The 54,919-nt window shown below is 70.5% G+C and carries 57 protein-coding genes and 2 tRNA genes (1 of these 59 cut by a window edge); 15 read left to right on the forward strand and 44 right to left on the reverse strand.

From position 1 onward, the window contains the following. Positions 1-94: 94 nt before the first annotated feature. The 4 genes from IH26_RS0131075 to IH26_RS56285 form a co-directional block, all read right to left on the reverse strand. On the reverse strand, positions 95-616 hold the full coding sequence (locus IH26_RS0131075; RefSeq protein WP_030439815.1) for a GNAT family N-acetyltransferase: 522 nt from the start codon (positions 614-616) through the stop codon (positions 95-97). Between the two features lie 83 nt (positions 617-699). Next, complete coding sequence (locus IH26_RS0131080; protein WP_157437469.1) at positions 700-6,690, reverse strand: LamG-like jellyroll fold domain-containing protein; 5,991 nt, start codon at positions 6,688-6,690, stop codon at positions 700-702. A 262-nt stretch (positions 6,691-6,952) separates the two neighbouring features. Then, on the reverse strand, positions 6,953-8,902 hold the full coding sequence (locus IH26_RS54210) for a ricin-type beta-trefoil lectin domain protein (RefSeq protein WP_157437470.1): 1,950 nt from the start codon (positions 8,900-8,902) through the stop codon (positions 6,953-6,955). A 104-nt stretch (positions 8,903-9,006) separates the two neighbouring features. Then, positions 9,007-10,938: a non-reducing end alpha-L-arabinofuranosidase family hydrolase gene (locus IH26_RS56285; protein ID WP_051808797.1), complete on the reverse strand. Its 1,932-nt coding sequence runs from the start codon at positions 10,936-10,938 to the stop codon at positions 9,007-9,009. Between the two features lie 243 nt (positions 10,939-11,181). Between IH26_RS56285 and IH26_RS0131095 the strand changes: the two genes are divergently transcribed. Next, positions 11,182-12,066, forward strand: a complete 885-nt coding sequence (locus IH26_RS0131095) for an expansin EXLX1 family cellulose-binding protein (RefSeq protein ID WP_030439819.1) — start codon at positions 11,182-11,184, stop codon at positions 12,064-12,066. Between the two features lie 18 nt (positions 12,067-12,084). On the opposite strand, the gene IH26_RS0131100 is transcribed toward IH26_RS0131095, so the two are convergent. Next, positions 12,085-12,510, reverse strand: a complete 426-nt coding sequence (locus tag IH26_RS0131100; protein ID WP_030439820.1) for an SRPBCC family protein — start codon at positions 12,508-12,510, stop codon at positions 12,085-12,087. 23 nt (positions 12,511-12,533) lie between these two features. Between IH26_RS0131100 and IH26_RS0131105 the strand changes: the two genes are divergently transcribed. Further along, positions 12,534-13,070, forward strand: coding sequence for a TetR/AcrR family transcriptional regulator (locus IH26_RS0131105; RefSeq protein WP_030439821.1), 537 nt, complete (start codon positions 12,534-12,536; stop codon positions 13,068-13,070). On the opposite strand, the gene IH26_RS0131110 is transcribed toward IH26_RS0131105, so the two are convergent. Then, entirely contained in the window at positions 13,052-14,293 is a 1,242-nt protein-coding gene (locus IH26_RS0131110; RefSeq protein ID WP_030439822.1) for an alpha/beta hydrolase, read from the reverse strand. The two genes, IH26_RS0131105 and IH26_RS0131110, sit on opposite strands and share 19 nt — an antisense overlap. After that, the gene (locus tag IH26_RS0131115; RefSeq protein WP_030439823.1) at positions 14,293-14,829 is read right to left on the reverse strand and encodes a helix-turn-helix domain-containing protein; all 537 of its coding nucleotides are present in this window, start codon (positions 14,827-14,829) and stop codon (positions 14,293-14,295) included. The genes IH26_RS0131110 and IH26_RS0131115 overlap by 1 nt, the downstream gene beginning before the upstream one ends. 68 nt (positions 14,830-14,897) lie before the next feature. Between IH26_RS0131115 and IH26_RS0131120 the strand changes: the two genes are divergently transcribed. Then, complete coding sequence (locus tag IH26_RS0131120) at positions 14,898-15,107, forward strand: hypothetical protein (protein WP_030439824.1); 210 nt, start codon at positions 14,898-14,900, stop codon at positions 15,105-15,107. 341 nt (positions 15,108-15,448) lie between these two features. On the opposite strand, the gene IH26_RS0131125 is transcribed toward IH26_RS0131120, so the two are convergent. Then, complete coding sequence (locus tag IH26_RS0131125; RefSeq protein ID WP_030439825.1) at positions 15,449-15,634, reverse strand: hypothetical protein; 186 nt, start codon at positions 15,632-15,634, stop codon at positions 15,449-15,451. Between IH26_RS0131125 and IH26_RS64675 the strand changes: the two genes are divergently transcribed. Together IH26_RS64675 and fxsT are read left to right on the forward strand one after the other, a co-directional pair. Beyond that, entirely contained in the window at positions 15,614-15,973 is a 360-nt protein-coding gene (locus IH26_RS64675; RefSeq protein ID WP_425394415.1) for an effector-associated domain 2-containing protein, read from the forward strand. The two genes, IH26_RS0131125 and IH26_RS64675, sit on opposite strands and share 21 nt — an antisense overlap. A gap of 272 nt (positions 15,974-16,245) precedes the next feature. Further along, complete coding sequence (gene fxsT / locus IH26_RS0131130) at positions 16,246-18,771, forward strand: FxSxx-COOH system tetratricopeptide repeat protein (protein WP_063763771.1); 2,526 nt, start codon at positions 16,246-16,248, stop codon at positions 18,769-18,771. Between the two features lie 355 nt (positions 18,772-19,126). Here the strand turns inward: fxsT and IH26_RS0131135 are convergent. From IH26_RS0131135 to IH26_RS0131160, 6 genes are all read right to left on the reverse strand, one after another. Further along, a tRNA-Leu gene (locus tag IH26_RS0131135) sits at positions 19,127-19,210 on the reverse strand. A gap of 215 nt (positions 19,211-19,425) precedes the next feature. Beyond that, the gene (gene bcp / locus IH26_RS0131140; protein WP_030439827.1) at positions 19,426-19,902 is read right to left on the reverse strand and encodes a thioredoxin-dependent thiol peroxidase; all 477 of its coding nucleotides are present in this window, start codon (positions 19,900-19,902) and stop codon (positions 19,426-19,428) included. Beyond that, the gene (locus IH26_RS0131145) at positions 19,899-20,819 is read right to left on the reverse strand and encodes a hypothetical protein (protein ID WP_245665684.1); all 921 of its coding nucleotides are present in this window, start codon (positions 20,817-20,819) and stop codon (positions 19,899-19,901) included. The genes bcp and IH26_RS0131145 overlap by 4 nt, the downstream gene beginning before the upstream one ends. Then, positions 20,816-21,559 carry a DsbA family protein gene (locus IH26_RS0131150; protein ID WP_030439829.1) on the reverse strand — a complete coding sequence of 248 codons (744 nt, stop codon included), beginning with the start codon at positions 21,557-21,559 and terminating at the stop codon, positions 20,816-20,818. Before IH26_RS0131150 ends, IH26_RS0131145 begins: the two co-directional genes overlap by 4 nt. Continuing rightward, positions 21,556-22,023: a MauE/DoxX family redox-associated membrane protein gene (locus tag IH26_RS0131155; RefSeq protein WP_245665685.1), complete on the reverse strand. Its 468-nt coding sequence runs from the start codon at positions 22,021-22,023 to the stop codon at positions 21,556-21,558. The genes IH26_RS0131150 and IH26_RS0131155 overlap by 4 nt, the downstream gene beginning before the upstream one ends. A gap of 109 nt (positions 22,024-22,132) precedes the next feature. Next, entirely contained in the window at positions 22,133-22,669 is a 537-nt protein-coding gene (locus IH26_RS0131160; protein ID WP_030439831.1) for a sigma-70 family RNA polymerase sigma factor, read from the reverse strand. 105 nt (positions 22,670-22,774) lie between these two features. On the opposite strand from IH26_RS0131160, the gene IH26_RS0131165 reads away from it, so the two are divergent. The 4 genes from IH26_RS0131165 to IH26_RS0131180 all read left to right on the forward strand — a co-directional run bounded on the left by IH26_RS0131165 (position 22,775) and on the right by IH26_RS0131180 (position 29,417). Then, a complete protein-coding gene (locus tag IH26_RS0131165) occupies positions 22,775-24,433 on the forward strand; it encodes a copper resistance CopC/CopD family protein (protein WP_030439832.1) in 1,659 nt (552 codons plus the stop codon). 143 nt (positions 24,434-24,576) lie between these two features. Then, entirely contained in the window at positions 24,577-28,404 is a 3,828-nt protein-coding gene (locus IH26_RS63265) for a hypothetical protein (protein WP_051808806.1), read from the forward strand. A gap of 252 nt (positions 28,405-28,656) precedes the next feature. Continuing rightward, positions 28,657-29,247: an oligoribonuclease gene (gene orn, locus IH26_RS0131175; RefSeq protein ID WP_084599198.1), complete on the forward strand. Its 591-nt coding sequence runs from the start codon at positions 28,657-28,659 to the stop codon at positions 29,245-29,247. A 94-nt stretch (positions 29,248-29,341) separates the two neighbouring features. After that, a tRNA-His gene (locus tag IH26_RS0131180) sits at positions 29,342-29,417 on the forward strand. Positions 29,418-29,471: 54 nt separating this feature from the next. Here IH26_RS0131180 and IH26_RS0131185 read toward each other — a convergent pair. The 24 genes from IH26_RS0131185 to IH26_RS60175 form a co-directional block, all read right to left on the reverse strand. Beyond that, positions 29,472-30,938 (reverse strand): tyrosine-type recombinase/integrase, encoded by a 1,467-nt coding sequence (locus IH26_RS0131185; protein WP_157437472.1) that lies wholly within the window; start codon positions 30,936-30,938, stop codon positions 29,472-29,474. A gap of 26 nt (positions 30,939-30,964) precedes the next feature. Beyond that, positions 30,965-31,312 carry a helix-turn-helix domain-containing protein gene (locus IH26_RS60150; RefSeq protein ID WP_157437473.1) on the reverse strand — a complete coding sequence of 116 codons (348 nt, stop codon included), beginning with the start codon at positions 31,310-31,312 and terminating at the stop codon, positions 30,965-30,967. Between the two features lie 483 nt (positions 31,313-31,795). Further along, positions 31,796-33,400 carry a hypothetical protein gene (locus IH26_RS0131190; RefSeq protein ID WP_051808807.1) on the reverse strand — a complete coding sequence of 535 codons (1,605 nt, stop codon included), beginning with the start codon at positions 33,398-33,400 and terminating at the stop codon, positions 31,796-31,798. Further along, on the reverse strand, positions 33,397-34,335 hold the full coding sequence (locus tag IH26_RS62315) for a hypothetical protein (RefSeq protein ID WP_051808809.1): 939 nt from the start codon (positions 34,333-34,335) through the stop codon (positions 33,397-33,399). Before IH26_RS62315 ends, IH26_RS0131190 begins: the two co-directional genes overlap by 4 nt. Further along, complete coding sequence (locus IH26_RS0131200; RefSeq protein WP_030439838.1) at positions 34,332-35,288, reverse strand: bifunctional DNA primase/polymerase; 957 nt, start codon at positions 35,286-35,288, stop codon at positions 34,332-34,334. The genes IH26_RS62315 and IH26_RS0131200 overlap by 4 nt, the downstream gene beginning before the upstream one ends. 316 nt (positions 35,289-35,604) lie before the next feature. Next, positions 35,605-36,114, reverse strand: a complete 510-nt coding sequence (locus tag IH26_RS0131205) for a DUF4326 domain-containing protein (RefSeq protein ID WP_245665686.1) — start codon at positions 36,112-36,114, stop codon at positions 35,605-35,607. Then, positions 36,111-36,398 (reverse strand): hypothetical protein, encoded by a 288-nt coding sequence (locus IH26_RS0131210; protein WP_030439840.1) that lies wholly within the window; start codon positions 36,396-36,398, stop codon positions 36,111-36,113. Before IH26_RS0131210 ends, IH26_RS0131205 begins: the two co-directional genes overlap by 4 nt. Continuing rightward, positions 36,395-37,144 (reverse strand): MazG-like family protein, encoded by a 750-nt coding sequence (locus IH26_RS56300; RefSeq protein ID WP_051808811.1) that lies wholly within the window; start codon positions 37,142-37,144, stop codon positions 36,395-36,397. The genes IH26_RS0131210 and IH26_RS56300 overlap by 4 nt, the downstream gene beginning before the upstream one ends. Then, positions 37,141-37,491, reverse strand: coding sequence for a hypothetical protein (locus tag IH26_RS0131220; protein ID WP_030439842.1), 351 nt, complete (start codon positions 37,489-37,491; stop codon positions 37,141-37,143). The genes IH26_RS56300 and IH26_RS0131220 overlap by 4 nt, the downstream gene beginning before the upstream one ends. Next, a complete protein-coding gene (locus tag IH26_RS63270; protein WP_051808813.1) occupies positions 37,488-37,772 on the reverse strand; it encodes a hypothetical protein in 285 nt (94 codons plus the stop codon). Before IH26_RS63270 ends, IH26_RS0131220 begins: the two co-directional genes overlap by 4 nt. Positions 37,773-37,909: 137 nt before the next feature. Beyond that, complete coding sequence (locus tag IH26_RS0131230) at positions 37,910-40,096, reverse strand: hypothetical protein (RefSeq protein WP_030439844.1); 2,187 nt, start codon at positions 40,094-40,096, stop codon at positions 37,910-37,912. Continuing rightward, positions 40,093-40,509: a hypothetical protein gene (locus IH26_RS0131235; protein ID WP_030439845.1), complete on the reverse strand. Its 417-nt coding sequence runs from the start codon at positions 40,507-40,509 to the stop codon at positions 40,093-40,095. The genes IH26_RS0131230 and IH26_RS0131235 overlap by 4 nt, the downstream gene beginning before the upstream one ends. After that, positions 40,499-40,657, reverse strand: coding sequence for a hypothetical protein (locus IH26_RS60155; RefSeq protein ID WP_157437474.1), 159 nt, complete (start codon positions 40,655-40,657; stop codon positions 40,499-40,501). Before IH26_RS60155 ends, IH26_RS0131235 begins: the two co-directional genes overlap by 11 nt. Positions 40,658-40,752: 95 nt before the next feature. Then, entirely contained in the window at positions 40,753-40,905 is a 153-nt protein-coding gene (locus tag IH26_RS61520; RefSeq protein WP_169789847.1) for a hypothetical protein, read from the reverse strand. Beyond that, positions 40,905-41,072: a hypothetical protein gene (locus tag IH26_RS60160; protein ID WP_157437475.1), complete on the reverse strand. Its 168-nt coding sequence runs from the start codon at positions 41,070-41,072 to the stop codon at positions 40,905-40,907. The genes IH26_RS61520 and IH26_RS60160 overlap by 1 nt, the downstream gene beginning before the upstream one ends. A 105-nt stretch (positions 41,073-41,177) precedes the next feature. Next, positions 41,178-41,411 (reverse strand): hypothetical protein, encoded by a 234-nt coding sequence (locus IH26_RS0131255; protein WP_157437476.1) that lies wholly within the window; start codon positions 41,409-41,411, stop codon positions 41,178-41,180. A gap of 43 nt (positions 41,412-41,454) precedes the next feature. After that, positions 41,455-41,631 (reverse strand): hypothetical protein, encoded by a 177-nt coding sequence (locus IH26_RS60165; protein WP_157437477.1) that lies wholly within the window; start codon positions 41,629-41,631, stop codon positions 41,455-41,457. Continuing rightward, positions 41,628-42,074 (reverse strand): DUF3307 domain-containing protein, encoded by a 447-nt coding sequence (locus IH26_RS0131265; RefSeq protein WP_030439847.1) that lies wholly within the window; start codon positions 42,072-42,074, stop codon positions 41,628-41,630. The genes IH26_RS60165 and IH26_RS0131265 overlap by 4 nt, the downstream gene beginning before the upstream one ends. After that, positions 42,071-42,247 carry a hypothetical protein gene (locus IH26_RS60170; protein ID WP_157437478.1) on the reverse strand — a complete coding sequence of 59 codons (177 nt, stop codon included), beginning with the start codon at positions 42,245-42,247 and terminating at the stop codon, positions 42,071-42,073. The genes IH26_RS0131265 and IH26_RS60170 overlap by 4 nt, the downstream gene beginning before the upstream one ends. A gap of 97 nt (positions 42,248-42,344) precedes the next feature. Then, positions 42,345-42,548 (reverse strand): hypothetical protein, encoded by a 204-nt coding sequence (locus IH26_RS0131275; RefSeq protein ID WP_030439848.1) that lies wholly within the window; start codon positions 42,546-42,548, stop codon positions 42,345-42,347. A gap of 32 nt (positions 42,549-42,580) precedes the next feature. After that, positions 42,581-43,348 (reverse strand): hypothetical protein, encoded by a 768-nt coding sequence (locus IH26_RS0131280; RefSeq protein ID WP_030439849.1) that lies wholly within the window; start codon positions 43,346-43,348, stop codon positions 42,581-42,583. A 25-nt stretch (positions 43,349-43,373) separates the two neighbouring features. Next, positions 43,374-44,126 carry a DUF4097 family beta strand repeat-containing protein gene (locus IH26_RS0131285; RefSeq protein WP_030439850.1) on the reverse strand — a complete coding sequence of 251 codons (753 nt, stop codon included), beginning with the start codon at positions 44,124-44,126 and terminating at the stop codon, positions 43,374-43,376. Then, positions 44,126-44,365: a DUF6284 family protein gene (locus IH26_RS0131290; RefSeq protein WP_030439851.1), complete on the reverse strand. Its 240-nt coding sequence runs from the start codon at positions 44,363-44,365 to the stop codon at positions 44,126-44,128. The genes IH26_RS0131285 and IH26_RS0131290 overlap by 1 nt, the downstream gene beginning before the upstream one ends. Before the next feature lie 23 nt (positions 44,366-44,388). Continuing rightward, positions 44,389-44,556 carry a hypothetical protein gene (locus IH26_RS60175; protein ID WP_157437479.1) on the reverse strand — a complete coding sequence of 56 codons (168 nt, stop codon included), beginning with the start codon at positions 44,554-44,556 and terminating at the stop codon, positions 44,389-44,391. A gap of 574 nt (positions 44,557-45,130) precedes the next feature. Here IH26_RS60175 and IH26_RS0131295 point away from each other — a divergent pair. The 5 genes from IH26_RS0131295 to IH26_RS0131310 all read left to right on the forward strand — a co-directional run bounded on the left by IH26_RS0131295 (position 45,131) and on the right by IH26_RS0131310 (position 49,654). Further along, positions 45,131-45,964: a sigma factor-like helix-turn-helix DNA-binding protein gene (locus IH26_RS0131295; protein WP_030439852.1), complete on the forward strand. Its 834-nt coding sequence runs from the start codon at positions 45,131-45,133 to the stop codon at positions 45,962-45,964. A 9-nt stretch (positions 45,965-45,973) separates the two neighbouring features. Then, on the forward strand, positions 45,974-46,801 hold the full coding sequence (locus IH26_RS58520) for a protein phosphatase 2C domain-containing protein (protein WP_084599200.1): 828 nt from the start codon (positions 45,974-45,976) through the stop codon (positions 46,799-46,801). 296 nt (positions 46,802-47,097) lie between these two features. Further along, positions 47,098-47,802 carry an alpha/beta hydrolase gene (locus tag IH26_RS0131300; protein ID WP_030439853.1) on the forward strand — a complete coding sequence of 235 codons (705 nt, stop codon included), beginning with the start codon at positions 47,098-47,100 and terminating at the stop codon, positions 47,800-47,802. 16 nt (positions 47,803-47,818) lie between these two features. Continuing rightward, positions 47,819-48,856: a hypothetical protein gene (locus tag IH26_RS56305; RefSeq protein ID WP_051808815.1), complete on the forward strand. Its 1,038-nt coding sequence runs from the start codon at positions 47,819-47,821 to the stop codon at positions 48,854-48,856. Between the two features lie 15 nt (positions 48,857-48,871). After that, complete coding sequence (locus IH26_RS0131310) at positions 48,872-49,654, forward strand: SAM-dependent methyltransferase (protein WP_245665688.1); 783 nt, start codon at positions 48,872-48,874, stop codon at positions 49,652-49,654. Here the strand turns inward: IH26_RS0131310 and IH26_RS0131315 are convergent. The 3 genes from IH26_RS0131315 to IH26_RS60180 all read right to left on the reverse strand — a co-directional run bounded on the left by IH26_RS0131315 (position 49,627) and on the right by IH26_RS60180 (position 50,772). Then, positions 49,627-49,974, reverse strand: coding sequence for a hypothetical protein (locus tag IH26_RS0131315; RefSeq protein ID WP_030439856.1), 348 nt, complete (start codon positions 49,972-49,974; stop codon positions 49,627-49,629). The two genes, IH26_RS0131310 and IH26_RS0131315, sit on opposite strands and share 28 nt — an antisense overlap. Further along, positions 49,929-50,297: a hypothetical protein gene (locus IH26_RS0131320; RefSeq protein ID WP_030439857.1), complete on the reverse strand. Its 369-nt coding sequence runs from the start codon at positions 50,295-50,297 to the stop codon at positions 49,929-49,931. The genes IH26_RS0131315 and IH26_RS0131320 overlap by 46 nt, the downstream gene beginning before the upstream one ends. Positions 50,298-50,388: 91 nt before the next feature. Next, entirely contained in the window at positions 50,389-50,772 is a 384-nt protein-coding gene (locus IH26_RS60180; protein ID WP_169789846.1) for a hypothetical protein, read from the reverse strand. A 45-nt stretch (positions 50,773-50,817) separates the two neighbouring features. Here IH26_RS60180 and IH26_RS0131330 point away from each other — a divergent pair, with 45 nt between their 5' ends. Then, complete coding sequence (locus IH26_RS0131330; RefSeq protein WP_245665691.1) at positions 50,818-51,780, forward strand: fatty acid desaturase family protein; 963 nt, start codon at positions 50,818-50,820, stop codon at positions 51,778-51,780. Here IH26_RS0131330 and IH26_RS0131335 read toward each other — a convergent pair. The 3 genes from IH26_RS0131335 to IH26_RS0131345 all read right to left on the reverse strand — a co-directional run. Next, positions 51,700-52,296: a CPBP family glutamic-type intramembrane protease gene (locus tag IH26_RS0131335; RefSeq protein ID WP_030439860.1), complete on the reverse strand. Its 597-nt coding sequence runs from the start codon at positions 52,294-52,296 to the stop codon at positions 51,700-51,702. The two genes, IH26_RS0131330 and IH26_RS0131335, sit on opposite strands and share 81 nt — an antisense overlap. 30 nt (positions 52,297-52,326) lie before the next feature. Beyond that, positions 52,327-54,360 (reverse strand): cellulose binding domain-containing protein, encoded by a 2,034-nt coding sequence (locus IH26_RS0131340; protein ID WP_030439861.1) that lies wholly within the window; start codon positions 54,358-54,360, stop codon positions 52,327-52,329. A gap of 141 nt (positions 54,361-54,501) precedes the next feature. Continuing rightward, positions 54,502-54,919: the 3' portion of a hypothetical protein gene (locus IH26_RS0131345; protein WP_157437481.1), read on the reverse strand. Its footprint extends 44 nt past the window's final position; the window shows 418 of its 462 coding nt (coding positions 45-462); the start codon falls outside the window, past its right edge — the gene reads right to left on this strand; its stop codon occupies positions 54,502-54,504.

The following is a 54,919-nucleotide window of genomic DNA, read 5'->3' on the forward strand; positions in this document are numbered from 1 at the left end:
GGCCACATCCAACACCGGGATGCGACCGCTTCGCGGCCGACGCCAGCCACCACCTGGACCTCGCCTCGCTCCCACGTGATCCACCAGATAGGCCCTAGGCCGATAAGTCCAGCCACATGGAGATTTCGTCGCGGTCGTCGCCGGGTCCGATGCGCAGCGCGCCCGGCAGCCGGCCGACCTCCCGATAGCCGAGCTTGGCGTAGAAGGTCTCGATTCCCATCCCGCCCCGCACGGTCACCTGCAGTCCCGCCAGCCCCGCCTTACGCCCGAGCGCCTCGGCCGTACGCATCAGCGCCGAGCCCAGCCCGCGCTCGCGACCGTGCGGCGTCACCATGACCCGCATGAGTACCCGCCAGTGGTCCTTGAACCCGAACCGGTTGTCCACGACGAACAGCAGCGCCACCACCTCGTCGCCGTCCAGCCCCAGGATCACCCGGTCGATCCCGGCCGCGACCCCGTTGAACGCCCGCTCGGCGACCGGCCACACCTCCTCGGCGCGAACTGGCGCCACGAACCCCACGGCACCGCCGGCGTTGGTCACCTCCACCCAGAGCGCGACGATCCGTGCCCGCAGGTCATCGGTCAGTTCGGGGTCCACCACGAATTCCACGGCCATGCCGCCATCATGCCGAGCGCCGGAACCCGCGTCCCGGGGGCCCGCCGGGACCCGAATCGGCCGGTCCCGGCGGGCCGCTTGGGTCACGACGTCGCGAGCTGGGTGATCAGGCTCGGCGAGACGACGCCCTGGTAGACCTTGACGGCGTCGAGGTCACCGGCGAACCGGTCGGCCTTGATGCCGTCCCACAGCGTGCGGCCGGCCGTGAACGCGCCGTCCGACGCCCAGCCCGCGGGCACCGCGGTGGAGGGCATGGCGACCCCGTTCACATAGAGCGTGATCGTCCCGGCCGACGCGTCGTACACGCCGACCAGGTGGGTCCACTTGTTCAGGGTGACGCCGGCCGGACTCGCCGAGTAGTCCGTCGCCGCCTCGTCCGTGTCGCTCCGCGTGGTCATGAACCGCCAGCAGTCGCACGAGTCGCGGTACTGGAGCATGAACCGGCCGACGTGGGCGCCGTCCTGCGAGACCGCGGTGTAGACCGCGGACTTGCTGGTGAGGTTGACCCACGCCGCCACCGAGAAGGACTGGTCGGTGCGCAGCATGGGCTGGGCGATGCTCACCCATGCGTCGGTGCCGTTCAGATGGACCGCGTCCGGGTCGGTGTCGTTGTGCCCCGCCCCCGTGTCGGTGGCGCCGCCGACGAGATTGCCGGGGTGTTCGCCCCACGAGTCGTCCGCGACCGCCAGCGAGCTGTTGAAGTCGAGCTCCCAGTCCATGACCGGCAGCGCCGTCCCCAGGATGTCGACCTCGTCGCTGCCCAGCGGCCGGGCCCACACCGCCGTCTCGGTGATGTCTCCGGCGAACCACTCGCTCGGGCCGCGCCCGATCCAGGTGGGACCGTCGACGTCGTTGTACGGGACGACCTGGTCGATGCTGACGCCGCTGCCGTTGACGTAGAGCGTCAGCGTCTGCAACTCGGCGTCGTAGGTCACCGCCAGGTGGGTCCAGACCCCGGTCTGCGCGGGGTTCTCGGACACCGCGCTGTACCAGGCCACCCCGCTGCCCGACGCCGCCGACGGCATCTCCGCCTGCCATCTGTCCTGGGCCTGGTTGTATCGGAGGGTGAACGGGCCGAAGCCGCCCGAGCTGGAGCCGCGGGCGAAGACGGTCCGGTTCGCCGACTTGTCGGTCAGCCGGACCCAGGCCGACACCGAGAAGCTCTTCGCCGTGTTCGGCTTGTAGTCGGTGCCGGCGTACGCGCTGGAACCGTTGAACCTCCCGGCGTGGCCGTCGTGCAGCCGCCCCTGGACCCAGCTCACGTTGGTCAGCGTCGCGTCGTGCATGGTGGGCGAGCTGCTCGAGCCGGTGCCCGACCCGGTGTCCAGGACGGTGGCGCCGGTGCCCTCGGCGAATTTCCACTCCGCGACCGGGATGTCGCCGGGCTCCGTGCCCGCCTCCGGCGCGGCGATCCAGTCGCCGGCGTCGCTGGCGTTCAGGTACTCCTCCGCCAGCCTCGCGTAGTACGAGTCGTTCGGATAGGTGCCCGTGCCGACGGTGGCGGTGTAGGCGGGATCGGTGGTGTCCGAGACCTCGTCCCCGCCGGTGGAGACGGCGCCCGCGAAGTTGATCGCGCCGTCCGCGTACCCCAGCAGGTTGTTGGCCAGGATCTCGCCGTTGACCAGCTCGCGGGCCGCCTCCTGGTTCGCGGTGTGGCTCGCGGTGAACGGTGGCACCGTGGCCACGTAGACCTTGAGCGCCCCGCTCGCGGTCGGCAGCTTCGCCGCCGGGTCGGAGGCGCCGTCGGACTTGACGGCATGCGCCTGCGACGCCAGCGCCTTCAGCCGGGTGGTCACCCCGGTCGCGCAGGCGTCCGGGGTACCGGTGCAGGCCAGCAGGTCGGTGGAGCCGGCCGAGATCAGCACCGTCCGCACGTTGGGCTGGCCGAGGATCTCCCGGTCGACCAGGGCGCCGGCCGACGACGCCCGGCCGGGGTCGCCGGCGGGCAGCGTGAACCCGCCGCCGGTGTTGCTGCTCGCCTGGTTGAGCACCCCGAACGGCACGGTCCCGTCGCCCCGGCCGTCCGCGGCGAACGCGTCGGACAGCTGGTCGCTGAACTGCTCGCCGGAGTAACCGGCCCGATCCGGGTTGATGGTCTGGTCGCCGAAGAGGACCAGGGCGCCGTCCGGGTCGGCGGCCGGCGTGGTGACGTCGACGCCGGCGAGATACGGCAGGCCGGTGAGAGCCGACTTGGTGAAGCCGGAGCCGTCCCGGTCGGTGGTGTGGTTGACGCCGTCGGAGGCGCTCAGGTACAGCGCGGACGCGGCGTCCCGGTGCCCCGGCATCGCCGGGCGACTGCCGTGGACCTGCAGGCTGACCAGCAGCGTCGTACGGTCCCCGGCGCTCAGCGTGACCGGATCGCCGGCCACGTCGCCGCCGGCCGCCAGGGTCGTCGCGGCCGATCCGCCGAAGGTCAGCGGGATCGGCGCGGCGGCCGCGGTGGCGCCGCCCGCGGTGCTGTCCTGCACCGCGATCGACGCCGCGTCGAAGGTGACCGGGGTGGTGCCCAGGCTGTTCGACAGATGCACCCGGACCTGCGTGGTGGCGCCCTTCGTGCCGATGCTGAGCCGGACCGGCATCCGGACCGTCTGGTTGGTCAGCGGCGTGGCGCCGGAGGCGGAGATCGCGGTCAGGGCCGCGGTGTCCTGGGCCGCGGACCAGCTGCCGACCCAGTGGGCCGAGCCGGTCACCGCGATCGGCCGGATCCCGAGGCCGAGGACGTGCATCGCCGGCACCCCGCCCTGCACCACGTTGGTCTGCACCGGCAGCGTGATGCTGTCCACCACCGCGCCGGGGCACAGCAGCGGCACGCTGACCGCGAAGAAGCTGGTCGGTACGGCGCTGCGGGTGGCGACGGCGTTGTTGCGGCGGGGCAGGGTCAGCGCGGCCTCGGCGGGCGGGGTGTAGGCCCAGTCACTGAGCGTGCCGACGGTGAACTGCTGGCTCCGGATGCCGCAGCTGGTGGCCGCGTACGTGATCCGGCCGCTCAGGTCGGCGGCCGGGCCCCAGGTGGCCAGCCCGACGAACACCACCGCGTTGCCGCGGTTCACGACGCCGGTGGCCGGCACCCGGACGACCTGCCCGTTGGCGAGGATGTTGTCGTCGGCGCCGTTGCCGAACGCCGCGGGCAGCTTGATCGCCGCGCCGTTCACGGTGACGGTGGCGCCCTGGGTCCAGCCCGCCGCCTCGAGGTCGGCGGCCTCCAGGCTGGTGCCGCCGCCGTCCGCGTCGGCCTTGGTGATCGTCGACGACGTGCCGTTCGTGGTGAGCCGGCTGATCGCGGTGTTGTTCCGGCACTTCGTGGTGTCGTTGATCCAGCAGGTGGGCAGCGGCGACAACCGGATCATGTCGACCCCGACCCGGTTCTGGGTGGCGTTGGGGTCCTCGCCGGTTATCGCCCAGGTGAGGGTGTGCACTCCCTTGTCGAGCGTCATCGGCACGTCGTTGCCGTCGGTCAGCGCGCCGAAGCTCCGGTAATCCGTGGCCGTCTCGGCCGGGCTGTAGCCGTTGTAGCCGGTGAGCAGGGTCCTGGCGGTGGGCCTGCCCTGGTCGAAGGTGAGGTCGAAGATGCCGTACATCTGGCCCTTGACCAGGTTGGCGCCGAGCTCCCAGGCGCCGGTCTCCGGCACGTCGAAGGAGACCGTCATCGACGGGGCGGCGGAGCCGGGAAGGTGCGGGCCGTCGATGAGCATCGCCTGGTAGCCGTCGCCGAAGTAGACCGGCGGGGTGGCGGCCTGCGCCACGACGTGGCCGGTGCCGGTCCTGGTCGCGGCCGGCACGGTCGTCGTGGTGCCGTCGGTGTTCGTGGCGGTCCAGCCCGAGACCAGCTGCGACCCGTACGCGATGGTCGGCGTCCACCGGCCGGCCAGGAAGGTGTACGTGGTCTGCGGCGAGGTGGAGCCCGCCTGGTCGACGGCCTTCACGAAGAGCCGGTGCGGGCCCGAGGTGATCGGGGTGAACGAGACGCCGGCGCTACCGTTGATCACCACGGCGCCGGTCCCGTTGCCGTTGTCCGCCTTGGCGAAGTAGATCGTCTGAGCGGCCAGGGTCGTGGTCGAGGTCCACTGAGTGCCCTTGGTCGACGAGTAGCCGACGTCGGCCAGGTCGTGGTCCAGCGCGAACAGGTATCCGGTGACGTTGTTCGTCTTGTCGTTGCCCAGCTGGAACAGGCCCTTGTCGGTGTACGAGCCGCCCTCCACGCCCGGCGGGAACTGGCTGGACCGGACCGTCGGCGCGTGCGGGGCCAGCGTGTCGACGACCATCGTCTGGGTCGCCGTGTAGACGCCGGCCCACAGGCCCGAGGCGTTCTGCACGGTGGCCTTCCAGGTGTACGTCCCGTCCGCCAGCGACGGCACGGTCCAGCTGCTGCCGTTCAGGCTGTATCCGCTGTATCCCAGTTGGACCCGGCTGCCGGCGGAGTTGAAGACCTGGTACTGGATCCGGACGTTCTCCTGGTAGCCGTTCGCCTTCGGGTTGACGCCCTTGGCCGAGATCGTCGGGGTGTGCGTCGTGGTGACGTTGCGGCCCTGGTCCACGACGCTGGGCGTGGTGGTCGGGGTGCCGGTGCCGTTCAGGAGCACGGGCTTGTAGCTGTACCGCACCGACAGCGTGGCGCCGCCGCCGTAGCCGAGCTGCTTCCAGCTGTACTTGTCGTTCATGTCCTTGGCCTCGACCAGGAACGTGGCGGTGCTCTTGCTGTGGCCGGCGATCGCGGTGATGAAGCTGCGCACGTCGAACTTGAGGTCCGGCGGGCTCACTGCGACGTTCGACGTTCCGCAGTTCAGTTCCTTGCTGCTGGCGGTGGACAGCACCCCGGTCGCCTTGCCCGGCTCGTGTCCCCAGTAGAGCGTGGACGGGCCCCAGCCGCTCGGCGCGCCCATGCCGTAGACCACTGCGTCGGTGTTGTAGCAGGACGCCGCCCAGCGTTCGACCACGTACAGGGTCGCGTCGAAGATCTGGGCGCCGCGGATGCCGGCGGTGTTCATCTGGTAGTACGTGCGGGCCCGCTCGGCCGCGCCGGTGGGCCAGTCGTCGTACCCGATCCGGGCGCTGGTCGCGCCGGTCTTCGAGGTCGAGTTGTAGACGTCCCAGCCGTTGCTCGAGATCCGCGCCCAGTTGACCTGGCTCGGGTTGCCCGACCAGTACGGGTCGACGTAGACCGGGTAGCGCGTGGTCTTGGCGGTCAGCAGTTTCCGGTCCAGGGCGAGGGTCTGCCGGCCCGCGGCAAGTCGCACGGTCAGCTTCGACCGGTGGCCGCCGAGCCGCTCGGCCGCGGCGCGCGTCTCCTGCGGCGTGGTCGCGGGCGGTAGCGCCTTTTCGCCGGTGGCCGGGGTGCTGTCCCACATGGCCGCGGTGCCGGTCTGGAAGACCCGCGCGCCGGTGCGGCTGTCGATCGCCTCGGCTCCGCCGTCGCGGGTTTCGGCGAGCCGCAGGCCGCTCGCCTTGATGCCGAGATCGAGCTTGGCGAGCGCGGGATTGGCGGCCGCCTGCGCGGTCTTGACGACCAGCATCGAGGAGTATCCGGTGGCGTCGGCGATGACCTGCAGATCGACGCCGGGATAGACCTCGGGGTACGTGGCGGTGTCGCCGTGCACGACCGGCGCCGGCAAGGCCGCGGCCCAGCTGAACGCCAGCGCCCGCGAACCGTCCTTCATGGTCAGCAAGCCGGTCTTTCCCCCGCCGGAGACCGACAGCTGGGAGAGCGCCGCCCTGGGCGCGTAGGTGCCGTCCTTCTGCCGGACCAGCGTGGTGTCGATCGGCACCCATGTGCCGCCCTGCCGGACCCGCTGCGGGTTGGTCGACGATCTCCGGGTCAGGGTGCCGTCCGGGTTCGCCGAGGTGGTGCTGTACTCGTCGGTCAGGGACGCGATCGTGACCGGCTGCCGGGTCGCCTCGGCCTTCTTGATCGCGGCCGGCACGGGGTCGGTGGGTGTCTTCGCCGGGGTGTGCGCGGTTGGTGTCCCGGCCCGGGGCGTGGCCGCCCGGGCAGGTGTTCCGACCCCCGCTGAACCCGCGGCGAGCAACGCGACGACCGTGGCGGCCACGGTCGTGCGGAGTTGGCTCGTTCGCGACATGTGTCCTCGAAACCTCTCTGTTCGCAGACGATCTTGGATCGTGCGTCGGTCATTGTGCGTGTCCGGCCAGGACTCGCACGACCCCGTTCGCTGCGGCGCGCCCCGAATGTCATTGAAAGGCGCGAAAACATCGATGTGACGAAGGGTGATAACTCGCGTACGTACCGGTGTCCCCGGGCCGTTCAGGCTTTGGCCGCCGTGCCGCCGGCGGTCACCGACCCCGCCGGTTCGCCCGGCGGGGTCGGTGAGTGGCCGGCTCGGGTCAGTGCAAGGCCCACCGCTGGTTGGCGCTTCCGAAGCCGTTCCAGATCACGACCGGGGATCCGTCGGCGGTCCGGCCGCCGAACACGTCGAGCACCTGACCGGTGGCCCGATTGACCACGGCGCCACCCGCGGTCAGGGTCCATTGCTGGCCGGTGCCGCCGGTGCACGCCGAGATCCGGACCTTGGTGCCCCGGGCCGCGCCGGCCGGCACGCCGAGGCACCGGTTGCCGTAGATGGTGAGCGTTCTGGCGGAGGTCAGCGTCCACCGCTCACCGGCGGACCCGTTGCAGGAGTAGATCGTGGCCGCGGTACCGGCGGCCGGGCTCGCGGCCCGCAGGCATCGACCCGATCCGGCGCCGCGCAGGGCACCGGTCCGGCCGCTGCCGGTCGGGGTGGCGGTCGGGGTGGCCGGCGCCGGCTTGGTCGGGGTGGGGGTGGGCGTGGTGGCGGTCGGGGTGCTGGCGCTGGGGGCGGGCGAGGGCCGGCTGCCCGCGGTGGTCTCGAGCAGCGTGATCGAGTACGGCGGGACGGTGAGGGAGCCGGCGGAGCTCGCGGTGGCGGTGGTGATGCCGGTCGCGCCCTTGACCCACTGCTGGACGGTCGGCGCGGCCGCCGGGGTGTAGCCGGTGTAGCTCAGCGCCACGGTGGCGGAGTTGTTCAGATCCTCGTTGATCAGCAACACGTTCACCGCGCCCGACGCGGTCCGGACGGCGTGCACCTTCAGCCTGCCGTCGCTGGAGGTCGCGGAGACGAGAGTGTCGCCGGGGCTGCCGGCCCGCGCGGCCATGCTGAGCCCGAAGTAGCTCGGGTACGGCGTGTTCAGCGCCGGTGTCCCGGTGCCGCCGGGGGAGACGATCCCGCCCTCGCCGTAGTCGATGGTCCCGTCGCCGTTGGTGCTGGTCTTGCCGTCGCTGCCGTTGCGCAGGGTCCACCAGTCGGTGTTGAAGACACCGTTCTCCCACCAGCTGAGGTAGCTGTCGGCGGCGAACAGGCCGGCCGTGGCGGAGTCGTTCTGGTACGCGGCGTCGAGCTCGGTGATCGCGGTGGCCATGTTCGGCGCGTTGTACTTGGCGTACAGGCCGCGCAGGGTGCCCATGATGGCCGGGATCTCCTTGGTGGGCTTGGCCAGGTTGTCGGTGGGCGAGGTGGAATTGGGATACCAGTGGACGATCCCGAAGTCGGCCTTGGCGCCCACGATCGACAGCACGGTGTTGTTCCAGTCCGCAGTGTCCCCGCTGGCCACCTGCCCGTCCGGCCAGCTGCCCGGGGTGCACAGCACGATGCCGATCTTGATCGACGGGTCGACCGCCTTCATGGCGGAGATGTACTGCAGCGCGTTGGTGGCGTAGGCCTTGGGGCTCTTGTCCGCGTGGTTGTCGGTCTCCCACTTCGACCCGTAGTGGCCGTTGCCGGGGATCTCGTTGCCGATCTCCCAGTACTTGACCCCGTATCCCTTGGTCTTGTTGGCGTAGGTGACCCAGTCGGCGGCTTCCTGTGGCGTACCGGAACCGTAGTTGGCGATCAGGACGGGCTGTGCCCCGACGGCCTTCGCGGTGGTCATGAACTGGTCGAACGAGGTGTTCGGGGCGACATACCCGCCGTTGGCCGTGTTGTCCTTCCAATCGAAGTTGTCGCCGTAGGACCCGCCCGGGTAGCGCAGCGCCCTGATCCCCGCCGCCTTGAGCAGCGCGGGCTGGTCGGCGTCGTTCATGTGCGCGTCCCAGACCGCCTCGTTCAGGCCCTGCCCGGCCGTGGGGATCGTGGCCTTCGCGACGGCCGGGTCGACCGTGACGGTGATCGATGCGGCGGCCTGGCTGGTGGACGCGGTGACCGTGGCGAACCCCGCCGCCGCCAGCGTCACCGCGCCGACCACCGCGATGGTGCGGGTCCGCCCTGGCCGCGGGCGTTCTCCGCCGATCTGGCTGTCGGTCACACCGTGTTGTCTCACGAACCCTCCCTGGATGACGTCCCGCCGGTGCGGGACCCACCAGGAAGAGAGAGCGGTACGGGCCCGGATGGTTGCCCGCACCCGAACACCTTTTGGTGAACGGATCAATGGCAGGTCGAGTTCGTCTGGGTGAGCAGCCCCAGCTGGAAGGTCCGATTGTCCTGGTAGCGGCGGTCCAGGCCGAGATAGAGCAACCGCAGCTGGCAGGGGTTGACGGTCAGCCGCTGGTCGACTCCGTCGCGGATCAGTTCGCCCCGCACGATGTCGCTGGTCCAGGCGCCGGCCGGGAAGGTGATGTTGCCGGCGCCGGCGAAGGGTGCGGCCGGAGTGTCGGCCAGCGGCGTCCAGGGCCCGGCGATGCTGGTGGCGGTCCACGAGCGCAGGTACCCGTGCCCGTCGCCGCCGAAGGCCTGGCTCAGCAGGAGGTATTGACCGGTTCCGGCGACCTGGTACACCCGGCTGGCCGCGAACGTGGTGCCCTGCCCGGAGTCCTGGGCGGCGATGACCGGCTGGCTCATTCCGTTGGGGAAACTCGCCTTCGCCGTCTGCGAGCGGAACAGGTGACCGCGGTTGTCGGAGGAGAACAGGTGGCAGGTGGTGTCGTCGCAGATGACCCAGCTGTCGACCCAGTATCCGCCGCCGTCGAGGTTCCTCTGGATGAGGTCGGGAACCCCGTCGTAGAAGTCCTTCGGAGCGCTCCAACCGTTCGGGTTGTTCAGGTCGGGGTTGGTGGAATAGGAGAGGTTGCCGGACTGGTAGATCAGGTACCACAGCTTCTGCGGGGCGAAGTAGAAGACCTGTGGCGCCGCGCGGAACCCGGCGCCGATCGGCGAGGACGCCAGGCTGTGCAGCGGGGCCGAATTCGCCTCCGACCAGCGGCTGAAACTGAGGTACCCCAAGCCGTAGCCCGCGGAGCTGACCGTGGTGACGAACACATGCCAACGGCCACCGTCGTACACCACGCTCGCATCCTTGAGACCGGTGACCCCGCTGGCATCGACCCGCGGCGAGATCACCGGAGCCCCGGAACGCCACTGGAAGCTCGTGGGAAGCCGGCGAGCGTTGTTTCCGGCCGGGGGAAGAGGTGCCTTCGAGGGCGGGACCGCCGACGGGCGTGGGGTGTCCGGCCGCGTCGCCGCGCTCGGGCTCGGGCTCGGCGACGCCTCGAGCACCGCTGCCCGATTGTCGCGGCCTCGCCAATAGGCGACGGCGGACACGCTCGACGCGGCGACCACGACGGCGAGCGCCGCCGCCGCGGCGACCAGCGCGGGCATCAGTCGCCGCCGCTTCGGCGCGATCCGGGGCGAACCGGCGGCCGGCTCGGCGGGACCGCCCGGCAAGGCGTCGGCCTGGGCCATGACGCGGTCGACGAAGGCGTCGAGATCCAGCTCGCGCCGATCGGCGTGCTGGGAGAGCAGCGGGCCGATCCAGCTCTCGTCCTGCCTCTCAACCGGCATGGCTTCCCTTCCTCTGCCTCTCGGCCGCCCGCGCCTCGGCCTGCAGCACTTCCGCGACGCGGATGCGGCGTCGCCGAGTTGCTGCCGGAACTGCACCACCGCCTTCGAGGTCTGGCTCTTCACCGTTCCCACGCTCACCCCGAGCGTCTCGGCCACCTCGTACTCGGTGAGCTGGAAGCAGTGGCGCAGCACGAGGCAGGCGCGCCGCCGCGGCGGCAGGCGGAGCAGCGCTGAGCGGACGTCGATCACGACCGCGGTGTCCGGGTCGTGGGTGTCGTGGGTGGTCAGGAATTTGAGCCGGTCGAGCAGCGTCACCTCGCGGGCCCGGCGACGGTAATGTCCCGATGCCTCGTTGACCAGAATCCGCCGGACGTACGCCAGCGGGTGGTCGGCCTGCCGCACCCGGTCCCAGTGCTGCCAGGCCGCCAGCAGGGCGTCGGCGGCGAGATCCTCGGCATCGTGCTCGTCGCCCAGCATGAGGTAGGCGAGCCGATCCAGACCGCGAGCGTGCTGGGTGACGAAGGCGGCGAAGCCCTGCCTGCCCGCCCCGGCCTCGCCGGGCTGTCCGCCTTCTCGCACGTCTCACCTCCAGGTGATCCGGGAGCATACGCCGGTCCGGAAACGACCCGGCACGCCGGATATCCGCAGGTCCCGGGCCTGACGGGCAAGATCTGTGGGGTACGTCACAAACCGAGTCCGCGGGCAACCCTGCGGGGCCGAAGGCCGCTCTCGGGTATCGGCGCGTGCCTCTACGGCGTGCGGAAAGCCAGGAAAGGGAAGGGTGGAATGTCAGCAATGCACCAGAGTGGACGGCGTCGGCGCGTGTGGCAGATCGTGGGCGTCGCGACCGCCGTGATCGTTGCGGGCCTTCTCGCCCACCCCGCGGTGTCGGCGGCGCTCGCCGCCCGGCCGAGCGGAACGGCATCGACGTTTCAGCCGGCGGCCGCCATCTCGTTCCCCGCCGCGCCGCCGAGTCCGATCTCTCCCAGCCCGTACGCCACGAGCCCGGCCGCCACCCCGCGGTCCGCCACCACCGTGGCGGCCTCCCCGGCCCAGCAGGGAGCGGCCGCGGCGCCCACCGGCGCGCCCTTGGCCGGGCGGATCAAGCCGGGCGTGGCCCATACCGGGGTGGCGACCTTCTACCAGGGCGCCCAGAACTCCGGTGCGTGCTTGTTCGATCGCAGCCCGGACCACTTCACGGCGGCCATGAACGAGAAGGACTTCGAAGGGTCCAAGGCCTGCGGCGCCTACGTCCAGGTCCGCGGTTCGAACGGCGCCACGATCACCGTACGGATCACCAACCTGTGCCCGTACCCGTGCCGGGTGGGGCAGCTCGACCTCGACCCCGAGGCGTACAAACTGCTGGCCCCGCCGCAGACCGGCGAGACCCCGATCACCTGGAAACTGGTGAGCCCGGCCATCTCGGGCGGGATCGCCATTCGGTACAAGTCCGGTTCCAGCCAGTGGTGGTGCGGCATCCAGGTGATCAACCACCGGAACCCGGTGGCCCGGCTGGAGGTCAGGACGGCGGGTCGCTGGAAGGCCTTGCCCCGCAGCTCGTACAACTATTTCCTCTCCGCGAACGGGGCGGGCTGCGGCGCGGACCTCCGGGTCACCGACATCTACGGACAGGCGCTCGTGGTCCGCGGGCTGCCGGTCAAGGCCAACGTGACGCAACCGACGAACCAGCAGTTCGCCAAGCACTGAGGGCGCAAGGCGGAGGAATCAGGCCGGGACGTGGCCGGCGGCTTGCCGGAAAGCCTCGTTCTCCCGCTGGATCACCCGGGCGATCATGCCGCCGAAGAGGGCCCCGAAGAGCCCGGCGCCGGGGCCGGTGACCTCGATCGACAGTGTGTTCCGGGTGCCAGCGGCGGCGGGCGCCAGGACATGCTTGCCGATCATGCGCAGGCCCAGCCGCCGGGTCTCCCAGGTGAACTCGGTCTCCGGTGCGATCGCCGACACGGTCCACACCGCGGCGGTCTGGCCCGGCTGCTTGACCCGGGCCGAGCTGCCCACCCGCAGCGGCCCGGGCTCGAGGCGCTCGACGGCCTGCATGGTCGGCATGAAGGACGGCCACCGCTCGACGTCGGTGGTGAGGCGCCAGACCACCGGCGGCGGCGCGCTGATGACGGTGCTGTGCTCTCGGTACATACCGGCACTGTACCATTTGGTACATGCCCGTAGAAGCCCGCGAAGCCCTGTTGGCCAAGGTCATGGCGGCGGTGGCCCAGGAGGGTCTGGCCGACCGCAGCCTGCGCGAGATCGCCGCGAGCGCCGGCACCAGCCATCGCATGCTGATCTACCACTTCGGCTCGCGGGAGGGGCTGCTCGCGGCGATCGTGGGCGCGATGGAGGCCCAGCAGCGGGCGGCGCTGGCGGCGCTGGCCGGCGGCACCCCGCGCGAGGTGATGACGGCCCTCTGGGCGCAGGTGTCCAGCGACGAGCTGCGTCCCTTCGTACGCCTCTTCTTCGAGGTCTTCGCCCTTGCCCATCGCGGCGAGGCCGATCCGCCCGACGCGGTGACCGGGCCCTGGCTGGACGCCGCTTCGGCGATGGCCGAGCGCATGGGCATACCGGTGGAGCGGGCCGCGCTGCGGCTGGGTGTCGCGGTCTCCCGCGGCCTGCTGCTCGACCTGCTGGCCGGGGCGCCGCGGGAAGAGGTCGACGAGGCGTACGAGTTCTTCGTCCGGCTCTACGAGGGCTCTTCCTGAATCCAGTGGGAAATGTCGGTCACCACGGCCGGGTCCACATGCTGGGCCCGTTCGTACTCGGCCGGCTTTGACGGGCCGCTCCCGGCGAAGAAGAAGTGATTGTCGGCGTCGTGGATGCGGATCGTCACGCCCGGGTGGTCGCCGAGGGCGGCCCGCCAGCGGGCGAGGTCGTCGTCGACCGTCGCCTGATAGTCGCGGCCGCCCTGCAGGATCAGCATCGGCTTGCCGAGCGCCGCGGCGGCCGCGGCCGGGTCATAGCCGCGCAGGTCCAGCCAGTACGAGGCGGGCACGCCGAACGGCAGGTCGGCGACCGGCGTGGCGGGGGAGAGATCGGGACTGTCCACCGCCTCGGCCTGCCGGGTGACCGAGTCGAGGAGCTGTTGAGGCGAGCCGAGGTAGCGGAACTGCCGGACCGCCGACCAGTGCATCGGCTGCGCCCCGCCGCCGAGAATAACCAGCCCGGCGACGGCCCGATCGGCGGCGGCGACCCGCGGCGCGACGCTGCCGCCGAGGCTGTGGCCGAGCACGAAGATCCGCGCCGGGTCGACGCCGGGCCGGTGGCGCAGCAGGTCGACGGCTGCGAGGGCGTGGTGCAGGTACTCGTCGTCGACCGTGAAACCGGCGATCTTGGCGACCCCGGCCGGCTTCGCGAAGGTGACCTTGTCGAATCGCACGGTGGCGATGCCCCGGGTGGCCAGCCCCCAGGCGAGGTCCTTGAACGGTTTGTTCCGGCCGATGGTCTCGTCCCGGTCCAGCGGCCCGGACCCGGCGAGCAGCACGACGGCGGCGACGATCGCCGGCCCGGCGGGCAAGGTCAGCGTGCCGGGCACGGCGAGCGGGCCGTCGCCGATCAGCACGTCCTCTTCGGACAGTGCGGCGGGATCGGCATACTCGGGCGGCTGCCACTCCTGGGTGGGCTGCGCGGCCTCCGGGCCGGCGATCTGCAGCGAGGTCACCCGGTCGCCGGCGATCGTGGCCAGCACGGTCGCGGCGCCGCCGGCGAAGGTCACCGGCACCCGGACCAGCGTGCCCGCGGCGCCGGCCGGCTCGCTCAGCGGCGCACCGAACGCGCTGACCGCGCCCTGCCGGTCGATCTCGGCCTGCCACGCGGCCCGGATCGCCTCGGGCGGCACCAGAGATTGCAGGTTGGGCGGGAACATGCCCGAAATTTCGGCAAATTGCCCGGCGCGGAGCCGGTCGATGAGGAGGGTGACGATGTCCATCAGGAACTCGCTTCCTCGCCGGGGAGCAGCACGGTGGCCAGGATCCGGCGTTTTCGGCCCGCGCGGGGCGGGTTGGCGGCGGCCGGTTGCAGCACGCGCAGCAGATCGCGAAGCAGGGTGGCGAACTCGTCGTCGTCGAGCCACAGGCCGGCCAGCCGGAAGCTCGCCTGATCGCGGATCGGGTCGATCTCGTCGCGGGCGAGATAGCGGTCGACGTCGCCGAGCAGGCTCGCCACGAACGCGAGAAACGCCTGCCGCATATCCGCGCGGCTCATCGTCGCGACCTGGTCGGCCGTGATCTGGGCGGCGCTCGTCCGCAGCACGTACGTGCGCTCGGTCGCCCCGCGGACCGACTGCTCCGCGACCACCTGCAGCACGCCGGCCTCGACCAGGCGGGCCACCTGCCGATACAGCGTGGCATGCGGCACGTCGGCGAGCTCGGCGGCCAACTGCCCGGTGGTCAGCGCCCGGTCGCCGAGGAACGCCTGGACGATCCGCAGCCGTACGGGATGAAGCAAGAGGTCTGCCGAGGCCATGCCGTCTCCCTACCCAACCGGTATCAGCGACGATATCATTATCGCTGTTGAGATTGGTAGGAGGCGCGATGACCGCGACAGACCTCGTCATGGCCCTGATCGGCGTGCTGGCGATCGGCGCGCTGATCATCTGGTTCGACCTGCGATGCCTGGCCGACCTGCGCCAGACCAGCGACTGGCGGCTGCGCCACTTCAACCGCGACGCGTGGGCGCTCCTGATCATCTTCGCGTTCCCGTTCGGTCCCCTGCTCTACCTGACCTGCGGCAAGCAGCAATGATTCGGTCGGCGGCGGCTCTGAAGATCTGCCGCGCCCTCAACGCCGGGGCCTGCCTTCGATCAACTTGATGACGAGTTGGCTGGCATTTCTGGTCGCGGAGATGGATCTTGAAGGTCTAGACCTACCCTCCTGTCGTCCGATATAGATCACTGAACGACGCGGACGCCGAGGCCGGAGAGCTGGCGGCGGAATCGGCCGGGTGGACGAGCTCCGCGTGAACGGGATCCATAAATACGGCCGCCCTCGCGAGGTATTCATCGCAATTGGGTTTGGTAGGGTCCGTGATGGCGGGCGGGATGCCGAGTCTGATCGATATGTACCCTCGACTATGTTGCCCAGCGTCATTGCGGCTCGGAAATCTGGAGGTTCTCGTGCAGCCTGCCGGTAACGGAGGCCACGCCAGGGACCTGCGCGAAGGACTGTTCAGCGCGTCGCTCAAGATCTCCCTGCTCGATTCCATTGAGGATCGTCGTCTCCTGCTGAGTCTGATCCGCCGAGATGCGAATCTGTCGGACATCGAGGAACATGCCGAGTTGAGAGGGCACGTTTTGCGTATCGTCCTGGCCTGTCTCGAGCGGCCGGCAAGGCTCTGGGCCGTGCGCGGGGCGCTGCCGGTGATGGCGCCGGACGAGAACGGGACGCACCAGGTCTGCCGATTGGTGGAGTCGGCGAGCATGGCCGGCCCGCTGCCCGGAAAGGATCTGTGGGCGGGTCGAGAACTGCTCCGTCGGTCGGCAGGCCTGCCCGCCGTGGTCGACCGGGCGTTCCGCGGTCGAGGGTATCGACCCGCAGGTCGCGGCTCAGAACACCGGCCCGGCCAGCGCATTCGACCGGCTGGTCGGCTGGGGCGACGGCATGGAGCATAGGCGCCCCGCGTTGGCCCCGATGGAGTGGACGGCCCCAACGGCGGCCGACCCGATCGGCCAAGATATCCGTATTTGGCTGCGTAGGCCGCTCGACCGGCTGGGCCTCCGCACGGAGTCAGCGGTGTCCTCCGCGCCCGGAGTGGTGACAGGCTCATGCGCCGGCGAGAAGCCAGAACAAGCACTCGACCGCTTTTATCTCGACAAGTAACGAAACTAACGGCAAGTTGGACCTAATAGACAAACCGAGTGACGGCGAAACCGGAGACCACGACATGCAAACGGTCATCCCGACTACGGCCAGTTCAGTACGGTTGCCGCGCGTCTGGGGCGGAGTTCCGCCGAGGAACCCGAACTTCACGGGCCGTGATCTCATACTCGAGCGCTTGCACAAGGAACTGCTGGAAGCGCGGGAGACGGCGGTACTTCCGCAGGCCCTGCACGGCATGGGCGGCGTCGGCAAGTCCCAGGTCGCCATCGAGTACGTCCATCGCCACAGCAGCGACTACGACCTCGTCTGGTGGATACCCGCCGAGCAGGACAGTCAGGTGCTGGCTTCGCTGACGCGCCTCGCTCAGCGGCTCCATCTCGAGGTCAGCCCTGAGGCGGACAGCGCCGTGCCAGCCGTACAGGATGCGCTGAACACGGGCGAGATCGAATACAAGCGGTGGCTGCTCGTCTTCGACAACGCGGAGTCCATGCAGGATGTCCGCCCCTACTTCCCGACCGGTGGGGCTGGAAAGATCCTGGTCACCTCGCGGAATCCGGAGTGGTCCGCCGTAGCGCGGTCACTGGAGGTAGATGTCTTCACCCGCGAGGAAAGCCGCAAGTTCCTCAGGAGCCGGACACCAGAGCTGTCCGACAAAGACGCCGGCCGGCTGGCTGAGGCGTTGGGTGACCTGCCGCTCGCCGTCGAGCAGGCCGCCGCCTGGCACACGACGACCGGGATGCCGGTCGGTGAGTATCTCGAGCTGCTCAGCGAGAAATCGCTTGAGCTGCTCAACGAGAACGCGCCGCCGGATTACCCCCGTTCGGTCGCCGCCGCGTGGAACGTTTCCCTCGACCGACTGGAGAAGACCGACAACGCCGCTCTCCAACTCCTGCAAGTGTGTTCGTTCTTCTCGCCGGAGCCGATCTCGCGCGAGCTCTTCGGCGAGGCGTTGCCTTCCGGGATCGTCGAACCCCTGGACGAGACGCTCAAGGATCCGATCAAGCTGGCCCGCGCCATCCGGGCTATTTCGCGATCCGCACTGGCCAAGTTCAACCACGAGAGCAACTCTCTTCAGATTCACCGTCTGATCCAGGCGGTCCTGGTCAGACGGATGGACGAGGATCAACGGGATCTGATGCGCTCGGGCGCGCAGGCGCTCCTCGCCGCCGCAAATCCGCACAGCCCGGGTCGTCGCAGCACGTGGGACAGGTACCAGGCGCTGCTGCCGCACGTTCGAATGTCCGACGCCATCGCATCCAACAACCCGAGTGTTCTTCGCCTGGTCCTGGAAATGGTGGAGTTCCTCTACCACTGGGGCGACCACCGCGGCTGTCTCGAACTTGCCGAAGAAGCCCACCGAAACTGGCTCAGCAAGTTGGGCGAGGACGACCCGCACACCCTGCGTCTGGCGAAATTCCTCGGCTACATCAAGGCGTTGATGGGTCAGTACGCGCAAGCCGGCCAATTGTTCGAGCGAAGCCTCGAGCTCTACCGCGAGACGGTCGGCGATGACGACGAGGGCACCTTGGACGCCAAGCTTCTGGTGGCCTACTCGCTGCGCCTGCGAGGTGACTTCGCCGAGGCCAGAAAGCTGGATGAGGAGACGTTCCTGACCTGTCGCCGGATTTTCGGCGAGGACGACCCGGTCACTCTTCGCGCCGCCCACAACCTAGGGCTCAGCCTGCGACTGGTCGGCGAGTTCGGGCAGGCGGAAAGGCGGGACAGGGACACCTACGAACGTCGCCGGGCAATCCTCGGTGCCGACGATTCCGAGTCACTTCGCACGCTGCGCAACTGGCTGGTCGATCGTCGCGAGAGTGGGGACTTCGTCAATGCCGCACGGGAGCTGGAGGCGGCGCTCAAGCGGACGCTTGCGGCAACTGACCAGAGAAACCCGCAGGTCATGCAGGCCACTCGCGATCTGGCGGTGGCGCGGCGGAAGGCCGGCGATCACCAGAGGGCACTCGAGTGCTCCGCTGATGCGCTGGAACGCTTCCGGCGCCGCTACGGGGACGATTTCCCGGACACCATGGCGGCGGCGCTCAGCCACGCCGTCGATCTCCGCCAGACCGGCAAGCTGGAAGACGCCCGTAGGCTAGGCGAACAAACGCTGCAGCGATATCGGGCAAGCCTGGGCGAGCTTCATCCGCACACCCTCTCCGCCCAGGTCAACCTGGCAATCGTCGATCGTCGGCTCGGTTTCCCGCAAAAGGCGTACCGGGCCGACAAGGAGAGCCTGGAGAGCCTGACAGCCCGGCTGGGCAAGAACCATCCGACCTCGCTCGCGTGCGCCACCAACCTGGCGAGCGACCTGTTCGCGATGGGCGACGTCGACGCCGCCCACGAGCTGGACACGGACACGCTCGCCCGCTCGGAGAAGGTGCTCGGCGTGGAGCATCCGTCGACCCTGGCAATCGGTGTGAACCTGGCGCTGGATCTCCGGGCGCTGGGCCGGGAGCAGGAGGCGGACCTTCTGCACACCGACACCATGGCTCGCTTCCGGCGGTCCCTTGGGGATCAGCACCCAGCGACCTTGAACGCGCTGCGCAGCCTGCGGGCGGACTGCGATCTGGATCCGATGCCGCTCTGATCATCGCCGGGGCCGCGGCAGGCTCGGTTCCGACCGAAACTGATGTCCGCGGCCCCGGCCCACGTCCGGCCATGCGGCGCCGGCGAGCGGCCGTTCGGTCCGGACCGTCGCCGACGGCCACCGCCAGCCCCGCCCACGCAGCCGCCAAGGTCGCCCGATGTAGCAGGCGATCAAGCTTGATGTGCTGAAGTTCGTGGACCAGAGCGAGCGCCAAGGCAAGAGGATCGGACAAGCTCGACACCAGAGCGGACCCGGGAGTTCGGCATCGCCCCCGGCGAGGCCGCTAGTTGCGCCGCATCGAGCCTGAGCCGGCGGCGGCCGGTGCGTTGCGCGGCCGCCCGGACAGAACCCTCGGTGCGGAAGAGGGGACTCGAACCCCTACGTCCTCTCGGACACTGGGACCTAAACCCAGCGCGGCTGCCAATTACGCCACTCCCGCCCGAACAGCCTCCAGGGCTGCTCGTGAGCAGAGTGTAAACCGTCCCAGGTCAATCCACGGTCACCGCCGGTGCGGGTGCCGGGGATCGCCCGGCACGGCGGCCGCCTTGCGGGTTGGTGCCGCATGACGGCCGCCGTGGGACGGGGGACCGGAACCTGTCGGTCGAAGTGACTTGTCGTAATGATCGGCAGGGTGGGGGCGGATCTGCGGGAAAATCAGTCGATTCCCAGGTCGCGGCGCAGCTTGGCGACGTGGCCGGTGGCCTTCACGTTGTAGAGGGCGCGCTCGATCTTGCCGTCCTCGTCGATCACGAAGGTGGAGCGGATCACGCCCATGACCGTCTTGCCGTAGTTCTTCTTCTCGCCGAACGCTCCGTACGCCGTCAGGACGCTCTTGTCCTCGTCGCTGACCAGGGGGAACGTGATGGCGTCGCGCTCGCGGAACTTGGCCAGCTTGGCCGGCTTGTCGGGCGAGATGCCGACCACCTCGTAGCCCGCGGCCTGCAGCGACGCCAGCGAGTCGCGGAAGTCGCAGGCCTGGGTGGTGCAGCCGGGGGTCATCGCGGCGGGATACGCATACAGCACGACCTTGCGGCCGCGCAGGTCCTTCAGGGTCAGCCGGTCGCCGTTGTCGGTGGGCAGCGAGAACTCGGGCGCGTCGTCGCCGGCGGAGAGTCGGGCGGTCTCAGTCATGCGACGACCATAGTCCGGTCCTCCGACACTTCCGGGCGTGCCGGGGGAAGGGCCGCACGCAGGCGCATCACCCCGGTGACGGCCATCGCGACGCCGACGCCGAGGGCCATCGCCACGAAGGCGCGGGACAGCTCGGGCGGCCCGGCCGTGGGCAGCACCGCGGCGCCGAAAGCGGCGGTTTGGGTGATCCCGGCGAAGAGCGCCAGGCAGGTGCCGGAGAGGGCCAGGTAGAACGGCGGGTGGCGGACGACGGCGGCCAGCGGGAGCAGGCCCGCCACCACGAGCACGGGCGAGGGGGTGCCGCCGTCGAGGGTGGTGCTCACGGCGTACGCAAGCGGGGAAAGACCACCGATGAGCGCAACCGGCCGCAGCCCCCTCGGCCACCGTCTGAGCAGGGCGAATGCGGTTATGGCGCAGAGCGCCGCGAAGGTCCACCAGAGGCCGGCGCGGGGCGGCGCTTCCCAGGCGACCGTGCCGGTCAGGGGGAAGACGCGAGTCTGCTCGCGCAGCGGGACGGTCCAATTCTGGGGGCGATGCAGCAGACCCGGGCCGAGCCAGCGGACGCGGTCGTCATGCCAGCGCACGGTCGTCGCGGAGGAGACCTTTCGCCAGCTGGGTGGGGCGGTGGGATCGGCGGGGGAATTGATGTTCTGCCAGGTGCCGTCCGGCCGGACGTCGAGGTAGGGCTCGCCGGAGTAGCCGAGCACCTCGACCGAGTGCCCCGTCTCGTTCTCGAGCTCGAGCCGCGCGCCGGCCTCGACCGTGCGGATCGTCAGGCCCGGCTCGGGTGGGCTGATGCCGGTGATCCGGATGCGATAGGCGGTCGGGTCGGGGACGTCGCCGCCGTGCGCGAACGCGGGCGTGGCCGGCGCGAGGAGCGCGCCGGCCACGATCACCAGAAGGGCGAGGCGGTTCACCCCGCGGCCGCCGCCACGGTCTTCGCCAGCAGGTCGTGGGTGGGCGGGTTGCCGTTCGCGTCGGTCAGCTGCTTGCCGTTGACGACGACCGTCGGCGTGCCGTTGAAGCCGCGGGCCGAGAAGGTGTCGGTGACCGTGGCGACCCACGCGTCATAGGTCTTGTTGTTGACCGCGTTGGCGAACGTGTCGCCGAGCCCGACCGACTTGCCCAGCTCGATCAGCTTGGCGTCGCTGAGGCCGGTGCTGTTCTCCTCCGGCTGGTTCGCGTAGAGGACGTCGAAGTACTCCTGGAACTTGCCCTCCTGGGCCGCCTCGGCCGCCGCGCCGGCCGCCCGGGTCGAGTACTTCGTGCCCTGCGACCGGTCGTCGAGGATCGCGACCATGTGGTACCGCACGGTCACCTTCTTGTCCGCGACCAGCTGTTTGATCGTCGCGGCCGAGTCGGTCTCGAACTCGTGGCAGATCGGGCACATGAAGTCCTCGTAGAGGTCGAGCGTGACCGGGCCGGTGCCGACGGCGAACGCGGTGCCGCTGTCGACCGCGACGCTCGGCGTGACGACCTTGCTGCTGGTCGTCTTGGTCTGGTTGCTGTACACCACGAACCCGATCAGGCCGGCGATCACCAGCACGGCCACCACGGCCACCGACGTCCAGATGGTCACCTGGCGGCGCTTGGCGGCCGCCTTCTGCTGCTCGACGATCCGGCGGGCCGCGGCGCGGTCCCGTTGCGACTTGCTCATCGTTCCCCCATCAAAAGACCGTCCAGCGAGAACCGGGTGCGCGGCTTCACCAGCAGGATCCCGGCGAGGATCAGGAATCCGACGTCGCGCAGGACCTCCCGGCCGTACTCCGCGCTGCGCCCGGCGGCCAGGTCGCCGCCCTTGCTGAAGCAGCCGCAGTCGATCTGCAGCCCGCGGGCCCACGCCGACACGATCCCGGCGATGAAGATCACCAGCAGCAGGGCCGCGATCGCCGCGCTGAGGCGGACCGCCAGGCCGATCAGCAGCAGCAGGCCGAGCGCGATCTCCAGGAATGGCTGGACCGCGCCGATCACCTTGGCCGTGTCGTAGGAGAACAGCCGGTACGCGTTCACCGCGCGCCCGGACGCGGCCAGGTCATCCACCTTGAGCAGGCCGGCGGTCAGGAACACGGCGGCCAGGCCGAGCCGGGCGAGCGTGGAGACCCACGGCCAGGCAGCCGTCATCCGGGCAGACAACTGCCTCGTTTCCATCGTCACGCCCTATTGGTCGAAGTTCTCGGCCCCTAGGTTCCCTCGCTGGGCTGTGCTTTGTCTGAAGAAACCCTGAGGGTTGTCAGACGGCGCGCGCCCGGGCGACGGCGGTGACGAGCTCGTCGCGGGCCCGGGCCACCCGGGAGCGGATGGTGCCGACCGGCACCTCCTCGACCGCGGCCGCCTCGGCGTAGGAGAGGCCGAGCACCTGGGTGAGCACGAACGCGGTGCGCCGCTCCTCGCTGAGCCGGCCGAGCAGGTCGGCGGTGCCCAGGCGGTGGGCCGGGTCGGGGACCGGCAGCTCGGTGGCGGCCTGGGCGGCGAGCCGCGCGTCGAGCCGCCGGCGGCGGACGACGGAGCGGAGGTGGTCGGCGCAGGTGCGGCGGGCGATTCCCAGCAGCCACGTACGCGCGGAGGAGCGCCCCTCGAACCCGGGCAGGGACTTGAACGCCCGCAGGTATGTCTCCTGGGTGAGGTCGTCGGCGGCGCCCGGGTCGACCAGGGCGGCGGTGAAGCGCCACACCTCGGCCTGGGTGGCCCGGACGAACTCGGCCAGCGCGTCGCCGTCGCCGGCCCCGGCGGCCAGCGCGAGCTCCGTGGTGCCCTCACCCTCCATCATGCCGGGCAATGGTACGGGAAGCGGAATTGTCGGTGGCCTCTGGAACCATGTGGGGCGCACCGGCGACTACCCCGCCGGTGGGCAGTTCTGACCGGATCGAGGAACATGGCGCGCATGACCTTTGATCGTCGCCGGGCCCTGGCGGGGGCGGCCGGCCTGTTGCTCGGGCTCTTCGGGGTGCTGCTCGCGGCCGCGCCGGCCAGCGCGCACGCCGCTCTGGTGGCCACCGACCCGGGCAACGGCACGATCGTGCCCGACGCCCCGAACAAGGTGACCCTGACGTTCAGCGAGTCGGTGCAGCTGATCAGCGGCAAGATCCAGGTGCTCGGGCCGGACAACTCGCGCGCCGACCAGGGCGAGCCGACGGTGAACGGCGGCACCGTGACGATCCCGCTGCGCTCGGGTGGCGGCCGGGGGACGTACCTGGTCAGCTATCGGGTGATCTCGGCGGACAGTCACCCGGTCGGCGGCAGCATCACCTATTCGGTGGGCGCCGCGTCGACGCCACCGTCCGCGGCGGTCAACGACACCAAGGTCGATCCGGTGGTCCGCGGGCTCATCCCCGTGGGCAAGTACCTGGGGTATGCCGGGCTCGTGCTCCTGGTCGGGCCGGCGCTGGTGCTGGCCCTGCTCTGGCCGCACCGGCTGAGTCGCCGCGGGCCGGCCCGGCTGATCTGGACCGGCATGGGGCTGGTGACGGTCAGCACCCTGACGGCGATCTGGCTGCAGGTGCCCTACACCCTCGGGACCAAGCTTTTCGACGTACGCATCGGGGATCTGCGCGACGTGCTCGGCAGTACGTTCGGCGCGGTGATGCTGGTCCGCCTGGGTGTGCTGTGTGCGGCCGCCTTCCTGCTCCGGCCCTTGCTACGGGGCTCGGGCTCGGAGTCGAAGACGGATCTCGCCCTGCTCGGCGTCCTCGGCGTGGCCGCGCTGGCCACCTGGCCGCTCACCGGGCACCCGACCGCGTCCCCGGTGGCCGGCGTCTCGGTGGTGATCGACGCGATCCACCTGGCCGCCATGTCGGTGTGGCTGGGCGGCCTGGTCATGCTGGTGGGCTTCCTGCTGCGCCAGGCGAACGAACGGGAGCTCGCGGCGATCCTGCCGATCTGGTCGCGCTGGGCGGCGACAGCGGTGAGCGCGCTGATCCTGGCCGGCGTGGTGCAGGCGCTGATCGAGGTGTCCTCGATCAGCGGGCTGGTCGACAGCACGTACGGGCGGCTGATCCTGGTCAAGGTCGCGCTCGCGGCCGGCGTGCTGGTGGTGGCCTGGTTCTCCCGGCGGATCGTGCGGTCGCGCACGGCCGAGAAGAAACCGCGCGGCCTGCGCCGGCTGGTCGGGGTCGAGCTGGCGATCACGGCGGTGGTGCTGGGCGTGACCGCGGCGCTGGTGCAGATCGCGCCGCCGCGCACCGCCGAGGCGGCCGGCACCGGCTCCACCACCTCGACCGTGAGCCAGACGCTGACCAGCAGCACGATGGCCATGCAGGTGGACATCTTCCCGGCGACGGTCGGGAACAATTCCCTTCACCTGTACGCGTACACGCCGGACAACAAGCCGCTCACGGTCGTGGAATGGACCGGGACGGCGGCTCTGCCGGCCAAGGGGATCGAGCCCATCCCGATCCCGTTGCTGCGGATCACCGACTTCCATGCGGTCGGCGACATAGCGCTGCCGCAGGCGGGCCAGTGGACGTTCAAGTTCACCGCGCGAACGAGCGACGTCGATGAGCAGACGCTCACGATGACCGCCAACATCTCCTGATTTCCGGCACGGTACGGCCCGGTCCTCGCACGAGGTCCGGGCCGTTCTCACATCTATCAGCGATTTAGCGGCTATTTGACCACTTTGGGGTTATTTGGATCTGTATGGTCGGCGCAGTACGGCCTGAGAAGGGGGAGAAGCTGATGCGGGTGCTCCGCACCATCCTCGGAATGCTGCTGCTGACCATCGGCCTGCCGTCGCTGCTGGCCGGCGCGGGGCTGTGGGCGGCCATGCAGCACCGCGACCAGGGCGGCGCGTTCAGCGGCGACCTGCAGCGGCTGATCACCCCCGGGTACGCCCTGGTCGTCCCGGACGTCGACCACCTGCTGCGGTCGGACGCCCCGTTCACCCGGCTCACCCACACCCAGCTGCGGATCACCGTGCGCAGCCAGGACGGGCCGGCCTTCGTCGGCATCGCGCCGACCGCCGCCGTCGACGAATACCTGTACGGCGTCCCGCACAGCACGGTGGAGTCGGTCGACATCGGTACCGGCGCGCTGCCGGTGGCCACCCGGATCGTCGGCGGCCGGCAGGCCCCGGCCGAGATCCCGGCGCGCGCGTCGTTCTGGCTGCGTACCGGGGACGGGGCGCTGGCCTGGTCGCCGGGGGAGGTCACCGGCGGGCCGTACAGCCTGGTCGTGATGAGCCCCGGGGCCAAGCCCGGTCTGCAGTTGACCACGACGGCGGAGTTGCGGCCGGGGTGGCTCGACTCGGGCACATGGGGGCTGCTGACCCTGGGGACGCTGCTGGTGATGGGCGGGCTGATCGTGCTGGCCTGGCCGGCGCGGCGGCGCGAGGTCGTGTACGTGGTCGAGCCGAGCCAGGTGCCGGACCTGATGGCGGCGATCGGTGCGCCGTTGCCGCTTTCGCTTGGGTCTTCGTCTTCGACGGATCGGGGTGCGGGGGCGCACCGGCCGCGAACGCTTGCGGAGGCGCAGCGGGCCGGTGCGCTGCCGTCGGGGGCGTTGCAGTTCACCTGGCCGCCGGTGGGGAGTCCGGCGCTTGCCGGGCCGGAGGCGGTGGCGATGCGGGGGGCGCCCAGCGCGGCCGAGTATGCGGCGGCTACGGCAATTCCCGGCAGTTCGGCTCCCCAGGTCATCGCCGGCCATCTCGTGGATTCCGAGGCCGGGTGTGTTGCCGCTTCGGCGGTTTCGGGTGGTTCTGCGTTTTCTGATGCTTCCGCTGTTTCGGGCGGTTCAGTTGTTACGCCCGCTCCCGTTGCGCCGGCTCCCGTTTCGCCTTCTTCCACTTCGTCCGTCGCGGTTTCGACCGGTTCGGCTTTGAACGGCTCGTCCGCTTCGCTTTCGTCCGTTTCGCTTTCGTCCGTTTCGCCGGCTCCCGTTTCGCCGGCTTCGGGTTCGCCGGCGCCAGGGGAGCCGCTCAGCTTCATTCGGCCGAAGTCGGCCGGTGGGCCGGTGTCGTTGCCGCTCGGCGATCCGCCGTCGGCGCCCGATCCGCTGTTCGGGCGGCGGAGCGAGCGTGGCCGGCGGAATCCGTCGACGCCGGCCGATCTGCCGATGTTTCATGCTTCCGCGGTCGACGCCTGGGTGGCGGAGACCGCCGCCGAGCGAGCCCGGGAAACCGAAGCGGCCGCCGCTGCCCGGTTGGCCGAGGTGGCCCGTAGGAAGGCGTCGACCGAGGAGGAACCGACTTCGCCCTCGTCGCCGGAATCGCGCCGGACCGGGCCGAGGCCGGGCGTCGACCGGCCCGGATCGGGTGGCGGACGGGTGCCGTCCGGGGACCGGGCCGTCGCCGCGGCCTACGAGGCGGGGGCCGCGGATGCGCGGGCCGCGCGCGGTGACTTCACGCCGGCGTCACCCGCCGAGCGGGAAACGGTGGCGGCATCGACGGCCGGTCGGGAGTCGATGATGGCTTCGGCCGGGCGTGACCCCCGCGCGGCCGCCCAGCGGGTCTCCGTGATCACCGGTCCGAACGCGACCGACTGGGCCGCGACCGGCTTGACGCGCGCGGATTCGCGCCGCGTCGGGCGTCAGCCGTCGCCGGGCGTCGGGCAGGGATCGCCCTCGCGCGTCCCGGTTCCCGCCGCCGGGCCGACCTCAAAGACCTCGACCGCGCCGACCTCGACCGCGCCGACCTCGACCGCGCCGACCTCGACCGCGCCGACCTCGACCGCACCGGCTGCGGCCGCGTCTACCGGGATCAAGCCGGCCCAGAACAAGCCGGTTGCGGCCAAGACGGTCCAAGGCGGCGGCACTACCACCGCTGATCCCAGGGCATCGGCGAAGGCGGGACCGACGAGCGTGCCGACTAGGGCCGAGGGGGAGCGGCCGACTCCGTTCCCCAAGGTCTTCGGGCTGGGGCGGCCCTCGGTGGCAGCGGCCGAGCGGGCCGCCGGTGACGCAGAACTCGGTCGAGCAATGGTGAGCGCGGGGCCCGCAGGCGCTACCGTGCAACGCGAAGAATTCTCGGTTAGTTCCGAGGGTGTGGGCTCCCTCCAGCGCGCCACTCCGGGCGCCCCCGCCGAGTCGTCGAATTCCGCGACGACCGCGAGCGCCGGCGCCGAGCCGCCCCTAACCGCCAGTAGGGCGCGGCAGGCCGCGGGAGCGGACACCGGGACCGGTCACCACGACCGCACTCCGGTGTCCGCTCCCCAGCCGAACTCGATCATCGCATCCTCCGGCGCCGCCCCCGACGAGCCCGACCGGCCCGCGGAGCCGAAGGGCGCCCCCCATCGCCCGTCGCCGCGCCAGTCGCCCGCGGGCAGTCCGGCGCCCGACCGAGCGGCCACGTCGCCGGCACCCGGCCGAGCGGCCACGCCGCCAGCGCCCGACCGAGCGGCCACGCCGCCGACAGCCGACCGAGCGGCCACGTCGCCGGCACTCGGCCGAGCGGCCACGCCGCCCGCGCCCGGCCGAACGGCCGCGCCGACTCAGCCCGCCGACCAGGACCGCGCTCCGACCGACGGGAGCGCACCGGCCTCGGCCCGAACGACCGACTCGGCCGCCGCAGGGGTGGGGCGGACGTCCGATGCCGCTCGAGCCGACAAGACGCCCGGCGGCCCGGCGGACGTCCCGGCTGGGGAAACTGGGGCGGCCCGAGCGGCGAACGGCGGTCCGGAAGTATCCGCCGTGATGCACGCGATGGCACGCGGCGAGCGGATCGCCGGCCCGGGCGCTGTCCCGCCGGCGGCGAACGGGTCGGTCGCGGCCGAGTTCACCCCCGATGGGCCGCCCGAAGTCCTCCCGAACACGCGGCCAACCCAGCCCGAGGAGGGCATCGGCGTCGCGGGCCGGCTGCCCGGACTCGGTGGCCGTCCGACGCCGGCCGCCTGGCGCCGGGCCGCGGAGTCGGTAGCCGCCCGAGCCGCGGCCGCCCAAGCGCAGCCCGAACCCGCGGCCGATGTCGCCGACCCGCCCGCCGAGCCGGGGGCAAAACCGGCCAAGACCACTCGAGCACGTGCCACCAAGGCCACCAAGGCGGCCGCCCCCAAGAAAGCGGCCGCGACCAAGGCGTCCCCGACGACGGCTTCCCCAGCAAAGGCGTCCTCGACCACGGCCGCGTCGGCAAAGACGACCCCGGCTAAGGCAGCCCCGGCCAAGGCAACGTCGACTGCTGCCAAGGCGACGCCGGCCGCGACGAAGTCCACCGCGGCGGACAAACCCGCCGTCACCCGCTCGACATCGACAACCGCCGCCAAGTCGGCCACCCGGGCCGCGGCGTCGAGCGCAAGCAGGGTGACCCCAGCCGCCGCGAGCGAGACGACGGCGGCGGGCTCCGGGAATGCGACGCCAGGCGTCGCGGCACCCGCGACCTCGGCGAATCCTGGGCATCCGGTATCGGCCGCGGCGGGCCGGATGTCGGATTACCAGCGGGAAGCGGCCGAACTCCTCGCCGCCTCGGCGCTGCGCCGGCGCCGCCGAACCGTTACGAACCCCGCGGCGATCGAGCCGGCCTCGCCCGAGCCGGTGCGCCGCCGCCGGGCCGCCCCGACCCCTCCCGAGGACGACTGACCACCCTGCTGAGCTGGGCAAAGGAAGAACGAAAGGGCCCTCCGCGCTGCCGACGCGGAGGGCCCTTTACCGGGGGAACGGAGTAACCGAAGGGGGGCTTCGTCCGTTAAGACCAGTTTATCCCGCGAAGCACCCAACTGGGAAGTCCCGCCCCGAAAGCGGGCAAAACGCGTCCCCGGGCGGGTCGTGCCCGGACGGGTGGGCCGTTGGGACGTACCGCCGACACGCCGTACGCGGGCGTAGGCTGTCGGCGTGGCTGATCTTCTGGTGTGGATCGACTGTGAGATGACCGGTCTCGACCTCGGTAAGGACAAGCTCATCGAGGTCGCGGCTCTGGTCACCGACCCCGAGCTCAACGTGCTGGGCGAGGGCGTCGACCTGGTGATCCACGCCGACGACGCGGCGCTGGACGCGATGCCCCCGGTGGTGCGCGACATGCACGCCAAATCCGGGCTCACCGAGGAGGTCCGGCGCTCGGCCATCACGCTCGCCGAGGCGGAGGAGCAGGTCCTCGCGTACGTGCAGGAATTTGTCCCGAATCCCCGCACCGCCCCGCTCTGCGGCAATTCGATCGCCACCGACCGCGGCTTCCTCGCCCGGGACATGCCGACGCTCGACGCGTTCCTCCACTATCGGATGATCGACGTCTCCTCGATCAAGGAGTTGTGCCGCCGCTGGTACCCGCGGGTGTACTTCGGCCAGCCGCCCAAGGGCCTCGCCCACCGGGCCCTCGCCGACATCCGCGAAAGCATCCGTGAGCTGGAGTATTACCGCCGTACGATCTTCGTCCCGCTGCCCGGCCCGGACGTCGAGGCGGCCAAGGCCATCGCCGCCGAGTTGTAGGTCACCCGCCCGCGCCGGTAACCCGCTCGACGACCCCCGCGGGGATGCCGCTATGATTGGCGCGCACCACGGGGCAAGTTCCTCGTGCGCGATGGTGGTCGTAGCTCAGCTGGTAGAGCACCGGGTTGTGGTCCCGGGTGTCGCGGGTTCAAGTCCCGTCGATCACCCCATCGAAAGTCCAGGTCAAAGGGCCTGACTGCGAAAGCGGTCAGGCCCTTTGCCGTTCAGGTGTCCGAATTTGGGAGCAGATTGGGAGCGGAGCCTCCCAACGGGAGCCGCCGGGGCGGGTCGGCCAGCGCCATCAGAGCCGCGTTCAGCGCCGGAACGGCCGACGTGGGAGACAGGGCCGCGCGGGCACGCAGCGACGCCTCCCAGCGCCGCTGAAGTGCGTCACGGATCTCGCTGAGCATCCGGTCGGTGACGTGGCTGTAGATCCCGCGCATGCCCGGCACCTCATGCCCCATCTGCTGCGACTGCGCGACGTACGGAATGCCGTCCTCATCCATCCAGGTCTGATAGCCGTGCCGCTGGCCATGCGGCGTCAGACCGGACAGGATCGGTTGCCACGACGCAATCCGCGAATCGTCCGTGACCCGCGGACGGCCCCGACCCTGCGGCGCCGTATAGGGCTGCCCCGCTTGTGCTGCCGGCCAGGGCGGCAACGGTTTGCCCGGCCACGGATATTGGTGGTCGACCAAAACCGGCATTCGCGGGCGGCTCGCGGAGCGCTGCGGATACCACCCATCAGCGGCCGGCCGGAAAATCCTCTCGCTGAAATTCGACCGCCGATAGTGGCTCGCCTGTGCGGTGAGGAAAGCGTACGAGTCTCCCGCGCACCACGGAATGTGGTTCTTCTCGTCGAGTACAGGAACACACGAACACTTCAGCGATACGTCCGATAGCAGGTGCCGCCTCAACATGCCGTTCAGGAACGGAGGCGTTGCCACCGTCCGCATGGACCCGTCCTTGGGGCGGCCACGATAGAACCGCCCATTGAGTTCGTACAGCTTCCAATGCAGGTCGATCGCGTCGGAATAGATCAGATCTGGCGGGAGGCCGAGAAGCTCGCTCCAGCGGCATCCCGTGTACGCCACCGTGATATCGGCGATAAAAGTAGCGTCCAGCCCTGAAATGGTCGCCGCTCGTTCGGCGATCAGGAGCACTTGCAGGGGGGACGCCCAGACTTTCGCCTCTTTCTCGATGCGTTCGATCCGGCTCCCGCCTTTTCGCCCCTTCCCCTTGCTCTTGGCCGCTGGGTTGAGCGGAATGTACCGAGGGACCGCGTCCGCAAGCGCCGTCGAAAGAGCGCCACGGGCGTTGGCTGCCGTCTTCTTCGAGTATCCAGCGGCGAACAGCCCCTTCTCCCACTTCGAGATTCCCTCGTTCGTCAGCGCCAACAGGGTGCGCTCACCGAGATCGGGGAGGACGATCACCTCGAACAGGTAGCGGTAGCTGTCCAGTGTGCTCGGTTCGAGGTCGAGGGCAGGGAACCAGATATTGACCCACTCGGTCAACGTCATCCGGCCGCCGCGAGGATCGACATACCGATGTGCACGGATCGCCGCTTCCTGATCCCGCGCGTAAGTCTCAGCCGCTGTCTTGGTGGTAAAGCCTGGCTCGGACTCCAGCGCTCCACCTGGTCCCCGCCAGCGGGCGCGCCACAGATTGCCGCGCTTTTCTGCATACCCCATGAACGAAGATTCCTTTCCGGTCGCGATTAGGCGGCAGACTGGCTCAGTCGGCGAGAGGTACGGGGACGCGGTTGAAGCGGAACAACTCGCGGATCGGTGACCTCGACAGGCGAACGACGCTTACGCCGAACCGCAGGAATGACCTGTGATGTCGGCTGAGCGGGAACGTTCGGGGTCTCCTCGTATTCCGCGACGATCCGATGTAGGTGATCCGGCAAGAAGTGGTAACTGCCGCCGAGCATCGTGAACGGAATGCGACGGGCGGCAGCCCTTCTCTCCAGCCAGCTCTTTTTCACCCGCAGGATCACTGCGGCCTCATCGATGGTGAAGACTTCAGGGACCAATCCGGTGATTTCCCGGGCTGGCGTGGTCATGCAGCCTCCTTGGAACGTGCATCGGGCCGCCTGGAACGGCCCGACAGCGCCCGTTCCACGCATGAGGGGTGTAGTCGGGACAGTCAGGGGTGGTGGTTCGTGACCGAGCCGTACAGCGGGCCGCTGAGAGTCACGCTGAGCCAAGATCTCGACGTGGTCGGTATGAAGGGATGCACCGATGTGTGTGCGTGGCTCTCAGGCGGTTCGGGTTTCGCGCCGTCTTGGATCGGGCTGGATTGGCTGAAACATCTCCGCATCTCCGCAGCAGGGGGTCTGACCTGCTGTTTTGTGCTGCGGAGATGGCCGGAAACCATCTCCGCGCATCTCCGCATCTCCGCATGATCTTGGGACGGGTTGGGTTGCGGAGATGCGGAGATGCGCGGAGATCCGATCTGTCGCATCTCCGCAGCGTGTTTTCCCTGGTAGAGGGACGTTTCTTCGGTGGCTTGCGGAGATGCGGAGATGTTTCAGCGGGGTTGGGGGTTACCCGCGGTGGTGCTCGACGTGGAAAACAGATCGGTCGCCGCGTTCGGAGGGTTCGGCGCGGAGGACCCATTCGCCGCGCCACCTGCCGTTTTGGCCGGTGAGCATGCGCCCGAGCGGGACCGCGTTGGGCAAACGGCCGTTCTTGCTGGTGATGAACAAGCCGTCCCACGGGTCGTGCAGGTCCCCGCCGATCTGCACGGGGTCGGCGCTGCGGCGTAGCTCGGCCGCAGTGACCGGAGAGCTTCCGTGCCGTTCGTGCCATGCCGACAGGAAGCCGCGCCAGCGGATTTCGTCCTCATCGACGCTGCGGACCTCGGCGATGTTGGTCAGGAACCCGTCGATGCCGTGGTGGGCGAGGAACCCGCCGAGGGCTTGCGCCCATGGGGTGAACTGCCGCATCGAGATCCCGACCGCGCGGGGCGCGCCGGCGCGGGTCCAGTCCAGGACCAGGATCAGGACGTGCCAGAGCACGGTCATCTGGTTGGCCGGAATGGTGATCCACTGGTCGAGGTGCGGGATACCGAACCCGGTCTGGTCCCGCGATTCGGGGTGCGGCATGTCCGGATCGAGGTGGACCCGCACCGTACGGGAGGCCATGTCCCCGCCGACCTGGAGATTGTTCCCGGTCGCCATCCACAGCCGGTCATTGACCGACGCGACGTTGCGGGAGGTGCCCAACTGCCGGTCGGACCATTCCCGCTGAGTGATCAACTGGGCTAGTACGGCCGAGTCGATGACGGTGCCTTCTTCCAGGTTGTCCCAGATGACCACGCCGATCTGATCGGCGAATACCGCCGTGATCGACTTGCGCAGTTCGCCGTCCTCATCGGGCCAGGTGAGGATTTTCTGCCCGTAGAGCATGCCCGGCCCGCCGGTCAGGATGCTCTTGCCGGAGGCGGGCATGGTCGCGTCGATCAGCCCGAACGGGGTCAGGCTGCGGGTGAAGTGCCGCAGGATTGGCGTGGCCAGCAGCGCCACATAGTTGGCCCGGTCGGCCGGCGATGACCAGGGGAAGTCGCGCAGGAACCGGCCGAGCAGGAACGCCCGCGCCTCGCCCACCTGCTGCGAGCTCGGCTTGTCCGGAACGGGCGGTAGGTCGACCTTGGAGGCTAGGTAGAGGCCTGTCGCGGGGTCGTAGCCGGGGGCCTGCAACAGGGTGCCGTCCCGGCGCAGCACCGGCGCCCCGATGATCGCTCGCAGGGCGGGGACGCCGGGCCAGGTCTTACCGGCCAGCACGGCCGCCATCACCTCGCGCGACGGGGTGCATTCCTCGTCGTAGGGTTCCATCTCACCGTCCTTGTCCTTGCGGTATTTGGTGCGGTACACGTGCGCGTGTTGCGCGAGCAGCCCGGCCAGGCCGGCCGGGTTGACCGGGCTCGCCGTGACCGGCAGCGGGGAGTCCTCATCGGCGGCGCCGGCCAGCCCACCGGAGACGGTCTCCATGTGGGTGAGCGCCCCGTCGGACACGTACGTGTCGGGCAGCAGACCCGTGGTCAGTTCCTTCTTGAGGGTGCGGATCGTCTCCGGCCCGGTGCCGACCTTGACCCGCCGCGCGCCGTCCACGGCGTCCGGGCCGCCGTCGTGTGCCTGACCGCGGGTCATGCCGCTACTCCTTCCGTGCAAGCCAGCCGGGCAATCGCAGGCGTCGCGCCCCGATCGCGACGCGACGCGTCGGCCCGGGCGGGATCCGACGCGTCGTCCAGGACCTCGAGCGACGCGTCGTGTCTCGCGGCCGCTGGACGCGACGCGTCGGGTTCATCTGGATCCGACGCGTCGCGTACGGCCGCGGGCGACGGCTGGCCTGCGGTGTAGGCGGCCCACGCGCGGCCGACGGCGCCGGAGCCGGGGAACAGGTCGTCGAACTGGTCGCCGGGAGCGGCGCCGAGTAGGTCGAACAGCCACCGGCAGAACGCGGCCGGTTTCGCGCCGATCACCCGTCCCGGGAGGGTGGTCATCGGTGCGATCCCGTGCACGAGGGAGTCGACGCGTCGCGTCTGCAGCGGCTGGTCGACGCGCGACGGCTCGGCCGGCCGGCCGCCGTGGTAGATGACCGGTTCCCACGCGTTGAGCGGCCACCGGCTCACGGTGGGTCGCTCGCCGCGGTGCCACGCCGCGACGCGTACCCCGGCTGGGCAGAGCGCCAGCACGGCCGGCAGCGCCGCGGCGGAGGTGGACAGCGCCCACCCGTCGTAGCCGGTCAGCCGAGCGATCAGCGCTGCGTGGTCCACCTCCCCCGCGTAGTCCGGGTGCCCGCGGTACAGCCACGCCTTGCCCGGATACGGCGGATCGGCGTACGCCAGCCGCAACGGCCCACCGGCGTCCGTGACCGCCGGACTTCCGGCCGCCCGGGTGAACCGATGCCGGGCCTGCCGGCACCGTTTCGAGCAGCACACCGCATCGCGCCGCGCCCTGTCTGGGATCGGCTGCTCACACCATGCGCACAGCCGTCGCGTCTCGCCGGCGGCACGCGACGCGTCGGGTGCCACCACGGCGGGACGCGACGCGTCGTTCCCGCCGGCGAACGCGACGGCTGTCATGCCACCCTCCTCGGGTTGTCCGCTCCGTAGCGCAGGCCGGAGCGGATGGTGCGGGCGGTCTCCCCCTCGCCGAGTCCGATCGCCAACGCGGTCGGGGTCAGCGCTTCGATCACCTCCTGTTCCGTCAGGGCGCCCCCGGCCGCGAGCTGGCCGAGGGACACCGCCCCGCCGAGTAGCGCGGCGTTGCGCTCCCCGGTGGGCGCTGCGGCAAGGTGGTCGAGGGTCCGCCGGACCGCGCCGCGCACGTACGCACTCCGCCTGAATGCGGAGAAATCGCCCAGCACCTTGCGTGGCCCGGCCGGCTCGGCCGGGCGGAGCAGAGCGGCGAGCCATGCGGGCAGTGGCATTGGCGGCCGGTCGAGCAGTAGCCGGTACGCCCGCCCGCCGACGGTCGAACCGGCGGCGACGACGTAGCCGCCGTGCGCCCGGGTGTCGATCAGATATCCGAGGCCGCCCCGCTCGCCTTGGGTGTTGCGTAGCGGCGGCCCGGCCGGGTGCTCGAAGAACAGGTGCCGGCCACCGGTGCCGGTCCCCACCGTGTAGGTGTCGTCCGGTACGGGCTGCCCGTGCTCGCGGCACAGGTCGGTGAACACTTCCCGGCCGTGCCCGTAGTGGTCACGGCCGGCCGGCGGGCGGGCGTCGGGCTTGCGGACGTCGAGGTCGATCACCACAAGGCGGGAGGGTCCGCAGGCGATGCCGATGTTGTACGGCGTGCGCGCCCACGCCCGGCCGATGCGGGCCGGGTCGGTGGTGGCGCGGGGTTCCCACCCGGTGTGCCCGTCGCGGCAACGCGGGTCCGTGCCGGGACATCGTTCGATGTCGTGGTCCGGGAAGGCGGGCCGCTTGGGGTGGTCCGGGTCGCGCGGCCGGTTGTCACAGCGGAGCGGGAAGACGTGCCAGCCGAGGGCGGCGTGGCCGAGGGCGGCGGCCCGCAGCGGGCCGGGGTCGAGCATGAGGAGTCCCCTCCTTGGTCGGAAAGGCGGAAGGCCGTATCGGCGTTGCCGGGTCGCGGGATACGGCCGGCGGTGATGTCGGCCAGGAACTTGGCTTCGGCGCACGCCTTGTGACAGGGCCGGCCGGAGCAGTCCCGGAGTTGGGTGCGGCGCCGGCAAATGCGGCACGGCCCGAACGGCGTGTACCAGGGGTCGAACCGGTGCTCTGACCAGTCGAAACCGGCCTGTTCGGCCCCGAACCGGTCGCGGTAGACCATCGGGGGCAGGTGCCCGCCCCCGAACACGCAGTCCTCCGGCGACACGTGCGCCGCGCTCATCACGCCGCCAGCGGCCCGCCGGAGACGCCGGCGTTGGCGAGGTCGAGCAGCACGTCGGCGTGGCACGCCTCGCCGGGCGGGCACCAGCACGCCAGGTCACGGCCGGCCAGGTCGGGCAGGCCGTCGAGGATCGCCCGGCGGCGCTGGTCGGCGTCGGTGTAGCCGAGGTGGTCGGCGCCGGCCAGCCACTCGCGGTAGAGCTGCACGGCCTGTTCGCGGCCGAAGTAGCCGGCCGGGAACGGGTTGCCGAACCGGGTCGGGCGTCCGACGTAGACGGTGCCCGCGGGCATCCGCCATCCGGCCGAGCGCCGCCGCTGTATCCGGGCCGCCGTCACCGGCGCCGCCGGGCTGAGGGTGATCTCGGCGTCGAGGTAGATGCGCATCCGGCCGTCGCCGCCGCGCGCCGTGTACGGCCGGGAGACGTTGGTGACGTGCAGGCCGGGCAGGGTTTCCAGGAGGGCGACGGCGGCGGCCACCTGGTCGCCGTCGCCCATCAGGCGGATGTTCATGCGGCGCCTCCGTAGCATGCGGCCTGGTCGCAGGGGCGGCCCCCGCGGGCCAGCGCGTACGGCACGGACAGTTCGTAGAACTTCTCGGCCGGTTTGCTGTCGGGCCGGCAGGCGGGCCGGATCTCGGTCCACGCCCGGGTGATGATCCGGCTGGTCGAATCGCCGGGATCGGCGTGCACGGCCGGGTGGTAGACGCGCTCGATGCGGTGCGCGCCGTTGTGGTCGGGGAAGGCGATCGGCACGGCGGTGAAGCCGACGCCGTGCTCGTCAGCGGGGATGGTCATGCGGCCACCGCCACGGGCGCGGCGGCCTCGGCCGGGGCCTGGCGCCGGTCGCAGTTGGTGACGATCTCGACGTGCTTCCAGCCGAGGCCGGTCACGTCGGTCACCTCGCCGTCCCACGGCTGTTCGGCCTTGACGTTGACCCAGTGGGAGCCGCTGTAGTCGACCTCGCGGCACTCGACGGGCAGGCCGAGATAGGCCGCCCATCGGGTCACACCGTCGGCCTGGTCGTCGGCCAGCCGCAGCCGTAGCGTGCCCCCGCCGGTGTAGCCGATGAAGTCCTCGGGCAGCGGCAGGCCGTGCTCGGTGTGCACGTCGAGCAGCCACCGCAGGGTGGCGGCCTGCCGCTGGCGGCCTGGGTCGGCGCCCGGCCCGGCCGTCTCGGCGACCTGTTCGACGTCCGGGGCGCCGGAGGCCGCGGCGCGGCGGGCGAGGTGGTCGAGGCGACCGGCGAGCCGGTCGGCCAGGGCGTATTCGAGGTGTTCGCGGGTGACGGTCTCGGCGAACACGAGAGCCGACATGACAACGTCGATGGCCTCGGCCACCACGTCATCCCAGTTGTGGGTGATGCCTTTGCGGGGGTTCTGGCCGAGCACGCCGATGACGGCTTGGGCCATCTCGCCGGCCTCTTCCTGCACCTTCAGGGCGCGGCACAGGGTTTCGGGCAGGCCGGTCAGGTCGGGGTTGCCGCGCTTGTCGAGCTGGGCGGTGATGCGCCGGGCGGCGTCGATGATGGTCGGGGTGGTCATGCTGCGGGCCTCCGGTCGAGGGCGGGACGCGTCGGGCGGGTGGGCAGGGTTTCGGGCCGCAGTGCGGCGACGGCGGCGAACAGGCGGCGGATCAGGTGCAGGGTGAGGCCGAGTTGCCGGTGCGCGGTCGGCTCGGCCGGGGTCAGGGGGACGCGGGCGCGGATGTCGGCGTACTCGACGTCACCGGCCTTGACGCGGGTGATGACGGCCCGGCCGCCGAGGGTGTCGGCGATGATCGGCGGGGATTGGTGAAGTGCCCCGGTGCACCGGTGATCGCGGGCGCACCAACCGGTGTGCGGGGTCGGCGGCGGGAGTTTCGCGGCGCGGGCGAAGACGCTGCGGCTCATCGGGTGCCTTTGTCGTGCAGTTCGCGGAGGCTGTTGAGGATCCGGCGGCCGACCCGCAGCCGGCGGCCGTCGCCGTGACATTTGCGGCACAGGGCGAACGAGCGGCCGAACGGTGAGCGGCGTTTGCCGCTGCCTTTGCAGCGTCGGCAGTTGCCGAACGGGTAGAGCCAGCAGCCGAGCAGGTACCCGGCCGTGACGATGGCGAGGATGATGAAAATCAGTCCGAGCGCGGCGACGCTGTTCGTGGCGTTGTCGGTGACGGTAACGGCGAGCAGGGGCACGGTTTTGCCTCCAGCAGGGGTTTTCGCAGGTAGAGGGGTTGCCGCCGTTACCCGTTACCGGCCCTCATACGTGCTGACCAGGCCGGTAACGGGTGGGGTAACGCTGGCGTTACCGGTGACGGCAGGGCCGTTACCGGTCAGGCGGTCTTGCGGCGGTCGATCGCGTCATCAATATCGGACAGTCGGCAGCCGCGGGCGCCGTCGCCTTTGACCTTCACGACGACGCTCGGGACGTGCTCGCGTAGCAGCGCCGAGGCCGCGTCGGGGGTGACGTCGGCGTAGTGCTCTGGGAACTGGTCGGCCAGCCGCTGCGCGACCGTGGCCCAGTGCAGGCCCGGCTCACCGGGCAGGAACACGCCGCGCACGTCGGCGAGGGTGTCGCGGACGTCGCGGGCGACCTGCTCACCAGCCGCGGCACCGGTCAACAGGCCGAGCCGCTCGCGCTCCTTGCGGGCGGCCGTGAGGATCCGCTCGGCGTCGGTGTGATCGGCGAGGTAGGTCCGCACGGTGGCCGTGTCGTCGGAGTGGCCGTAGAGGATGCCCACGCCCCGATACGGGCTACCGGTCGGGAGCGCGGACGCGTCGTAGCCTTCCTGGTAGGCGTCGCCGCCGAGGATGGCCTCCGACACGGTGCGGTTGCCGCACTTGAGCGCGAACCGCACGGCGTGGTTGTCGCGGTAGCGGTTGAACAGCCGCTGCACGTCACCCGCGCCGACCCCGGATGGTTTCTGCGAGCTGGACAGGATGATCACACCCGCGCTCGGGCCGACGGCCATGATGAACGACAGCAGCGCGGCGACCTTCTTGTTGATCTCCTGGTCGTCGGTCTCGAAGTAGTTCTGGAACTCCTCCATGACCAGCATCCACACCCGGAGCTGCGGGTACTTGCGGGACAACTCGCGGGTGATCTTCCCCTCGGGGCACTCCGAGGTCGGCAGCCCGGCGAGGAAGTCGTTGACCTCCTCGATGTGCTTCTTGACCTCGCGCAGCATCTCCAGGAAGTGCGTGATCGGGTCGTTGTCGCGGGAGTTGGGGACCACCCCGCACACGTAGCGGTGGGCGATGAGCCGGAACTTGTCCCAGTCCGGGGACATCTTCCCGTCCACCACCAGCAACCTGACGTACGGGTCGAGGGCGGCGAACAGGGCGAGCAGCCGGGTGGAGAACGTCTTGCCCTTACGCGGCTGGGCGCCGACCAGGATGGACACCCACATCAGCAGCAGCCCGACCTTGCGCCCGCGCTCATCGAGGCCGAACGGGGCTTCGGTCCAGATGTCACGGGGCTTGCCGTCCAGCAGCGGCGTGCGGCCCGCCGGGATGGCCAGGGGGTCGCGGTCGGCGACGAACAGCAGGTGCCGCCGGTGGCTGGACGGGTCGCGGGTCAGGAAGATCTGGTTGACCGAGACGTCCATGCCTGCGGCGATCGCGGACTTGGCCTTCAGGACGTCTTCCCAGGTCTTGCCGTTGAACGGCAGATCGATGATGACCTGCGAGCCGGTGTCGGTGACGTCGCGGGCCATCGGCCCACCGAACGAGATTTGCTGGTTCGGCTTGTCCGGGTTGCCGAGTCCGGCCGCGTAGTAGGCGCGCAGCACCACATCCGGGTTGATCCGCCGGAACCGGCCGGTGACCACGGCGGCCGACACGATCGGCCGGTCCACCGGCCGGCCGAGCCGCGCCAGCCCCGCGACCGCAGCCGCGAGGGCGGGGTAGAGCACCCACCACGGCGCGGTGACCCACACGAATGGGCCAAGTAGGACCAGGGCGAGCAGTTCCCCGGCCAGGACGGTGAACCGCCACGCGCGGGTGGCCTTGACCTCGCGGTGCAGCTTGTGCCAGGCCTGCCAGTCCTGATCGTCGGCGGCCCGCTGCCGCAGCCCGGTCTGTTCGGTCAGCCACCACCACTTGATCTGCCGGCCGGCGAGTTTGACCAGCCCGTACGTGCCCCAGAACGCGACCTGAATCAGGTACCAGGGTGAGCGCACGGCGTGGAACCGGGCGTGATACCAGCCGACCCCGGTGTGGTACTTGATCGTGGACTTGATCGCGCCCCAGGTCGACAGGCCGAGCGGCACGATCGGCTGGCGGCCCCGTACGTCCGAGGGCGGCGGGTCGACGGGCATGCCGCCCGGGGTCGGCTCGTCGTCGATCGTGTGGTCGAAGTGGGTGTCGGCCGCGTCGGTTGTGCCGGCCCGGCGGGTGCGGGCCGCGTTCAGGTCGAGCACGTCGGCCGTACCGGTCTCGGCCGTGTCGTTCACGGTGGGGTCGTTCTGGATGTCGTCCGGGTCGATGTTCTCCGGGTTGTCGTGGGGGGTGGTGCTCACGAACGGGCCTCCTGTCGGGCGGTCGTGCCCGGGTCTGCGGCAGGGTTGGGCTGGGCGGACGCGTCGAGCCGGGGGAAGTAGTTCTGGTCGAACAGCGACACGAACTCGCTGACCTCGTCCGAGGCCGGGACCGTGAGTTCGGTGCCGGCCTCGGTGCGGATCTCGATGACGCCGTCGAGCACGTTGACGGCATGCAGCGACGGGTTCACCCGGCGCAGGTAGTTGGCGATCGGGCAGCGGTCGGACTCGTCGCGGTGCCCAGTGATGCCGAGCGCGGCAAGCCGCCGCCCGATCGCGCCAGGAGTCGCGCCGAGGTCGGCGAGCAGCCCGGCGACGTGGTCGGTGATTTCTTCGGGGAGCAGGCCCTGACCGGCCACGTCGATCGGCACGATCACGGCCGGGTCAGCGGTCATGGCTGGTCCTCCCACGGGCGAGCAGCACGCCGGTCGTGAACGCGAACGACACGGCGCACAAGGTGCGCAGCGTCGTCGGCGCGGCGAGCGCGGCGAACACGTTGAGACCGGCGGCGGCGTAGGTGCACGCGCGGGCGTACGGGACCATGAGGTCCCCTCTCCTTGTGTCGTTGGGCAGGGGGGTGAGGGCCGGCGGCGCGGCCGTGGTTGTCGAGGCCGAGAAGGCCGCGCCGCCGGGCGGGTTCAGTTCTGGTCCGCCTTACGGCGCTGGGCGATCGAGGCCAGCCGGCGGCGGGTCGCCGCGTCGGACAACACATCCGGGTTGGCCTTCTGGGCACGGCGACCCAAGGCCGCCCACTGCTGGTCAGTGATCGTGTTCGGGACCCGGCCTGCCATCAGTCGAGGCCGACGTTCTTGCGGATCCACTTGTTGCCGTTGCGGACCTGACGCTGTTCGTGCCGGTTGGCGATCCGGTCGGCCTGCCGGTCGCCCATGCCGGACGCCTTGAGGTCCTGGCGAATCTTGTTGGCGTCCGCCTTGGCGTTCTTCTCGACGTGGTACATCGGGAACTTCTCCTGTCCTGGCGCGCCTATCTGGCGGCCACCGCACGCGGAACCTGTTGTGTGGCAACGGGTTCCGCGACGGTGACGGTCAGCGTCGGGTGCGGGTCAGCCCCACAGCGCGCGGGCCAGCCGCTGGCCGGGGGTCTGCGGCCCGGCCGTCCAGCGGATCTCGCCGAGGCTCTTGCGCTGCGCGCGGGTCATCCGGGTCGTGGACATCAGGTCGACATCCGGGTCCGATCGCAGGGCGGCGAGCAGTTGCTGCGGGTTAGAGGTCTTCTTCGCCATCAGGTCGTCCTTCACTTCGGCTGGTTCGGCGTGCCGCTCTGGCAGCCACCGCACGCGAAAACCGTTGCACCACAACAGGTTTCGCGCACGGCGGCGGTCAGCGGTCGGCGGCCTCACGGCGGAGTCGGACGGCCATCTTTGCGTGCAGCTCCCGGCGGGAGGCCTCCCGGGCCGCCAGCCGCGCGGCGAGCGCGGCCGGCGGCGGGCAGGCACACGGGATGCGCCCACAGCCGGGGCAGGCGGTCACGGTGCGGGCGGTGTGCGCCCGGCTCATGACGCGATCACCAGCGCTGCGACGAATAGCCACGCGTAGTGGAAGGACTGATCGAGCGCGTACGCACCGGTGCCGAGGCACGGCTTGTCGCCGCTGTCGCGGCAGGCACCAAGCTGGTAGAACCGGGCCGCGCCGAGCCGCTCGGCCAACCACCGCAGCGGGCTCCGCCGGTCGGCGATGTAGTGCGTGACCGCCGAGACGGTCAGCCCGGCCGCCACCCGCCACGGGTCGAGCGGCACGTGCAGCGTGTACCGCAGAGCGGCCAGCGCGACCAGCGCCGTCGCGGTGTAGGAGGCGACGTGCGCGGCGCAGGCGATCCGGCCGGGCCAACCGGGCGCGCCCTTCGTGCACGCCTGATGGTCGGTTTGCACCCAGTGGTCGGCGACCTGATGCGCGACGTACAAGGCGACGAACACCGCCGCGAACACGGCCGGGGCGGTCACCGGCCGAACGCCTTACGGGACACGCCGATCGCCCGGCTGTCGCGGCCGGCGGCGTGCGCGGCCCGCCGCTGCCGGGAGTCAGCCGCCATCGCGGCGAGCCGGGCGGCGGCCTGCCGCTCCTTTCGGGCGAGGTTCTCGACCGGGTCCATGGAGCGGTTCTGGTTGTTTGCCATGATGGGGGTCTCTCCTTGAGGTCTTACGGGACCGAAGGGGTGGAGACCGGCGGCACAGCACTTGCTTGCAGGCTGTGGGCTGTGCCGCCGGGCGGAACTACCGGCGACGCCCGTGCACCTTGTTGATCAGGGCGAGGTAGGCGTCACTGCCGAACGGCGGGCAGTTGCACGGGCTGTGCTGGCAGAGCACGCAGCGCACCTGGTCGGCGCGGATGCGGCCGGACGCGTAGGCGTCGAAGTCGGGCGACCACTTGGCGCCGAGCTTGTTGACGGTTTTCACGGGGTTCGTCTTGCGGGCCATCGGGGGCATCTCCTCGGGGTAAGCAGGGACGGTCAGTGCTTGTGCATCAGGTGCGCGAGCGCGGCGCCCATGCCGAGCACGGCGACCGGGATGCAGGAGACGATCGCGGTGATCCACCACGGGGCCGAGGTCCAGCCGGCCGCGTTCATCAGGTGGTAGGCGATCTGGCCGAGGGCACCGACGATCAGCGAGGCGATCGCGGACCGCTTGGCGAACCGGCGGGCGTCGCCGGCTGCCCGGCCGGACAGCCACACGAACAGGGCGTACGCGGCGTAGGTCTCCACCCCGATGGGCAGCGTGATCGCCGTGTTGAGCTGGAAGTCGGAGATCCCCGGTAGCAGCGTGACTTTCCCGAAGCCGGTCAGCCGGCCCATCTCCACCCAGCCGCCCCAGATCGCGACGAACGCGGGCAGGCACAGCAGCAGCACCGGCCACGTGACGGGGGACCGCTCCGGCCGGACCGCAGCAGCCGGAGTGTCCGGTACGGCCGGGGCCGCCGGGGCGGGGTCCGGCTCGACGTCCGTGGACTCGGGCTCGGCGTGCTCGCCGGTCGGCTCGGGGAGCTCCGGCAGGGGGTCCGGGGTCGGCTCCGGCTCGGCCGGCAGGGTCGGCGGGTCGGCCGGGGCGGTGGTCAGCGCGGCGAGCAGTTCCTTGGCCTTCGGGGCGCCTACCTTGAACGTGGTCATCAGCTTGTTGCGCGAGGGCAGCTCGCCGAGGGACGCGGCGAGGTCACGGGCGTGCGGGATGAGATCGGCGACCTCGCGCGGGTAGGCGCTGCGGTTCGCGGTAGCCGTGGACATGGGCGTATACCCCTCTTTTCGCTGGTCAGCGGGTGGTGACGCGGCCGGACACGGTCCGCGCGTCGAGGTCGATGTCCGGGCCGGTCGCCCGGATGTCACCGGACACCGACCGGGCGCTCACGGTGGCGCCGGACTGCGTGGCGGTGATCCGGATGTCACCGGAGACGGTCTTGACGACGGCGCGGGAGCCGGTGAGCTGGGCAACCCTGATGTCACCGGAGGTCGAGCGCAGCCGCGGCATGCGGGCCGCGCCGATGCGGATGTCGCCGGACACCGTCGTGACCTCGGCGTCCACCAGCTCGCCGGTCGTGTCGAGGTCACCGGAGGTGGTCTGGCAGGTCAGCGACGAACGCAGCGGGAGGCGAGCCTCGATGACGATCGGCGCGCCGCTGCCCGTCACGGCAGCGTTACCACCGATGACCAGGCCACCGCCGCTGATGTTGAGATCGCCGCCGATGATGTTCCCGCCGACCTGGATGACCGATCCGCCGGACACGATGCCGACCTGGGTGATGGTGGCCCTGCCGTACCGGTTGACGACCGTGGTCGACCCGGTGGCGCCGGTCGGCTCCTGCACCCGGACCGACACCCCGCCGGGGCGGTCGGCGAACCGGGCGTTGCGGACCGCGTCGGCGGCCGGCCCGCTGTCGGCCGACGTGGTGACCGTGACCAGGGCGGCCGGGCGGTCCTCCACGATGACGATGACGTCGGCGGCGACCGTGGTGACGTCGAAGACGACCGGGCCGGCCGGGGCGGTGTGCTCGCGGATCGTGGCCATCAGGCGGCCACCTTCCGGGTGACGGCGGCGCGGGTGATCCGGGCCGTCTGGCGGCGCTGCCGGCGGCGGTCCGTCTCGGACCGGCCGACGCGTTCCACGGCGTCGATGGCGTCGACCAGGGCGTCGACATAGTCGGGGTCGGCCAGGGCGTCGATGTCCGCCTGAATGGCGGGCCACTCGGCCTCGATCGCGGCCAACTCGGCCCGCGTCGGGCCGGTGGAGTCGAAGTTGCGCGGCATGACGGAAGGAAGGTCCTCTCGGATCAGGCGGCCCGCGCCGCGCCGCGCGTCACGCGCTGCGGCACTGACTGGCACACCCGGCATTTGGTCTGGTTACGCGGCAGCGGGCGGGTCTTGCCGCACCCGGCGCACGCGGTGTAGCTGGTGCTCTGAGCTGCGGAAATGATCACGATCGATGCGAGGGACGCCATGATGCAATCTCCTTGTCGCTTGATCGGAAAAGTAGAGAATTCGGTACGGAGAACGCCCGGAGGGCCAGCGGCATCACAGCGGCCGACCCGCCCGGAACGTCAAGAAAGCTCGGCCTTCACCAGGCCGTTCGAATCAAGCTAGGTCTGCTGTCCGCCTTAGTGCGCTCATGTGCTTTCCATGGCACATGACTCACGCGCCCCCTCCGCCGGTGACGACGGTTGCAGGGGTCCCGGTGTCATGCCGGGCACGGGCGGGGCCTAGACCTGTCGCTCACTGCTGGCGCCGCCCGACTCGCCGCTTCCCAGCGGGAGAGGTAGGGCACCTGACCGGTTCAACGTGCGCGGTTCGGTCACTCCGCCTCTGTTGAGTTTTGCCAGGCCAGAAGCCTGTTTACCCCCCTACACTTGCGTGTCCAGCGGGGTACATCAACAGAACACCATGCGGCGCCGGGGCCTGTCAACCCCTCTTAACAAGGGAGTTCGTCCGGCTACACATCGCCCCAGCTAGTAGCCCCTATGAACGCGCTGAGATAGTGTTAGCCCCCTTGACAGCGGTATGGGAGGGAGCGCCGTGATGGACCTTGCGGCCGTCGAAGCTCTGACAGACGCACGCGAACGCGCACTGACGGCGCACAAGCTCATCGACGACTACCAAGTGGCAATCGGCGAGCTGTCGCGTGTTCGTCGGGCCGCTCTTGAGGAGTTGCTAAACGGCAAGATGACGCAGTCGCAGATTGCCGACATGCTTGACATGTCGCGTTCCCGCGTCTCTCAGCTGCTTTCGGCCGGCACGCGGCCGGAGCGCGCGTTCCTGGGCGGTGGGCGGCTAACAATGGCCATCGGCGGAAAGTTCGAGGTCGGTCGTACGGACCCCGGGGCTGTGCTATCGGCCGAATCGTTTGGTGCCTACGAGATTCTTGCCGAGCTTGCCCGCTCGGTAGGGCTCGACGCTGCATATGAGATCGTTCCCCCTCCGGGGCTTGTGCATCTCAATCGCCCGAATTTGATTGTTTTGACGAACCCTCGTCTCCTTCCATTCCTTAGCCAGGTCATGGAAGCCGACCCGCACCTCCGGTACGTCGAAGACGAGAAGGGCTGGTTCATCAAAGAGCCAGATACTGGCAAGGAGTATCGATCTCCGCGTGATGATGGGGAGTGCGCTGACTACGGCTATATCGGCAGACTTCCGCGACCGGACGGAAAGGGATCGTTTCTGTATCTGGCCGGCACGCACGCGCAAGGAACGCTCGGGGCGGCGCGCTACGTTGCAGACAATCTCCAGGAGTTGCACAGAGAGCTGAAGACGCGACGGTTCTCAACCGTCATTCTTTGCCACTACGACCCGAAAGACCGTCGGCGTGTGACCTCCGTCGAACGGGTTTCGCCTTTGTTCAAACATGAGGGTTGAGGACCATAGATGCGAACGGCCGTCGCTTCGCTGCCATCCGGCCAACAGCACGACAACGAGGATTGGTTTTCTGCGTCGCCCCACCTCGTTGTTGTCCTGGATGGCGCCACCGCCAGAACGAATACCGGTTGCATACACGGCATTTCCTGGTACGCGGCGCACCTGGGCTCAGCATTGTCCCAGGGTGCGGCCGACGCCAACCTGTCGCTCAGCGATGTGCTGGCTACAGGCATCGAACACGTGGCGGCTCTGCATCCTCAATGCGACCTAACTCATGAAGGGACACCATCCGCAGCGGTTGCTATGGTCCGCCTCCGGGAGGGCTGGGCTGACTACCTTGTCTTGGGGGACGTCTCGATCGTTCTCGACACAAGTGCCGGAATTAGCGCGGTGTCAGACGAACGGGTGAGTCAAACTGCGCCAATTGAGCGCCGAATAGCGGACGGATACCCAATCGGATCGGTTGAGAAAGGCGATGCATTGGTGCGCATGAAGCATGCCGAGCTTGCGATGCGAAATCGACCCGGCGGTTTCTGGATCGCCGCAGCGGATCCGTCTGCCGCGAGCCAAGCGCTTGCCGGACGAATTGCCACAGAAGGCCTGCGACGCTTTGCGGTGTTGACCGACGGTGCGGCCCGAATCGTCAACGTGTTCGGCGAGCTTTCGTGGCCCGAGCTTCTCGATCTGGCAGAAAAGGACGGTCCCGAGACGGTCTTGCGCCGGGTGCGGGCTGCGGAAGAGTCGGACCCCAAGGGCGTCCGTTGGCCACGGAACAAGCGGAGTGATGACGCTACTCTCGCACTGGCGGTGGCCGAGCCATCGATCGCAGTCGGTTAGCCGCTACCGACAAGGGCCGTGCGTTGGGAGCGGAGTGGGAGCGGGGCCGGGAGCGGGAGCTGCGGTCAGGTGCGGTCAGCCGATGCGATCCGCGCCCTGTTGCTCGGCCTTGACCTGGTAGAACAGCTAGATCAGCTACGCCTGATTGACCATGACCTTGGTTGTGGTCCCGGGTGTCGCGGGTTCAAGTCCCGTCGATCACCCCATCGGAAACTTCAGGGTCTGGTCGTATCGACCGGGCCCTGAAGTCTGTTTGCTGACCGTGTGGTCCGATCTTCGCGATTAGCCTGCGGGTCATGGATTTTCTGCAGCCGTTCGTGCTTCCGGTCGCCACCCGTACGGCGGAGCGGCACGGCCCCATCGACCTCTACCCGCCGGACGACACCGACCGCGCCCGGCCGGCGGTTCTGATCGTGCACGGCGGACCCATGCCGGCTCAGGTGCGGCCCACCCCGCGCGACTGGCCGGTCTACCAGGCGTACGCCTCACTGGTCGCCGCCCGCGGCGTGGTCGGCGCGACCGTCGACCACCGGTTGCACACCCCGGCCGCCTACCCGGACGCCGCCGGCGACGTGCGGGCCGCGGTCGATGCCGTGCGGGCCGACCCGCGGGTGGACGGTGAGCGGATCGCCCTGTGGTTCTTCTCCGGGGGCGGCCTGCTCGCCGCGGACTGGCTGCGCGAGCCGCCGTCCTGGTTGCGGTGCGTGGCCCTGACGTACCCCGTGCTGGTGCCCTTGCATGGTTGGCCGGTGCTGGACCGCTTCCGTCCGGTCGACGCGGTGGCGCTCGCCGGCGACCTGCCGATCGTGCTCACCCGGGTCGGGCGGGAGAACCCGGCGGTGGCCGAGGGAGTGAGCGCCTTCCTCGACGCCGCCAAGACCCGTCCGGACGTCGTCGAGGTGCCGCACGGCCGGCACGGCTTCGACTACCTCGATGACGACGACGCGTCCCGGGCGGCCATCCTCCGCGCGATCGACCTGGTCCTGGCGACCATGATTTAGTGACTACGATGCCCGGATGATCGGACACCGCAGCCTGCCCGCGATCTGTGCCGACCTGGCCGCCGCCGTGCTGCGCCTGGACGGGCCCGCGTCCACCAGGAACCAGCGCGCCGTCGTCGATCGGGTGCCGCTCGCCGACCAGGCCGAGCTCGGCGCCGGCCTGGTCAAGCTCCGGCCGGCGCTGGCCGACGTGGCGCTCGGTAACGGCGGCTTCCTGGCCACCCTCGCGGCCGGCCTGATCGAGATGGGCGCCGACCCGCTGCCGGTGCTGGACGTGCTGGTCGACCGGGTCGCCGGCGGGCTCGAGGCGGCCGCCCAGTTCGGCCTGCTCGCCGACCAGCTCGGCGACGATGTGGCCGCGCCCACCAGCGTGGACGAGTACCGGGCGCTGCGCGAGCGGCTCGTCGCCGCGGCGCCGTCGGCCGGGCTCAGCGTCGAGGAGGCCGGCGCGATCACCCAGGCGTGGTTCTCGGTGAACGACTGGATTCCCAGCCTGCTGGTCCCGTTGCAGCAGAAGCGGTGCCGCCGGGCGCTGCCCGAGCGGGACCGGCTGACCGCCGCGACGATCGCGATGGCCGAGCACGCCGAGGACGCGCCGTGGCTGCTGGGCCTGCTGCGGGTGCTCGACGACGAGCCGCTGCGGGTCGTGCACCGGGAAAGCGGCCGGGTGTTCGAGATGACGATGAGCGGCGTCGGCGACAACATCCAGCTGCACATCTTGCTGGCCGACGTGCTGATCGGCGAGGGCCGGGTGGACGGCGAGGCGCCCGACCCGGCCTGGGTGGCCGCGGCCCGGGACGGCCTGATGATCCCCGAGGGCGGCGTACGCACGCAGTTCGACCTGACCGACGCCGCCGGCGACCCGATCTGGGGCGAGGGCCGCCCGGCCGACATCCCGGTCGCCGACGGCCGCCGGGTGATCGTGGTGAGCGCGCCGTCCTATTCGCGCAGCTACAACATCGGCCGGCAGTACCCGATGATGGTCCCGGAACTCGCCGTCGATCGGGAACTGCCGGAGGATGAGGCGAAGGCCTGGACGACCCGACTGTCCTGAGTGCACGATGCCGGGGTGGACCTGCACACGGACCGCCCGCATCCCGCCCGCGTCTACAACTATCTGCTCGGCGGCGACGTCTACTTCGACGCCGACCGGGACGCCGCCGAACAGGGCATGAAGTCCAACCCGCACAGCCGCGTGCCACCCCGGGAAAATCGCGCGTTCCTCCGTCGCGCGGTGCGTTTCCTGGCCGCCGAGCGCGGCATCGACCAGTTCCTCGACATCGGCACCGGCATCCCCAGCCCGCCGAACGTGCATCACGTCGCCCAGTCGGTGCACCCCGGCGCCCGGGTGGTCTATGTCGACCACGACCCGATCGTGCTGGCCCATGCCGAGGGCCTGCTGGACGGCACCGGCGTGACCCGCTTCCTGAAGGCGGACCTGCTCGAACCGCGGGCCATCCTGGAGTCGCCCGAGGTGCGCGAAACCCTCGACCTCGACCGCCCGGTGGGCCTGTTGCTGATCGCGGTGCTGCATTTCGCCGGGGACGACCAGGATCCGTACGCCCTGGTGGCGGAGCTGCTCGCGGCCCTGCCGCCGGGCAGCTATCTCGCGCTGTCCCATCTGACCGGGGATTTCGCGCCGGAGGCGTGGGCCGCGGTGACCGAGATCTACCGCCGCCAGGGCGTCACCATGCGCGTGCGCGCGAAGCCGGAGATCGCCCGCTTCTTTGCCGGCCTCGAGCTGGTCGAGCCGGGCCTGCAGGTGTTGCCGCATTGGCATCCGGAAACCGACGAGCCGCCGCCCCCGGACGGGGCGGTCTCGGTCTACGGCGCGGTCGCCCGCAAGCCCTGAGCCGCCACGAGCGCCTCGCGGCAGCGCAGCAGGCGGCTGGTGATCTCGTCGAACAGGGCCGGGTCGGTGCGGCCGCCGCGCCAGATCGCGCGCAGGGCGGCCTGGCTCTGCACGAGCTGGGTGGCCGAGCCGTCGATCCAGTGCCGGATGTCGTCGGCACGCGGAGGCGACGCGTCGCGGGCGGCGCGCAACGCGGCGCCCGGCTCGGCGAACAGCGCGGCCGGCGAGTCGGCGAGCGAAGCCAGCGCGTATTCGAGGTCGGTCGCGGCCACGGTCATCCGCCCGATCGCGGCGAGCGTCGCCTCGGAGAGCTTCTGCACGCGAAAAACGTACCGCAGGGAAAGGTGGTCCGCGGCCGGCGCGTGGCGACCCGTCCGGCGATGCCGGGGGCAGCGGAGCGAGCCAGCGTCGGGGTCACCGTCACCGTCTCGCCGCCGGGCGGGAGCGTTTCCTCATGGACCGCGTACGCGAGACCGCCGCCGACCGCGACCGTGGTGACCGCCGCGACTGTCAGCGTCTTCTGCTGCAGCAGCCCGAGCAGGGTCAGCTTCACCGGCTTGAGCCCGACCAACAGCCCGGCCGGCGCCGGCAGCGCGGCCATGCCCAGCAGCAGTTCCTCGGGCACGATCAGACCGCCGCGCATCGTGCCGCAGACCGGGCGGTCGCGCAGGTGCCGGACCAGCCGCTTGCGCCACAGCGGATCGGCGATCCCGTTCCACCGCGCAGTTGCTCGCTCAGCGCGGCCGGGCCCGCAGCGCGCGCACCACCCCGCGGGCGACGTCCAGCTGGGCCTTCATCCGCTGCACCCGGACCGCGGCGTGCTTGGGCTGGACGCGGAGCGCGTCGGCCAGCTCGCCGCTGGCCTCCTGCCACCAGAGGGCGAGCAGCCGCCGGTCGCCGGCGTCCAGCCAGCGGGCCGCCTCGACCAGCTCGCGGCGCTGGCCCGCGACGACGATTACTCGGGACCGCAGGCGAACACGGGCCTGTGAGGGGCGTGGGCCCGGTCCGCCGCTGTCTTGGGCTTGGCCCGACCGCTGCCCGGCATGTCGCGACGCACCATGACCTCGTATCTGCGGGGTGCCCCGTATCCGGGAACGGCGGGCGAGCACAGCCTTCAACTGCGGTACACGTGGCGGTCTCCTTGGGCGGCTAGCCTGCGGAAAGTGCCTTCAGCCCGCACTTACGGCTCGACGGCGACCTCCAGCCTGCTGGTTGCCGGCGCCCTCGGCTCTCTTCTGCTGCAGCTTTACGTGATCCCGCTGGCGTCGCTGCCCGGCTGGTTGCTGATTCCGCTGGTGCTGACCAGCACTCACCTGTGGTCGATCCTGCACGAGTCGATCCACGGCTCGCTGTTGCGCGACCGCGCCTGGAACGATCGGCTCGGCCGGGCGCTCGCGGTCGGCTATGGGGCGCCGTTCATTCTGCTGAAGTCCGGTCACCTGCTGCACCACCGATTCAGCCGTACGCCGCGGGAGCGCACCGAGGTCTACGACACCGGCAGTTGGGGGTCGCACGCGCCGGGCTACTACCTGCGCCTGGTCGGCGGGCTCTACCTGGCCGAGGTCGCGTCGGTGCTGCTCGCGGTCGCGCCGAAGCCGCTCTGGTACCGGCTGCGTCGCCTGCTGGACAGGCCGGACACGGTGACCGCGCTGCTGTTCGACGCGATCACCGGGCGCCGGCTGGGGCAGTTCCGGCCGGACGCCGCGCTGATCGTCCTGGTTTATGCGGGGGCTTTCCTCGCGTACGGCCGGAATTGGTGGATTTTGATGGTGGTGTTGGCGGGGCGGGCGTTTCTGGTGTCGGTGGCCGACAACGCCTACCACTACGGCACGGCGCTGGATGAGCCGCTCGAGGCGATGAACCTCGAACTGCCGCGGCCGCTCGAGTCGTTCGTGCTCGCGTTCAACCTGCACGGCATCCACCACAAGTATCCGGGGCTGGCCTGGCACAGCCTGCGTGGCGTTTTCCTGGCCGACGGCGGCCGCTTCGACCTGGGCTGGTGGCGGGCGGTCGCGCGGCAGGTCAAGGGGCCGATCGCGGCCGGGTCACTGGAAACGCCCGTGGTAGAAGTACTGCCCGAGCCCGACCGTGAGGATCGTGATGCCGTACAGAGCATGCTCCACTGACACCATGAGCAGCGACTGCGTGCGCTGGTAGCGACGGGCGAACAGCCAGCCGCCGAGGATCGTGGCCACCACCGCGAGCACGTTGCCGAACAGCAGATGGGCCGCCGCGGCGAGCGCGGCGGCCTTTCTGCCGGAACCGAAGACCGGCGAGTAGCGGTGCAGCAGGAACGCCCGGAACAGCAACTCCTGCGGATACACCGAGACCAGCGGGTAGAGGACGCAGATCGCCAGCCAGAGCCACGGCTGGTGGCGGGGCAGGTCGAAGAGATGTGCGCGGTCGAAGACGGCGACCGCCGCCACGGTGAGAACCGTGACGGCGGCCCACAGCAGCAGGACGCCGCGCAGTGACCCGCGCCGCCAGAAGGTCGCCCGGTCGAAGCCGGTGGCCCGCCGCAGGTAGAACACGATCGCGACGGCGGCCACCAGCAGGACCGGGATCGGCCCGCCCGGAACGTGGACAGCGATGTGGACGCCGACCAGCCCGAAGAAGAGCAGCAGATATTCGACGAGCCGCACTCGACGGGACGCTACGGGTCGAAGGTAATGTCAGGATGACGTGGAGCAGAGCGTTCCGTTGAGGGTGAACGCCGCCGGCAAAACGTTCGGCCCGGAGTAGGCGCCGACGAAGCCGACCGAGGTGCTGCCGCCGTTCGCGGCGAGCGTCCCGTCGCTGGTCACCCGCACGTCGGTGCCGTTCTGCGTCCAGGTCGCGTTCCACCCGCTGCTCACGCTCTGCCACGTGGTCGGCCAGGTGAAGTTGAGCGTCCAGCCGTTCAGCGGCGCGGCGCCGGTGTTGGTGATGTCGACCTGCCCGACGTAGCCGCTGGCCCAGTCGTTGACGTCGGCGAACTTCACCGTACAGGTGCTGGTGGCGGGCGCGCCGGTGGTGAAGGTGAGCGGCGGCGACGACCAGGAGAGGTGGCCGGCCGCGTCCCGGGCGAGCACGTTGACCGTGTAGCGCTTTCCGGGCTGCAGGTTACCCACCGTGAACGAGGTGCCGGTGGTCTCGCCGAGTTGCTCGCTGATCGCGCCGTTCGCCCGGTAGATCTCGTACTTCGCGGCGCGGCTGACGGCCGGCCAGGCGATCGTCGCGCTCCGGTCGGTCACCGCCGAGGCGGTCGGGGTGCCCGGTGCGGCCGGTGCCGCCGCGTTGCTCGCGCTCGGGTGCAAGGTCAAGAGCGTGATCGAGTACGGCGGAAGCGTGCTCGCGCTGCCCGCGTGCGCGGCCGTGTCGCCGTTGCCGTAGGTCAGCACCGTGGGCGCCGCGGCCGAGGGCGTGTAGCCCCGGTAGTCCAGGGCGACGTCGTGCGCCGCGTCCGGGTCCTTGTTGATCAGCAGAACCCCGAGGTCGCCGTTCGGCCGGCGCGCCGCGTGGACGGTGACCAGCGGGTTGTCGGCCGAGGCCTGGACCATCTGGTCGCCCGGATGCAGGAAGGAGGACATCATCTTGAGCGCGTGGTACGGGGCGAACGGCGTGTTCAGCGGCGGCTCGCAGACCGTGTCGTCGCTCGTGCACGTCCCGCTGGAGAGCAGCCCGAAGTCGTTGTAGTCCTGCTGCCCGGCCACGGTCGAGGGCGTGCCGATCCCGTTGTGCACGTTCCACCACTGCACGGTGAAGACGCCGTTGGCGATCAGGCTGCTGTACGCGTCGGCCAGGAAGATCGCGCCCGGCTGGGTGTTCTGCCCGACCCCGACGTTCGTCTCGGTGAGACTGATCCCGAGCCGGCTCGCGTTCGCGCCGCCGTACTTGTTGATCTGAGTGCGCAGCAGGTACATCGCGTCGTCCACGTACTGCGTCTTGCCGATCGCCTCGGCCGCGCTGCCCCCGCCCGGGTACCAGTGCACGTCGACGAAGTCGATGTGCGGGCCGGCGGCCTGCAGCACCACCTGGTTCCAGGTACCCGCGTCGCCCGAGCCGACCAGCGCGTCGGGCCAGTTCGCCGGCATGGTGAGCACCGCGCCCACCTTGATCGTCGGGTCGACCGCCTTCATCGCGTCGGCGTAGGCGATGACCTCGGCCGCGTACTGGGCCGGGCTCTTGTCGGCGTGGTCGTCGGCCTCCCAGGAGGAGCCGTAGTGGCCGTTGCCGTAGTTCTCGTTGCCGATCGTCCAGTACTTCGCGCCGTACCCCTTGGTGACGTTCGCGTACCGGACCCAGCCGGCGGCCTCGTCCGGCGAGCCGGTGCCGTAGTTCGCGATGATCATCGGCTCGGCGCCCGTCCGGCGCGCCGAGGCCATGAACGTGTCGAAGTCGGTGTTCGGGGCCACGTAGCCGCCGGGGGCGGTGTGCGTCTCCCAGTGGTAGATGTCGCCGTACGACCCGCCGGGGTAGCGGATCATCTGGACGCCGGCCGAGCCGAGCAGGTCGGCGACCGCGTCGGTGCCGAGCGTGCTGTCCCAGATGGCGTCGTTGGCGCCGAGCGCGGTGGCCGGGACGGTGGCCAGACCGGCGCGGGCGTTGACGGTGACGGTGACGGGGGTCGTGGCGGCGTAGGCGCCCGAGGCCGGCGGCGCGGCCAGGGCGGTGGCGGCGAGCAGGGCGGAGCCCAGCGCGACGCGACGGGGGATTTTGGATCGCATGGCTCTCCAGGGGACGGAATTGGGCTATGGGAGCGCTCCCAATTTTGCGTCCAGCAACGAAGTGTGTCAATGCGAATTGCCTTTGTTAATGCGCGGCGGGGCCGCCCCCGGAAAGGAGACGGCCCCGCGTGGTGCGATAGATCAGTGCTTGCTCCAGCCGCCCGGGTGGTGCGGGAAGCCGGGGCCGTCGTGGTCGTGACCCGGGAAGCCGGGGCCGTCGTGGTCGTGACCCGGGAAGCCGGGGCCGTCGTGGTCGTGACCCGGGAAGCCGGGGCCACCGTGGTCGTGACCCCAGCGGTCCCAGCTCACCCGCAGCGCCCAGTCCCCACGGTGGAAGCCGAACGGCACGCGGAAGCAGTTGTAGTCGTCCCAGCTGTTCCGCCACTCGCCGCTGCGCCCGACCCGGTTGCAGATGAACGGGTTGCTGTAGTACCCGATGATCCGCGACCGGTCGTGGCCCCAGTCCTTGGTGGCCTGGGTCGTGGTCTTGCTGGGGCTCGGAGCCGGCGAGGCCGAGGCGGCCGACGCCGGGCCCGCGCTGAAAGTCGCTCCCGCGACG

The organism is Actinoplanes subtropicus, from assembly GCF_000721705.1.
GTDB classification, from domain to species: Bacteria; Actinomycetota; Actinomycetes; order Mycobacteriales; family Micromonosporaceae; genus Actinoplanes; species Actinoplanes subtropicus.

Coding starts and splice junctions, on each gene's coding strand:
- bcp (WP_030439827.1), bottom strand. CDS start 19,902: ATGACTGAGACCGCCCGACTCTCCGCCGGCGACGACGCGCCCGAGTTC.
- IH26_RS0131155 (WP_245665685.1), bottom strand. CDS start 22,023: ATGACGGCTGCCTGGCCGTGGGTCTCCACGCTCGCCCGGCTCGGCCTG.
- fxsT (WP_063763771.1), top strand. CDS start 16,246: ATGCAAACGGTCATCCCGACTACGGCCAGTTCAGTACGGTTGCCGCGC.
- IH26_RS0131205 (WP_245665686.1), bottom strand. CDS start 36,114: ATGAACATCCGCCTGATGGGCGACGGCGACCAGGTGGCCGCCGCCGTC.
- IH26_RS63265 (WP_051808806.1), top strand. CDS start 24,577: ATGCGGGTGCTCCGCACCATCCTCGGAATGCTGCTGCTGACCATCGGC.
- IH26_RS0131075 (WP_030439815.1), bottom strand. CDS start 616: ATGGCCGTGGAATTCGTGGTGGACCCCGAACTGACCGATGACCTGCGG.
- IH26_RS0131115 (WP_030439823.1), bottom strand. CDS start 14,829: ATGGCCTCGGCAGACCTCTTGCTTCATCCCGTACGGCTGCGGATCGTC.
- IH26_RS0131190 (WP_051808807.1), bottom strand. CDS start 33,400: ATGACCCGCGGTCAGGCACACGACGGCGGCCCGGACGCCGTGGACGGC.
- IH26_RS61520 (WP_169789847.1), bottom strand. CDS start 40,905: ATGGCAGGCCGGGTCCCGAACACGATCACTGACCAGCAGTGGGCGGCC.
- IH26_RS58520 (WP_084599200.1), top strand. CDS start 45,974: ATGCGAACGGCCGTCGCTTCGCTGCCATCCGGCCAACAGCACGACAAC.
- IH26_RS60155 (WP_157437474.1), bottom strand. CDS start 40,657: ATGGTCCCGTACGCCCGCGCGTGCACCTACGCCGCCGCCGGTCTCAAC.
- IH26_RS0131080 (WP_157437469.1), bottom strand. CDS start 6,690: ATGTCGCGAACGAGCCAACTCCGCACGACCGTGGCCGCCACGGTCGTC.
- IH26_RS56305 (WP_051808815.1), top strand. CDS start 47,819: ATGATCGGACACCGCAGCCTGCCCGCGATCTGTGCCGACCTGGCCGCC.
- IH26_RS0131295 (WP_030439852.1), top strand. CDS start 45,131: ATGGACCTTGCGGCCGTCGAAGCTCTGACAGACGCACGCGAACGCGCA.
- IH26_RS0131320 (WP_030439857.1), bottom strand. CDS start 50,297: ATGCGCGGCGGTCTGATCGTGCCCGAGGAACTGCTGCTGGGCATGGCC.
- IH26_RS0131185 (WP_157437472.1), bottom strand. CDS start 30,938: ATGGGGTATGCAGAAAAGCGCGGCAATCTGTGGCGCGCCCGCTGGCGG.
- IH26_RS0131290 (WP_030439851.1), bottom strand. CDS start 44,365: ATGCCGCGCAACTTCGACTCCACCGGCCCGACGCGGGCCGAGTTGGCC.
- IH26_RS0131340 (WP_030439861.1), bottom strand. CDS start 54,360: ATGCGATCCAAAATCCCCCGTCGCGTCGCGCTGGGCTCCGCCCTGCTC.
- IH26_RS60175 (WP_157437479.1), bottom strand. CDS start 44,556: ATGGCGTCCCTCGCATCGATCGTGATCATTTCCGCAGCTCAGAGCACC.
- IH26_RS0131280 (WP_030439849.1), bottom strand. CDS start 43,348: ATGTCCACGGCTACCGCGAACCGCAGCGCCTACCCGCGCGAGGTCGCC.
- IH26_RS0131300 (WP_030439853.1), top strand. CDS start 47,098: ATGGATTTTCTGCAGCCGTTCGTGCTTCCGGTCGCCACCCGTACGGCG.
- IH26_RS0131210 (WP_030439840.1), bottom strand. CDS start 36,398: ATGACCATCCCCGCTGACGAGCACGGCGTCGGCTTCACCGCCGTGCCG.
- IH26_RS0131275 (WP_030439848.1), bottom strand. CDS start 42,548: ATGGCCCGCAAGACGAACCCCGTGAAAACCGTCAACAAGCTCGGCGCC.
- IH26_RS60170 (WP_157437478.1), bottom strand. CDS start 42,247: ATGGCAAACAACCAGAACCGCTCCATGGACCCGGTCGAGAACCTCGCC.
- IH26_RS0131160 (WP_030439831.1), bottom strand. CDS start 22,669: ATGATGGAGGGTGAGGGCACCACGGAGCTCGCGCTGGCCGCCGGGGCC.
- IH26_RS0131120 (WP_030439824.1), top strand. CDS start 14,898: ATGACCGCGACAGACCTCGTCATGGCCCTGATCGGCGTGCTGGCGATC.
- IH26_RS0131100 (WP_030439820.1), bottom strand. CDS start 12,510: ATGTACCGAGAGCACAGCACCGTCATCAGCGCGCCGCCGCCGGTGGTC.
- IH26_RS60150 (WP_157437473.1), bottom strand. CDS start 31,312: ATGACCACGCCAGCCCGGGAAATCACCGGATTGGTCCCTGAAGTCTTC.
- IH26_RS60165 (WP_157437477.1), bottom strand. CDS start 41,631: ATGAGCCGGGCGCACACCGCCCGCACCGTGACCGCCTGCCCCGGCTGT.
- IH26_RS56300 (WP_051808811.1), bottom strand. CDS start 37,144: ATGACCACCCCGACCATCATCGACGCCGCCCGGCGCATCACCGCCCAG.
- IH26_RS0131200 (WP_030439838.1), bottom strand. CDS start 35,288: ATGCTCGACCCCGGCCCGCTGCGGGCCGCCGCCCTCGGCCACGCCGCC.
- IH26_RS60160 (WP_157437475.1), bottom strand. CDS start 41,072: ATGTACCACGTCGAGAAGAACGCCAAGGCGGACGCCAACAAGATTCGC.
- IH26_RS0131165 (WP_030439832.1), top strand. CDS start 22,775: ATGGCGCGCATGACCTTTGATCGTCGCCGGGCCCTGGCGGGGGCGGCC.
- IH26_RS0131105 (WP_030439821.1), top strand. CDS start 12,534: ATGCCCGTAGAAGCCCGCGAAGCCCTGTTGGCCAAGGTCATGGCGGCG.
- IH26_RS62315 (WP_051808809.1), bottom strand. CDS start 34,335: ATGACAGCCGTCGCGTTCGCCGGCGGGAACGACGCGTCGCGTCCCGCC.
- IH26_RS0131150 (WP_030439829.1), bottom strand. CDS start 21,559: ATGAGCAAGTCGCAACGGGACCGCGCCGCGGCCCGCCGGATCGTCGAG.
- IH26_RS0131285 (WP_030439850.1), bottom strand. CDS start 44,126: ATGGCCACGATCCGCGAGCACACCGCCCCGGCCGGCCCGGTCGTCTTC.
- IH26_RS0131110 (WP_030439822.1), bottom strand. CDS start 14,293: ATGGACATCGTCACCCTCCTCATCGACCGGCTCCGCGCCGGGCAATTT.
- IH26_RS0131235 (WP_030439845.1), bottom strand. CDS start 40,509: ATGACCGCTGACCCGGCCGTGATCGTGCCGATCGACGTGGCCGGTCAG.
- IH26_RS0131125 (WP_030439825.1), bottom strand. CDS start 15,634: ATGTTCCTCGATGTCCGACAGATTCGCATCTCGGCGGATCAGACTCAG.
- IH26_RS0131220 (WP_030439842.1), bottom strand. CDS start 37,491: ATGAGCCGCAGCGTCTTCGCCCGCGCCGCGAAACTCCCGCCGCCGACC.